55 protein-coding genes, 1 tRNA gene and 2 pseudogenes (1 of these 58 running past the window's edge) are annotated in these 57,671 nt (G+C 65.3%); 24 read left to right on the plus strand and 34 right to left on the minus strand.

Annotated features, from left to right (window positions below):
* Nucleotides 1–73: 73 nt before the first annotated feature.
* Nucleotides 74–1,438, minus strand: coding sequence for a cell division protein PerM (locus tag BST14_RS08560; protein WP_083064089.1), 1,365 nt, complete (start codon nt 1,436–1,438; stop codon nt 74–76).
* A 47-nt stretch (nt 1,439–1,485) separates the two neighbouring features.
* Nucleotides 1,486–2,385 carry a DUF5336 domain-containing protein gene (locus BST14_RS08565; protein WP_083064090.1) on the minus strand — a complete coding sequence of 300 codons (900 nt, stop codon included), beginning with the start codon at nt 2,383–2,385 and terminating at the stop codon, nt 1,486–1,488.
* 254 nt (nt 2,386–2,639) lie between these two features.
* On the opposite strand from BST14_RS08565, the gene BST14_RS08570 reads away from it, so the two are divergent.
* Nucleotides 2,640–3,488, plus strand: coding sequence for an LLM class F420-dependent oxidoreductase (locus BST14_RS08570; protein WP_083064091.1), 849 nt, complete (start codon nt 2,640–2,642; stop codon nt 3,486–3,488).
* 94 nt (nt 3,489–3,582) lie between these two features.
* On the opposite strand, the gene BST14_RS08575 is transcribed toward BST14_RS08570, so the two are convergent.
* The 3 genes from BST14_RS08575 to sucC form a co-directional block, all read right to left on the minus strand.
* Nucleotides 3,583–5,109, minus strand: a complete 1,527-nt coding sequence (locus BST14_RS08575) for an acetyl-CoA acetyltransferase (RefSeq protein WP_083064092.1) — start codon at nt 5,107–5,109, stop codon at nt 3,583–3,585.
* Between the two features lie 107 nt (nt 5,110–5,216).
* Nucleotides 5,217–6,119, minus strand: a complete 903-nt coding sequence (gene sucD, locus BST14_RS08580) for a succinate--CoA ligase subunit alpha (RefSeq protein ID WP_083064093.1) — start codon at nt 6,117–6,119, stop codon at nt 5,217–5,219.
* Nucleotides 6,120–6,132: 13 nt separating this feature from the next.
* A complete protein-coding gene (sucC, locus tag BST14_RS08585; RefSeq protein WP_083064094.1) occupies nt 6,133–7,299 on the minus strand; it encodes an ADP-forming succinate--CoA ligase subunit beta in 1,167 nt (388 codons plus the stop codon).
* Between the two features lie 323 nt (nt 7,300–7,622).
* Here sucC and BST14_RS08590 point away from each other — a divergent pair, with 323 nt between their 5' ends.
* Together BST14_RS08590 and BST14_RS08595 are read left to right on the plus strand one after the other, a co-directional pair.
* Nucleotides 7,623–8,678, plus strand: a complete 1,056-nt coding sequence (locus BST14_RS08590; protein ID WP_083064095.1) for a M23 family metallopeptidase — start codon at nt 7,623–7,625, stop codon at nt 8,676–8,678.
* Between the two features lies 1 nt (nt 8,679).
* Entirely contained in the window at nt 8,680–9,291 is a 612-nt protein-coding gene (locus tag BST14_RS08595) for a hypothetical protein (protein WP_211280683.1), read from the plus strand.
* Here BST14_RS08595 and pcrA read toward each other — a convergent pair.
* Nucleotides 9,288–11,660 (minus strand): DNA helicase PcrA, encoded by a 2,373-nt coding sequence (gene pcrA / locus BST14_RS08600; RefSeq protein ID WP_083064096.1) that lies wholly within the window; start codon nt 11,658–11,660, stop codon nt 9,288–9,290. The two genes, BST14_RS08595 and pcrA, sit on opposite strands and share 4 nt — an antisense overlap.
* A gap of 396 nt (nt 11,661–12,056) precedes the next feature.
* Here pcrA and BST14_RS08605 point away from each other — a divergent pair, with 396 nt between their 5' ends.
* Together BST14_RS08605 and pgi are read left to right on the plus strand one after the other, a co-directional pair.
* On the plus strand, nt 12,057–12,377 hold the full coding sequence (locus tag BST14_RS08605) for a chorismate mutase (RefSeq protein WP_083064097.1): 321 nt from the start codon (nt 12,057–12,059) through the stop codon (nt 12,375–12,377).
* Nucleotides 12,378–12,505: 128 nt separating this feature from the next.
* A complete protein-coding gene (gene pgi / locus BST14_RS08610) occupies nt 12,506–14,170 on the plus strand; it encodes a glucose-6-phosphate isomerase (RefSeq protein WP_083064174.1) in 1,665 nt (554 codons plus the stop codon).
* Between the two features lie 81 nt (nt 14,171–14,251).
* On the opposite strand, the gene BST14_RS08615 is transcribed toward pgi, so the two are convergent.
* The 4 genes and pseudogenes from BST14_RS08615 to cobF form a co-directional block, all read right to left on the minus strand.
* A complete protein-coding gene (locus BST14_RS08615) occupies nt 14,252–15,001 on the minus strand; it encodes an SDR family oxidoreductase (protein WP_083064098.1) in 750 nt (249 codons plus the stop codon).
* A 41-nt stretch (nt 15,002–15,042) separates the two neighbouring features.
* Nucleotides 15,043–15,501 carry a zinc finger domain-containing protein gene (locus tag BST14_RS30825; RefSeq protein ID WP_245845345.1) on the minus strand — a complete coding sequence of 153 codons (459 nt, stop codon included), beginning with the start codon at nt 15,499–15,501 and terminating at the stop codon, nt 15,043–15,045.
* A gap of 168 nt (nt 15,502–15,669) precedes the next feature.
* Nucleotides 15,670–15,906: pseudogene (locus tag BST14_RS31380) on the minus strand (DNA-formamidopyrimidine glycosylase family protein); the annotation flags it as partial.
* Nucleotides 15,907–15,910: 4 nt separating this feature from the next.
* Complete coding sequence (gene cobF / locus BST14_RS08625) at nt 15,911–16,657, minus strand: precorrin-6A synthase (deacetylating) (protein WP_083064100.1); 747 nt, start codon at nt 16,655–16,657, stop codon at nt 15,911–15,913.
* A gap of 125 nt (nt 16,658–16,782) precedes the next feature.
* Between cobF and BST14_RS08630 the strand changes: the two genes are divergently transcribed.
* The 4 genes from BST14_RS08630 to BST14_RS08645 all read left to right on the plus strand — a co-directional run bounded on the left by BST14_RS08630 (nt 16,783) and on the right by BST14_RS08645 (nt 21,005).
* A complete protein-coding gene (locus BST14_RS08630; protein WP_083064101.1) occupies nt 16,783–17,688 on the plus strand; it encodes an AurF N-oxygenase family protein in 906 nt (301 codons plus the stop codon).
* Nucleotides 17,685–18,905 carry a DUF4873 domain-containing protein gene (locus BST14_RS08635; protein ID WP_083064102.1) on the plus strand — a complete coding sequence of 407 codons (1,221 nt, stop codon included), beginning with the start codon at nt 17,685–17,687 and terminating at the stop codon, nt 18,903–18,905. The genes BST14_RS08630 and BST14_RS08635 overlap by 4 nt, the downstream gene beginning before the upstream one ends.
* A 379-nt stretch (nt 18,906–19,284) precedes the next feature.
* A complete protein-coding gene (locus BST14_RS08640; RefSeq protein ID WP_083064103.1) occupies nt 19,285–20,028 on the plus strand; it encodes an STAS domain-containing protein in 744 nt (247 codons plus the stop codon).
* A 110-nt stretch (nt 20,029–20,138) separates the two neighbouring features.
* Nucleotides 20,139–21,005 carry an LLM class flavin-dependent oxidoreductase gene (locus BST14_RS08645; protein ID WP_083064104.1) on the plus strand — a complete coding sequence of 289 codons (867 nt, stop codon included), beginning with the start codon at nt 20,139–20,141 and terminating at the stop codon, nt 21,003–21,005.
* A gap of 3 nt (nt 21,006–21,008) precedes the next feature.
* Here BST14_RS08645 and BST14_RS08650 read toward each other — a convergent pair whose 3' ends face one another.
* Entirely contained in the window at nt 21,009–21,815 is an 807-nt protein-coding gene (locus BST14_RS08650) for an enoyl-CoA hydratase/isomerase family protein (protein ID WP_083064105.1), read from the minus strand.
* A gap of 74 nt (nt 21,816–21,889) precedes the next feature.
* Between BST14_RS08650 and BST14_RS08655 the strand changes: the two genes are divergently transcribed.
* A complete protein-coding gene (locus tag BST14_RS08655; RefSeq protein ID WP_083064106.1) occupies nt 21,890–22,807 on the plus strand; it encodes a class I SAM-dependent methyltransferase in 918 nt (305 codons plus the stop codon).
* Between the two features lie 13 nt (nt 22,808–22,820).
* On the opposite strand, the gene BST14_RS08660 is transcribed toward BST14_RS08655, so the two are convergent.
* Together BST14_RS08660 and BST14_RS08665 are read right to left on the minus strand one after the other, a co-directional pair.
* Nucleotides 22,821–24,770, minus strand: a complete 1,950-nt coding sequence (locus tag BST14_RS08660; RefSeq protein ID WP_083064107.1) for a fumarylacetoacetate hydrolase family protein — start codon at nt 24,768–24,770, stop codon at nt 22,821–22,823.
* Nucleotides 24,767–27,022, minus strand: coding sequence for an ATP-dependent DNA ligase (locus BST14_RS08665; RefSeq protein ID WP_083064108.1), 2,256 nt, complete (start codon nt 27,020–27,022; stop codon nt 24,767–24,769). Before BST14_RS08665 ends, BST14_RS08660 begins: the two co-directional genes overlap by 4 nt.
* Before the next feature lie 134 nt (nt 27,023–27,156).
* Here BST14_RS08665 and BST14_RS08670 point away from each other — a divergent pair, with 134 nt between their 5' ends.
* The 5 genes from BST14_RS08670 (at nt 27,157) to ku (ending at nt 32,887) form a co-directional block, all read left to right on the plus strand.
* Nucleotides 27,157–28,683: a mannitol dehydrogenase family protein gene (locus BST14_RS08670; protein WP_083064109.1), complete on the plus strand. Its 1,527-nt coding sequence runs from the start codon at nt 27,157–27,159 to the stop codon at nt 28,681–28,683.
* A complete protein-coding gene (locus BST14_RS08675) occupies nt 28,680–29,534 on the plus strand; it encodes an HAD family hydrolase (protein WP_083064110.1) in 855 nt (284 codons plus the stop codon). The genes BST14_RS08670 and BST14_RS08675 overlap by 4 nt, the downstream gene beginning before the upstream one ends.
* Nucleotides 29,535–29,568: 34 nt before the next feature.
* Nucleotides 29,569–30,981: a mannitol dehydrogenase family protein gene (locus BST14_RS08680; RefSeq protein WP_083064111.1), complete on the plus strand. Its 1,413-nt coding sequence runs from the start codon at nt 29,569–29,571 to the stop codon at nt 30,979–30,981.
* Nucleotides 30,978–31,886 carry a carbohydrate kinase family protein gene (locus BST14_RS08685; RefSeq protein WP_083064112.1) on the plus strand — a complete coding sequence of 303 codons (909 nt, stop codon included), beginning with the start codon at nt 30,978–30,980 and terminating at the stop codon, nt 31,884–31,886. Before BST14_RS08680 ends, BST14_RS08685 begins: the two co-directional genes overlap by 4 nt.
* A 98-nt stretch (nt 31,887–31,984) precedes the next feature.
* Nucleotides 31,985–32,887 carry a non-homologous end joining protein Ku gene (gene ku, locus BST14_RS08690; RefSeq protein ID WP_083064113.1) on the plus strand — a complete coding sequence of 301 codons (903 nt, stop codon included), beginning with the start codon at nt 31,985–31,987 and terminating at the stop codon, nt 32,885–32,887.
* A gap of 6 nt (nt 32,888–32,893) precedes the next feature.
* Here the strand turns inward: ku and pstA are convergent, their stop codons facing one another.
* From pstA to pstS (BST14_RS08710), 4 genes are all read right to left on the minus strand, one after another.
* The gene (pstA, locus tag BST14_RS08695; protein WP_083064114.1) at nt 32,894–33,796 is read right to left on the minus strand and encodes a phosphate ABC transporter permease PstA; all 903 of its coding nucleotides are present in this window, start codon (nt 33,794–33,796) and stop codon (nt 32,894–32,896) included.
* A gap of 99 nt (nt 33,797–33,895) precedes the next feature.
* The gene (gene pstC, locus BST14_RS08700; RefSeq protein WP_083064115.1) at nt 33,896–34,894 is read right to left on the minus strand and encodes a phosphate ABC transporter permease subunit PstC; all 999 of its coding nucleotides are present in this window, start codon (nt 34,892–34,894) and stop codon (nt 33,896–33,898) included.
* A 6-nt stretch (nt 34,895–34,900) separates the two neighbouring features.
* Nucleotides 34,901–36,013, minus strand: coding sequence for a phosphate ABC transporter substrate-binding protein PstS (pstS, locus tag BST14_RS08705; protein ID WP_083064116.1), 1,113 nt, complete (start codon nt 36,011–36,013; stop codon nt 34,901–34,903).
* 248 nt (nt 36,014–36,261) lie between these two features.
* Nucleotides 36,262–37,368 (minus strand): phosphate ABC transporter substrate-binding protein PstS, encoded by a 1,107-nt coding sequence (gene pstS, locus BST14_RS08710; protein ID WP_083064117.1) that lies wholly within the window; start codon nt 37,366–37,368, stop codon nt 36,262–36,264.
* Between the two features lie 241 nt (nt 37,369–37,609).
* Between pstS (BST14_RS08710) and BST14_RS08715 the strand changes: the two genes are divergently transcribed.
* From BST14_RS08715 to BST14_RS08745, 7 genes and pseudogenes are all read left to right on the plus strand, one after another.
* Entirely contained in the window at nt 37,610–38,401 is a 792-nt protein-coding gene (locus BST14_RS08715) for an SDR family oxidoreductase (protein WP_083064118.1), read from the plus strand.
* A 24-nt stretch (nt 38,402–38,425) separates the two neighbouring features.
* Nucleotides 38,426–39,501: pseudogene (locus BST14_RS08720) on the plus strand (NAD(P)H-dependent amine dehydrogenase family protein).
* A gap of 84 nt (nt 39,502–39,585) precedes the next feature.
* Nucleotides 39,586–40,827, plus strand: a complete 1,242-nt coding sequence (locus BST14_RS08725) for an Nramp family divalent metal transporter (protein ID WP_438502141.1) — start codon at nt 39,586–39,588, stop codon at nt 40,825–40,827.
* The gene (locus tag BST14_RS08730) at nt 40,828–41,901 is read left to right on the plus strand and encodes a poly-gamma-glutamate hydrolase family protein (protein WP_083064120.1); all 1,074 of its coding nucleotides are present in this window, start codon (nt 40,828–40,830) and stop codon (nt 41,899–41,901) included.
* A 7-nt stretch (nt 41,902–41,908) separates the two neighbouring features.
* A complete protein-coding gene (locus BST14_RS08735; protein ID WP_083064121.1) occupies nt 41,909–42,733 on the plus strand; it encodes an LLM class F420-dependent oxidoreductase in 825 nt (274 codons plus the stop codon).
* A 49-nt stretch (nt 42,734–42,782) separates the two neighbouring features.
* A tRNA-Arg gene (locus tag BST14_RS08740) sits at nt 42,783–42,858 on the plus strand.
* 74 nt (nt 42,859–42,932) lie between these two features.
* Nucleotides 42,933–43,112 carry a hypothetical protein gene (locus tag BST14_RS08745; RefSeq protein WP_083064122.1) on the plus strand — a complete coding sequence of 60 codons (180 nt, stop codon included), beginning with the start codon at nt 42,933–42,935 and terminating at the stop codon, nt 43,110–43,112.
* 526 nt (nt 43,113–43,638) lie between these two features.
* Here BST14_RS08745 and BST14_RS08750 read toward each other — a convergent pair.
* From BST14_RS08750 to BST14_RS08810, 14 genes are all read right to left on the minus strand, one after another.
* Nucleotides 43,639–44,001 (minus strand): HK97 gp10 family phage protein, encoded by a 363-nt coding sequence (locus tag BST14_RS08750; RefSeq protein WP_083064123.1) that lies wholly within the window; start codon nt 43,999–44,001, stop codon nt 43,639–43,641.
* A complete protein-coding gene (locus tag BST14_RS08755; protein ID WP_142279319.1) occupies nt 44,002–44,301 on the minus strand; it encodes a hypothetical protein in 300 nt (99 codons plus the stop codon).
* Nucleotides 44,302–44,363: 62 nt separating this feature from the next.
* Nucleotides 44,364–44,687, minus strand: a complete 324-nt coding sequence (locus BST14_RS08760; RefSeq protein ID WP_083064125.1) for a hypothetical protein — start codon at nt 44,685–44,687, stop codon at nt 44,364–44,366.
* On the minus strand, nt 44,687–45,547 hold the full coding sequence (locus BST14_RS08765) for a phage major capsid protein (protein WP_083064126.1): 861 nt from the start codon (nt 45,545–45,547) through the stop codon (nt 44,687–44,689). Before BST14_RS08765 ends, BST14_RS08760 begins: the two co-directional genes overlap by 1 nt.
* A 151-nt stretch (nt 45,548–45,698) precedes the next feature.
* Nucleotides 45,699–46,109: a hypothetical protein gene (locus BST14_RS08770; RefSeq protein WP_083064127.1), complete on the minus strand. Its 411-nt coding sequence runs from the start codon at nt 46,107–46,109 to the stop codon at nt 45,699–45,701.
* An 11-nt stretch (nt 46,110–46,120) separates the two neighbouring features.
* A complete protein-coding gene (locus tag BST14_RS08775; protein WP_083064128.1) occupies nt 46,121–47,515 on the minus strand; it encodes a phage portal protein in 1,395 nt (464 codons plus the stop codon).
* Nucleotides 47,515–48,981, minus strand: coding sequence for a terminase large subunit domain-containing protein (locus tag BST14_RS08780; protein WP_083064129.1), 1,467 nt, complete (start codon nt 48,979–48,981; stop codon nt 47,515–47,517). The genes BST14_RS08775 and BST14_RS08780 overlap by 1 nt, the downstream gene beginning before the upstream one ends.
* A 703-nt stretch (nt 48,982–49,684) precedes the next feature.
* Nucleotides 49,685–49,897, minus strand: a complete 213-nt coding sequence (locus tag BST14_RS08785) for a hypothetical protein (protein WP_083064130.1) — start codon at nt 49,895–49,897, stop codon at nt 49,685–49,687.
* 173 nt (nt 49,898–50,070) lie between these two features.
* Nucleotides 50,071–51,240, minus strand: coding sequence for a DUF3631 domain-containing protein (locus BST14_RS08790; protein WP_158085859.1), 1,170 nt, complete (start codon nt 51,238–51,240; stop codon nt 50,071–50,073).
* 200 nt (nt 51,241–51,440) lie between these two features.
* Nucleotides 51,441–51,629, minus strand: coding sequence for a helix-turn-helix domain-containing protein (locus tag BST14_RS08795; protein WP_083064132.1), 189 nt, complete (start codon nt 51,627–51,629; stop codon nt 51,441–51,443).
* Nucleotides 51,630–51,738: 109 nt separating this feature from the next.
* Complete coding sequence (locus tag BST14_RS29440) at nt 51,739–51,978, minus strand: hypothetical protein (protein WP_142279320.1); 240 nt, start codon at nt 51,976–51,978, stop codon at nt 51,739–51,741.
* A complete protein-coding gene (locus BST14_RS08800) occupies nt 51,975–52,226 on the minus strand; it encodes a helix-turn-helix domain-containing protein (RefSeq protein ID WP_306460714.1) in 252 nt (83 codons plus the stop codon). Before BST14_RS08800 ends, BST14_RS29440 begins: the two co-directional genes overlap by 4 nt.
* A 40-nt stretch (nt 52,227–52,266) precedes the next feature.
* A complete protein-coding gene (locus BST14_RS08805; RefSeq protein WP_083064133.1) occupies nt 52,267–53,355 on the minus strand; it encodes a tyrosine-type recombinase/integrase in 1,089 nt (362 codons plus the stop codon).
* 449 nt (nt 53,356–53,804) lie between these two features.
* The gene (locus BST14_RS08810; RefSeq protein ID WP_142279321.1) at nt 53,805–54,032 is read right to left on the minus strand and encodes a hypothetical protein; all 228 of its coding nucleotides are present in this window, start codon (nt 54,030–54,032) and stop codon (nt 53,805–53,807) included.
* A gap of 569 nt (nt 54,033–54,601) precedes the next feature.
* Here BST14_RS08810 and BST14_RS08820 point away from each other — a divergent pair.
* Nucleotides 54,602–54,847, plus strand: a complete 246-nt coding sequence (locus tag BST14_RS08820; protein ID WP_083064136.1) for a hypothetical protein — start codon at nt 54,602–54,604, stop codon at nt 54,845–54,847.
* Nucleotides 54,848–54,870: 23 nt separating this feature from the next.
* Here BST14_RS08820 and BST14_RS08825 read toward each other — a convergent pair whose 3' ends face one another.
* On the minus strand, nt 54,871–55,179 hold the full coding sequence (locus BST14_RS08825) for a hypothetical protein (RefSeq protein WP_245845343.1): 309 nt from the start codon (nt 55,177–55,179) through the stop codon (nt 54,871–54,873).
* Between the two features lie 632 nt (nt 55,180–55,811).
* Between BST14_RS08825 and BST14_RS31555 the strand changes: the two genes are divergently transcribed.
* Nucleotides 55,812–56,030, plus strand: coding sequence for a hypothetical protein (locus BST14_RS31555; RefSeq protein WP_083064137.1), 219 nt, complete (start codon nt 55,812–55,814; stop codon nt 56,028–56,030).
* Between the two features lie 56 nt (nt 56,031–56,086).
* Here BST14_RS31555 and BST14_RS08835 read toward each other — a convergent pair whose 3' ends face one another.
* A complete protein-coding gene (locus tag BST14_RS08835; protein ID WP_083064138.1) occupies nt 56,087–56,473 on the minus strand; it encodes a hypothetical protein in 387 nt (128 codons plus the stop codon).
* Nucleotides 56,474–56,517: 44 nt separating this feature from the next.
* Nucleotides 56,518–57,671, minus strand: partial view of a glycoside hydrolase family 183 protein gene (locus BST14_RS08840; RefSeq protein ID WP_083064139.1) — the 3' portion only. The gene runs 373 nt beyond the window's last position; 1,154 of the gene's 1,527 nt are visible here — the last part of the coding sequence; the start codon falls outside the window, past its right edge — the gene reads right to left on this strand; the stop codon is at nt 56,518–56,520.

Below are 57,671 nucleotides of genomic sequence, written 5' to 3' on the forward strand. Positions count from 1 at the left end.
TCGCCGTCGTCTACCGCGGCGCAGCAGTCCTACGCGCCATCACCCTCTGGCTACCCCATTTGTCAGACACGCCCTAGTCCTCGGAATCTCGCTCGGCCGGGCCACGCTCGGGTTCGCTCGGCGGTGGCGCGTCGTCGGTCACCAACGGGCTGTGTTCGGCGGCGTCCCCCGGAGGTGGATCCAGCACGTCGGCCGGCTCCCCCGAGATCTCCTCCTCGGGCAGCCGATCCGCGTCGACAACGCTCGCGAAGTCGGCCGGTCCTTGGGCCGCCGCGACGGGCGGGGGCGTGACCTTGGGCCGGCGGGGACGGCGGCTGATTCCGCCGGTCATCACCACCGTGATACCGCCGACGACCGCGAACCAGAAGAAGACGCCGAGGAGCAACGCGCCCTGATCGACGCCGACGTGGCCGAAGTTGCCCAACTGGCCGCTGCCGGCGTACGCGAGCAAGGACATCACCAGCGTGGCGACGATCGCGGCGACCAACAGCTTCGCCGCGGCCGCCACCAACGGCAGCGCCCGCCGGGCGCATTGCTGGCCGACCGCCACGCCGGACGACGCGCCGATGATGAGCAGCCCCACCCACACCGGCCCCAGCGGCGGCCTGGGGACGGCGGCCAGCACCGGCACCGCCGGGATGTCACCACCGAACACGGTGAACGCACTGAAGGTCGCGAATCCGATGTGGGCGCTGGAGCCGACGGCCATCGCCGCGGTGCCCACAATCACGTTGGGCGCGTAGAGCATTGACAGCAGGGTGAGGCTGAACTCGCCGAAGATCGAATCGGTGATGCCGTAGAGCTCCTGCATGGTCGACCAATGCACCACCAGGGACCCGGCCGTCACCAGGCCGGACAGCCCGAGCAACGCCAATACGCCGGCCGAGGCCGCGCGCAGGGAATCTCCCATCCAGAACGGCAGCGACGCCGCCGCCAGCGCGCGCGGCCCCACCCGGGACCACACACCGATCCCGGCGCCGGTGGCATGCACCGCGAGCACGCTGAGAAACGCGCGCAGCGCGCTGGGCGTCTGCAGCTCGGTGATCACCGAGGACGCGTCGTGGATGACAGCCAGCGCGATCGCCGTCATGAACAACGGACCGCCCAGCGCCGAGGCGACAACCCAGCGAACGACCAGCCACGACGAGTAGGGCGTGGTCGCCCGAGCCGTGCTGCGCGCGGTGGCCCAGACCATCAGCAGGACCGGCAGCAGCGGCATCACACCCAGCACGCGGCCACCGATCGAGACCGGTACCTGGTGCACGCCCAGCCACATGCTGGCGATGGCGCCCAACGCGCCGGTCATGTCACTGTTGGCGATCAACAACTGGATCAGCGTGACCGCGGCGATGATGACCAACGCCACCCCGGCCGGGGCGAACGCGACCCTGACGAGGTCACGCGCCTGGCGAGCGCCTGCTGCCCGGTTGTCCTCCACCCGTGTCACTCTGGGGCACGTCCCCGACTAGGCGCGACAGCCCACGGTTAGGAGGGCGCTGGCCCAGACGGTGACTGCTGCTCGTGGCCCGCCTGCTGGCTCCCGCCTTGCTCGGAGAAGTTCGTCGTCGCCGAAGAGTCCGATCCGCCGACGTTCGGCGGCGGGCTGAAGCTGGGGAAGCCGGTCGGCGGCGTGGACGGGCCCTGCTGTTGCCCGGACGGCTGCGGTCCCGACTGCGGCGACGGCTGAGCGCCGAAACCCCCGGTCGGCACGCCACTTTGGGTGGGCGCCGCGCTCGGCGAGTAGCCACCGTACTGCGAACCGTATCCCTGCGGCGACTGCTGCTGCCCACCGTGCTGCTGGCCCCCCGGCTGCTGACCGTAGTAGGGCTGCTGTCCGTACTGGCCGTATTGCCCGTACTGGCCGTACTGCGCGTACGGGTCGTACTTGGGCCGCGGCGCCGGCGCGGTGATCACGCCGGAGTCCAGCAGGACCACGACGACGGCGGCGATTGCCTGGAGCACGACGGCCGCGACCAGCGGCCACATCGCCCAGCCGATCGCGAACCCGGCGGGCAGGTTGATCGTCTCGGTGATGGCGAGCAGCGCACCCAGCGCCGCGATGACCGCGACCACTCCCGTGTAGTTCCTGGCCTTGGGCAGCAGGCCGAGGCCGGCGAGCAGCGCCGCCAGCACGGCAACCACGACCGCGGTGCCGGCGTCACCGGCGCGGCCACCGATGCCCGGGCCGATGTCGGCGCCGATGGTGAAGGTGGGGCCGAAGTTCAGGAGGTAGGCGGCCAGGCCGAGGACCACCACCGCGATGTTCAGGTAGAACGGCAGCTTGCTCGTTCCGTCGTCGTCCTTGGCGAAGGACGGTGTGCCGCCCGCATAGGCGCCGCCGGGTTGCGCCGGCGGATAGCCCGGGCTTCCGGGAGAGTAGGTCATGGCTCCTCCTGTTGCTTCCAGTGCCTTGAACTGCCTAGCGGTCGCCACGGTTGCAGTGCAACGCTGTGCTTCCAGGCGCCTCGCTGCGTTAGCGACGCGGTCGATCACCCACGCTAGCGCACGTGCCGTAACCCGTGCCGCTGCCACCGGCTTGGACGGCTACGCCCGCACCGGCAGGCCCGCGAGCCGCTCGCGAGACGGGCCGTGCCACGACGGCTTGCTCAGCGGAGGTAGAACACGTTCTAATTCTCAGCATGGATTACGGGCTTGTGCTTTTTACCAGCGATCGTGGCATCTCCCCGGCGAAGGCCGCGAAGCTCGCCGACGATCACGGCTTTCAGACCTTCTACGTGCCAGAACACACCCACATTCCGGTGAAGCGCGAGGCGGCTCACCCCACCACCGGGGACGAATCGCTGCCCGACGATCGATACATGCGGACACTAGACCCCTGGGTGAGCCTGGGCGCGGCGTGCGCGGTCACCTCGCGGGTGCGGCTGTCCACCGCGGTGGCCCTCCCGGTCGAACACGACCCGATCACGTTGGCGAAAAGTATTGCCACCCTTGACCACCTATCCGGCGGACGGGTGAGCCTGGGCGTCGGGTTCGGCTGGAACACCGACGAACTCGCCGACCACAACGTTCCGCCGGGCCGGCGCCGCACCATGTTGCGCGAGTACCTCGAAGCGATGCGCGCGCTGTGGACCGAGGAAGAAGCCTCCTATGACGGCGAGTTCGTCAAGTTCGGTCCCAGCTGGGCCTGGCCCAAGCCCGTGCAACCGCACATCCCGGTGTTGGTCGGCGCGGCGGGCACCGAGAAGAACTTCAAGTGGATCGCGCGCAGCGCGGACGGCTGGATCACCACTCCGCGCGACTTCGACATCGACGAGCGGGTCAAGCTGCTGCAAGACACCTGGGCGGCCGCGGGCCGCGACGGCGCGCCCCAGGTCGTGGCGCTGGACTTCAAGCCGGTGCCCGAGAAGCTGGCCAAGTGGGCCGAGCTCGGGGTGACCGAGGTGCTGTTCGGGCTGCCGGACAAGTCCGAGGACGAGGTCGCCGCCTACGTCGAGCGTCTGGCCGGCAAGCTCGCCGCCCTGGTCTGACAACGATCGTCGTCTCGTCGTCCCGGGACATAAACCACGGCGCCCGACGACGGTGTCGTCTGCGTGGTTTAAGTGTCGTGCACGGACCGCGGCGTCAGGCCGGCGCGGCCCGGTTGCCCTTCTCGGTCGGCCGGACCATGATCGACGCGCCGAGCGGCTCGCCGCCGCTGAGCACACCGACCAGGTCGGGATCCTCGGTCAAAGCCAGGAAGCGGCTACCGTCCTCGTCGAGGCGGCCGACGATGATGCCCGTGCGCACCGGCCAGTCGTAGCGCACGGTGTAGGTCTCGATGGTTCCCCGACCGTCGGCCTTGACGGTGACCGGCACCTTGGGACGGGCGGCGACCTCGGCGCGCAGAGCGGCGCTGTTGTCGGGCTTCCACTGCACCGGCGTGGTCGAGTACACCCCGACGGAGTACTTGCTCATGATCCCGCCGTTGGCCGCGACCAGACCGAATTGTCCTGGCAGATCCCGCATTTCGCTGACGGTCTCGGCGATGCCGTGCAGCGAGTAGTTGTTGCCCGGTCCCCCGAAATACGGCAGGCCGCCGGTGAGCGTCAGGCCGCGCGGATCGTCGGTGGCCAGCCGAGTTCCGTCACAGAAGTTGAACACCGGCACCGGGAAGCAGCTGTAGAGATCGAAGGTCGAGACGTCGTCGATGCCGATACCGGCCCCGCCGAGTGCCTCCCGGACCGCCAGCACGGAGGCCGAGTTGTACGTCAGGTCGACGCGGTCCAACAGCGGCTGGTCCACCATGTCGGCGTGGCCGTGCAGATACACCCAACGCTCCTCGGGCAGGCCGAGCCGGCGGGCCGCGGCCACCGACATCAGCAGCGCGGCCGCACCCTGGTTCACCTGGTCCCGGGCCACCAGCAGCCGCGGGTACGGATCACAGATCATCCGATTGGACGCGGTCACGGTGATGAGCTCCTCGACGCTGCGCTCCACCGGGGAGGACGCGAACGGGTTTTTCGCCGCCACCTTGGTGAACGGAGCGAACAGCTCACCCATCTGGCGCCGATAGTCGGCAACGCTCAAGCCCAGCCGGCCCCGGCGAGCGTTCTCCAGCAGCCCGTACTGGGCCGGCGCTCCGATCAGCCCATGCGCCACGGTGTAGTCGTCGAACAGGCCTTCGTAGCCCAGGCCACGGTCCTCGAGTGGACCCTCGACCGTCTCGGAATGATCCGGCTTATCCCGGTCGGCGAAATACCGGATGCTCGAGGTGTTTTCGGAGCCGAAGATCAGCACCACCTGTGCTGCACCGGAGGCGATGACGCCGGCGAACTCGGTAACCAGATGCTGAGGGCCCTGGCCACCGATGGGCTCGAGTATCGCGCGGGCCGGCGCCGCACCGATGCGCTTGGCCACCGACCGTGGGTAGTTGCTCGACTTGCCCATCGGCGCGGGTGTGCGCCCGGAGATCTCGAATTGCCGGGTCGCGGCGACGGTGTCGATGGCCGCGGCAACGGCGGTGACGTCGCCCCCGGCATCATGCAGGGCGGCCTCGGCGGCCGCCGTCGCCAATTCCACCGACGACAGGCCGCGGTAGCCCGAGTCCTCGATGCGCTCGGTGAACTGCCCCACCCCGACGATGACAGGGGTGTTCGGGTCGAGATTCATAGACCCACTATCTACCGAGGGTCGAGCCCCAGCCAAATCCGGCCCCTCGCAGGGTTTTCATGGTGGCGACCCGTCCCCCGCGAGCGGGAGGTGCCCCCGCCGCCCGGCTACACGCTTTGCAGGATCTCCCGCGCCAGCGCGGCGGTCTCCGACGGTGTCTTGCCGACCTTGACGCCGGCCGCCTCCAGGGCCTCCTTCTTGGCGGCCGCGGTGCCCGACGAGCCCGACACGATGGCGCCCGCGTGGCCCATCGTCTTGCCCTCCGGCGCGGTGAATCCCGCGACGTAGCCGACGACCGGCTTGGACACGTTGGCCTTGATGTAGTCGGCCGCCCGCTCCTCGGCGTCGCCGCCGATCTCACCGATCATCACGATGACCTTCGTGTCGGGGTCCTTCTCGAAGGCCTCGATGGCGTCGATGTGCGTCGTCCCGATCACCGGGTCACCGCCGATGCCGATCGAGGTGGAGAAGCCGAAATCGCGCAGCTCGTACATCATCTGGTAGGTCAGCGTGCCGGACTTGGAGACCAGGCCGACGGGACCGGCTCCGCTGATGTTCGCCGGGGTGATGCCGGCCAGGGCCTCACCCGGCGTGATGATGCCCGGGCAGTTCGGCCCGATGATGCGGGTCTTCTGCCCTTTCTCGACGTTGTACGCCCACGCATAGGCGCTGTCCTGCACCGGAATTCCCTCGGTGATGACGACCAGCAGGGGGATCTCGGCGTCGATCGCCTCGATGATCGCGTCTTTGGCGAACTTCGGCGGCACGAACACGACCGACACGTTGGCGCCGGTCTCCTTGATCGCCTCCGCGAGGGTGCCGAACACGGGGAGCTCGACGTCCTTGCCTTTCGCGTCCACGTGCGACACCGTGGTGCCCGCCTTGCGCGCATTCACGCCACCCACCACCTGGGTGCCGGCTTTGAGCATGAGCGCGGTGTGCTTGGTGCCCTCACCGCCGGTGATGCCCTGGACGATGACCTTGGAATCTGCGTTCAGGAAAATAGACATGGGTCATCTCTCCTTAAGACTCGTTCGCCAGCTCGGCGGCTTTGTCGGCACCGGCATCCATGGTCTCGGCCTGGATCACCAGCGGGTGGTTGGCTTGCGCGAGGATTTGGCGGCCCTGGTCGACGTTGTTGCCGTCGAGCCGGACCACGAGCGGCTTGTTGGCCTCGTCGCCGAGCATGTTCAGCGCGGTCACGATGCCGTTGGCGACGGCGTCGCAGGACGTGATGCCGCCGAAGACATTGACGAACACGCTCTTGACTTGCTTGTCGTTGAGGATGACGTCCAGGCCCGCGGCCATCACCTCGGCCGACGCGCCGCCGCCGATGTCGAGGAAGTTGGCCGGCTTGACCCCGCCGTGCTTCTCACCGGCGTAGGCCACGACGTCGAGCGTCGACATGACCAGGCCCGCGCCGTTGCCGATGATGCCGACCTGGCCGTCCAGCTTGACGTAGTTGAGGTCGTGCTCCTTGGCCTTGAGCTCCAGCGGGTCGGTGGCGTCGCGATCCTCGAACTCGGCGTGACCGGGCTGACGGAAGTCGGCGTTGGCGTCCAGGGTGACCTTGCCGTCCAGCGCCAGGATCTGGTCGTCCGGGGTCCGCACCAGCGGGTTGACCTCGACCAGCGTCGCGTCCTCGGCGACGAACAGCTCCCACAATTTCTGGATGGTCACCGCGGCGGCGTCCAGCACCTCGGCGGGCAGGTGGCCCTGCTTGGCGATGGAACGCGCGGTCGCCAGGTCGACACCCTTGACGGCGTCCACCGGGACCTTGGCCAGCCGCTCCGGCTTAGTGGCGGCCACTTCCTCGATTTCCATGCCGCCCTCGACCGAGCACATGGCCAGGTAGGTGCGGTTGGCGCGGTCGAGCAGGAAGGAGATGTAGTACTCCTCGGCGATGTCGCTGGCCTCGGCGACCAGGAGCTTCTTCACCACGTGGCCCTTGATGTCGAGGCCGAGGATGTTATTGGCGTGCTCGTAGGCGTCCTCGGGCGTCGCCGCGTACTTGACGCCACCCGCCTTGCCGCGCCCGCCGACCTTGACCTGCGCTTTGACCATCACCGGGCGACCGATTTCGGTGGCGATCTCCCGAGCGCCCTCGGCGGTGTCGGTCACGCGTCCCGGCGTAGTCGGTACCTTGTGCTTGGCGAACAATTCTTTTGCTTGATACTCGAAAAGGTCCATGGACTCTCTGTCTTCGCTCGACTCAACTACTAGGCCTCTTGGTGGGCGGTGCCGCACTTGGCAACTCGCACGGACGAACTGTATCCACCCCTCAAAAGCCTTTGACCGCCGCGTCCTTCGATGTGGCACAGCTCACGGGCTAGGGGTTGACCGTCCGCGTGATCCAAATCACAATTCCGCCCGGATTCTGCGGCAAGGTTGCCAGTCCCTCGCGTTAGCGGATACCTTCCTAGGGTCCAGATAACGTTATGGTCACGATACGAGGACATTTCAGGTTGTCCCAGCACCGTTTTGCCCGGTCTTCTGCCGTAACTGAGGGCGTCGTGAGGGTAGGTCGCGCGGCCGGCGCCCGCTGGGCGGAAGCGCCGCACCGCACCGAGGTAACCGAAATCCTCCCGCTCGACGGCTTCGATTTTGAGGATTTCGAATTCAGTGACGACGCCGGCGATCTCGGCGACCTGGACTTCAGCAACGATTCGACATTCGACAACGAAGCGCAGGTGCTGCTGGCGCCCGAGCTCGACGATCTGCACGACGCCGACGATTTGCGCCCGGTATGGCTTGCCGCGCCAGTCACCGAGGTGCTGCCGCGGGTGGTCATCGAGCCTCATATCGACCGGCGGCTCGATCGCCCGCACGCCACCGACGTCGTCGGCGCCGCACGCCGGGGTGGGCAGCACCGCAAGCAACCGACCAGCGCGGCCCGGGGCCGCCTGCTGATCTCGGCGATGGCCGCCGGCGCCGCCGCCGCGGCCGCGCACACGGCCACCAGCCACGCCGACACCCCCAAGACCGACGCGGTGCTGACCGCGAACGCATCCGCGCTCACCGGCGGCGCGGGCGGCAGCAACACCGTCCGCGGACCCCAGGTGATCGCGGCGGAGCCGGCGGCCACCGCCGCGCTGCACAACCAGGAACTGGCCAAGGGCGTCGCCTTCGCCAACGATCGCGCTCAGCGCGAGGCCCGATTGTCGCAGCCGCTCTACGTGATGCCGACCAAGGGCATCTTCACCTCTAACTTCGGCTACCGCTGGGGCGTGCTGCACGCCGGCATCGACCTGGCCAACTCGATCGGCACGCCGATCTACGCGGTGTCCGACGGCGTCGTCATCGAGGCTGGTCCGGCTGGCGGCTACGGCATGCTGGTCAAGCTGCGCCACGCCGACGGAACGGTCACGCTCTACGGTCACATCAACACCGCGTTGGTCAGCGTCGGTGAGCGCGTGATGGCCGGCGACCAGATCGCCACCATGGGCAACCGGGGCAATTCCACCGGCCCGCACCTGCATTTCGAGGTCCTGCAGGGCGGCACCGAGCGGATCGACCCGGTGCCGTGGCTCGCTAAGCGTGGTCTCAGCGTCGGCAACTACGCTGGCTGAGGTGACCGAGCCGAACGAAGAACCTTCCGGTCCGCGTCCGCCCGAGCCCCCGCCGGAGCACGAGCCGCCCTCCGACTCACGGACACGGATCATCCGGCGTGCGCCGACCGGGCCCATCCCCATTACGCCGGACACCCCGACCACCCATTTCACCCCGCAGCCGCCGCCCTATCGGGCCGGTGCCGGCGCGCGCCGCACGGGTTATGCCGGAGTGCCGACCATCGAGCCCACCGATCGGACGGCCGTCGCGGCGTGCGCGGTGAGCATCGTCAGCGGCTGGGCCACGTCGGTGGTGGCGACCGACCTGATCGCCGGTTGGTGGCGAACCGACCGCCTGTTCTGCGTCGCGGTCGCGTTCCTTGCCCTGGTGTTCGCCGGCACCACGGTGTCGGGCGTGATCTTGCTGCTGCAGCGCCGATCGATCAGCCGCTACCTTCTGATGGCCGGCGCGCTCGTCGCCGTCCTCACCTACCTCGGCGTGTTCATCGCCGGGGCGCGGGTCGCGTGGGTTGTGCACCTGCTGCCCGTGTTGCCGATCGCCACGGTCGTGCTGGTGCTGCTGCCGCAAACGAAACGCTGGCTGGATGCTGACCTTCGCCGAACGTGCGCTTAGAGCTTGCTGATCGGGGCGTGGTTGTGCATCAGCTTCACCCGTCCCGAGCTGCCGAAGTCGATCAGCGACATCGCCGATTCGCCGACACCGGACACCTCCTCGACTCGGCCCAGCCCGTACTTGTCGTGCGTCACCCGATCGCCCGGTTCGAGCACCAATAGGGGCCGCTTGCTCATCCCAGAGCGGGTCGGAGCCGCCCGTGGGGTGCCGAACCGACCGGCGCCGCTCACCGGCGCGCTGAACGACGGGGCGGGTGCCGTGCGCCGCCATTCGATGAGCTCTTGCGGAATCTCCTGCAGGAAGCGCGATTCCGGGTTGAGCATGGGCTGCCCCCAGGACGACCGGACCATCGCCCTGCTCACATACAGGCGTTGTCGGGCCCGGGTGATCCCGACGTAGGCCAGCCGCCGCTCCTCGGAGAGTTCGACCGGATCGTCCAAGGACCGCATGTGGGGGAACATTCCGTCCTCCCAGCCGGTGACGAACACCACCGGAAATTCGAGGCCTTTGGCCGTGTGCAGGGTCATCAGGGTGACCATGCCGGCGCCGTCTTCGGGGATCTCGTCGCTGTCGGAGACCAGCGAGACCCGTTCCAGGAATTCCGCCAGCACACCGGTATCCGGCACGTCCTCGTCTTCGGGTGTCTGCAAGGACTCGCCCAGCGCCGCGGCGTTGGCGCGGTCGGTGCTGAATTCGTGTGCGACGCTGACGAGTTCGTTGAGGTTGTCCAAGCGCGCCAGCTCTTGGGGATCGGTGGACGATTCCAGCTCCCGGCGATATCCGGTACGTTCTAGCACCGACTCGACCAGGTCACCGAGGTCATCGTCCAGGCGGCCGCGCAGCTCGTCCAGCAGCTCGACGAAGCCGGCGATCGCCTTCTCCGCCCGCGAGTTCAGCATCGGCACTTTGCCTTCGGCCGCGGCCACCAGCGCGTCGGTGAAACTGGCGCCGGTGTTCTCGGCATACACCGCAACGCACGCCTCGGCGCGATCGCCGATCCCCCGGCGCGGGGTGTTGAGGATGCGCCGCATGCTGACCGCGTCGCCGGGATTGTCCAGTACCCGGAGGTAGGCGACGATGTCGCGGATCTCCTTGCGCTCGTAAAAGCGCACTCCTCCAACGACTTTGTAGGGGATTCCGGCGCGGATGAACACCTCTTCGAAGGATCGCGACGAGTTGTTGGTGCGGTAGAAGATGGCAACGTCGTTGTAGGTGATCTCGCCCTTCTCGGCGAGCGCGTCGATCTCCTCGGCGACGAATCGGGCCTCGTCGTGCTCGTTGTCGGCGACGTAGCCGACGATCAGCTCGCCGGCGCCTTCGGCGGTCCACAGCCGTTTGTCCCGGCGTCCGGAATTGCGGGCGATCACGGAGTTCGCGGCGGACAGGATGTTTTGCGTCGACCGGTAATTCTGTTCCAGCAGAATGGTTGTCGCGTCCGGGTAGTCGCGTTCGAAGTCCTCGATGTTGCGGATGGTGGCCCCGCGGAACGCATAGATCGACTGGTCGGCGTCGCCGACCACGCACAGCTCCGCCGGCGGCACCTCGTCGGAGCCCTCGTCGCCGCCTGCCCCCGGGCCGGCTTCGGTGAACGGCGTTGAACCGCCACGGCCGGCCAGTTCGCGCACCAGCACGTACTGCGCGTGGTTGGTGTCCTGGTACTCGTCGACCAGGACGTGGCGGAACCGCCGCCGATAGTGCTGGGCGATCTGCGGAAAGGCCCGCAGCACCGCCACGGTCTCCCCGATCAGGTCGTCGAAGTCCAATGCGTTGGCCGCGCGCAGGCGGCGCTGGTATTCGCCGTAGACGCTGGCCACCGTGCGGGACAACTCGTCGGAATCGTCGGTCAGGTTGGCCGCCGCCCCGGCCGGGTCGATCAGCTCGTTCTTCAGGTTGGAGATGGCGTTGGCCAGCAGCCGTGGCGAGTAGCGCTTGATGTCGAGGCCCATGTCGCGGCCGATCATCTGCAGCAGGCGCCGCGAGTCATCGGCGTCGTAGATGGAGAAGTTGGAGTTGAGGCCCTCGATCAGGGACGCCTGGTTGCGCAGGATGCGCACGCAGGTCGAGTGAAAGGTGGACACCCACATTGCGCGGCCCCGGTTGCCCACCAGCCGCACCACCCGTTCGCGCATCTCGGCGGCGGCCTTGTTGGTGAAGGTGATGGCCAGCACTTGCCCGACCCCAACCCCGCGTTCGGCGATCAGGTAGGCGATGCGGCGGGTCAACACCGCGGTCTTTCCCGAACCCGCGCCCGCGACGATCAGCAGTGGGGAACCCTCATGCACCACCGCTTGGCGCTGTTGCGGATTGAGATCCTTGAGCAGTTGCTCTGCTTGCCAGGCCGGCTTGGCATCTGTTGCGTGCACACTCATGTCAGTCCAAACTTACCGCCGCCCACCGACGTCTAAGCGCCCTGGCAGCAGATCAGGCGAGTGGTGCGCGACGGCCGGTACGGCGTCACGGACGCTACCGGAAATCGAGCGCGTCGGAATGCCGTTTTGGTCGACCTGGACTCGTCCGGCCGGCTATTTGCACCCGAGTCAAAAAAGAGCAGCTCAAACGGGATGTTTTTGCGCGTTCATTGTCTTTAGTGGCACACTCGGTTCGTGCTCAACGCGCAGCGCCGGCCACGCTCCTCGGCCCAGGAGTGGCGCCGCCGACTTTCATACGGGTACCGGTTCGCGGTGCCCGTGGTCTAACTGCTTCCGCAGAGTCCCCGTGGTCCGCTTCCGGCACTCGGGACTCGTCTTTGTGAGGCCCGATACTGCATGAAACCAGAACCCCCACATCACGACGACGACGCGGAGTCAGCAGAGATGAACATCGAGACGGTGGCGACCGAAGCATCTACCGACATAGACGAGTTGCGTCAGGAGATCGACCGGCTCGACGCCGAAATCCTGGCCGCGGTGCAGCGGCGCACCGAGGTGTCCCGGGCGATCGGCAAGGCCCGAATGGCCTCGGGCGGCACGCGACTGGTCCACAGCCGCGAGATGAAGGTGATCGAGCGCTACAGCGAACTCGGCCCCGAAGGCAAGGACCTGGCGATACTGCTGCTGCGCCTGGGCCGCGGCCGGCTCGGTCACTGACCGCGGCGGCGCATAGCCCGCGCAGCGCTCGCCGCTATACCTGGCTCCGTCACCTCACAGCCCATAGGGTCGAAGCATGACCCGCGTCGGCGACGATGCGGAGCGAAGCGATGAACAGGAGCGACGCCATGACCTCCGTGCACACCCTGCCCGACATCACCGCCACCCCGGCGTGGGACGCCCTGCGCAGGCATCATGAACAGATCGGCGAGACCCATCTGCGCCAGTTCTTCGACGACGATCCCGATCGCGGCCGCGACCTGACCCTGTCCGTTGGCGACCTCTACATCGATTACAGCAAGCACCGCGTCACGCGAGAAACGCTGCGGCTTTTGGTCGATCTGGCGCGCACGGCCAATCTCGAAGAACGGCGCGACCAGATGTTTTCCGGGGTGCACATCAACACCTCCGAGGATCGCGCGGTCCTGCACACCGCGCTGCGACTGCCCCGGGACGCCGCACTGACCGTCGACGGTCAGAACGTCGTCGTAGAGGTGCATTCGGTGCTCGACGCGATGGGTGAGTTCACCGACAGGCTGCGCAGCGGTGAGTGGACGGGGGCCACCGGCAAACGGATCAGCACGGTCGTCAACATCGGCATCGGCGGATCAGACCTCGGGCCGGTGATGGTCTACCAGGCGCTGCGCCACTACGCGGATGCGGGGATCTCGGCGCGCTTCGTCTCCAACGTCGATCCGGCCGACCTGATCGCCACCCTGGCCGACTTGGACCCCGCCACAACGCTTTTCATCGTGGCGTCGAAAACGTTCTCGACGCTGGAAACCCTGACCAACGCCACGGCCGCGCGCCGCTGGATCACCGACGCCCTCGGCGATGCCGCGGTGGCCCAGCACTTCGTCGCGGTCTCCACCAACAAGCGCCTCGTCGACGACTTCGGCATCAACACCGATAACATGTTCGGGTTCTGGGATTGGGTCGGAGGCCGCTACTCGGTGGACTCGGCGATCGGCCTGTCGGTGATGGCCGTCATCGGCAGAGAAGCCTTCGCGGACTTCCTATCCGGGTTCCACATCATCGACCGGCATTTCAAGACGGCGCCGCTGGAATCCAACGCGCCTGTGCTGCTTGGGCTTATCGGCCTGTGGTACTCCAATTTCATGGGCGCGCAATCGCGTGCTGTGCTGCCGTATTCCAACGACCTGGCGCGCTTCGCGGCCTATCTGCAACAGCTGACCATGGAATCCAACGGCAAGTCGACCCGCGCGGACGGCAGCCCCGTCGGCACGGACACCGGTGAGATCTTCTGGGGCGAACCGGGAACCAACGGGCAGCACGCGTTCTACCAATTACTGCATCAGGGCACTCGATTGGTCCCGGCCGACTTCATCGGGTTCAGCCAACCCCTCGACGACCTGCCCACCGCCGAAGGCGACGGCAGCATGCACGACCTGTTGATGAGCAATTTCTTCGCCCAGACCCAGGTGCTGGCCTTCGGCAAGACCGCCGAGGAGATCGCCGCCGAGGGCACGCCCGCCGACATCGTGCCGCACAAGGTGATGCCCGGCAACCGGCCGTCGACCTCGATTCTGGCCAACCGGCTCACCCCGTCGGTTCTGGGCCAGCTGATCGCGCTGTATGAGCATCAGGTCTTCACCGAGGGCGTGATCTGGGGGATCGACTCGTTCGACCAGTGGGGCGTGGAGCTGGGTAAGACCCAGGCCAAGGCCCTGCTTCCGGTGATCACCGCGGACGGCTCACCGACGCCGCAGTCGGACAGCTCCACCGACGCCCTGGTGCGCCGCTACCGCAGCGAACGCGGCCGCACCAGCTGATCCTTTCCTGCCGAGCGTGCGCAGTTGCACGCGCTCGGGCGGCGTGTCGCGGCCAAACACGCACGCTCGCGGCACACAAACTCAGGCGAACATCTTGGTCAGCTGAGGCGGCAGCACCCGCATCAACTGCACCAGCGGCGCCCACGGCCACCGCGGCACCACCGCCCGGCCGGGCTCGCGCTCGATGGCACCGACCAGCGCCTTGACGCCAGTCTCGTTGTCCACCATCAACATTGTGCTCGTCGACTTGGCGGTCATCTCCGACTCGATGTAACCGGGCTCGATCACGGTGACCCGGATCGGCCCCCTGGGGTACTCGGCGCGCAGCGACTCACCCAGAGACGTCAGTCCCGCCTTACTGGCACAGTAAGCGGCCTTGACGCCGGGAACGCCGGTGTTGGCGAGCACCGACGAAATGAGCACCAGGTGCCCGGATCCGTTCTTGTTGAACATCTCCAGCGCGGCCTCGATCTGCACCAGCGCTGCGACCAGATTGGTCTCGATGGTGGCCTTGTTGGCCCAGAGCTTGCCGGAGCCCAGCTTGGCGCCCTTGCCGATGCCGGCGTTGACGACGATGCGGTCGATTCCCCCGAGTTCGTCGCTGAGTTCGGCGAACACCTTGGGGACGGCCTCGTGGTCGTTCACGTCGAGCGCGGCGACGGCGATGTTGATGCCCGGATGCTTCTGCGACAGCTCGGCTTTCAGCTCATCGAGCCGGTCGGTGCGACGCGCACAGAGCGCGAGGTCGCGACCCTTGGCGGCGAACGCGCGCGCCATGCCGGCGCCCAGGCCGGAGCTGGCACCGGTGATGAGGATCTTCTGGCGAGTCACCGGGGCAGCATATCGACGAGTGTCAAGCCCCGGCCCGGCGACTACTTCAGCAAACGCGACATCCGCCGATCGGCCAGTATTTTCCCGCCGGTCTGACACGTCGGACAGTACTGGAAAGACTTGTCCGCGAACGAGACTTCGCGCACGGTGTCGCCGCATACCGGGCAGGGCAGGCCGGTGCGGGCGTGCACCCGCAACCCGGAGCGCTTCTCGCCCTTGAGCGTGGCGGCCCCCTGTCCGACGGATCGGGTCACCGCATCGGTGAGCACCGAGACCATCGCGTCGTGCAGGGTGGCGAGCTGCTGATCGGACAGCTTGCCGGCCGTGGCGAACGGCGAGGTCCGCGCGACGTGCAGGATTTCGTCGCTGTACGCGTTGCCGATCCCGGCGATCACCTTCTGGTCGGTGATGACGGTCTTGATCCGGCCGGTGTTGCCGGCCAACAGATCGGCCAGCGCGTCGGCGTCCAGATCCAGCGCGTCCGGGCCGAGCGCGGCGATTCCGGGAACCTGAGCCGGGTCGTCGACCAGCCACACCGCCAGCCGCTTTTGGGTGCCGGCCTCGGTGAGGTCGAAACCGGGCGCCTCACCCGGCGTACCGAGGTGCACCCGCAGCGCGATGGGGCCCTTGCCGGGCCGCAGCGGCGCCCCGCCCAGCTGGTCCGACCAGCGCAACCAGCCCGCACGCGACAAATGCGCGATCAAGAAGAGGCCGTCGGTGCGCAGCCCGAGGTACTTACCCCACCGCTCGGCCCCGGCGACGGTCTGGCCGTGCAGCGCGCTGATCGGCGGGTCGAAGGTCTTGAGCACGGACAGGGCGGCGATGTCGACCCGGCCGATCGGCAGGCCCACGGCGTGGCGCCGCAGGTGGTCGACCAGCGCTTCGATCTCGGGTAGTTCGGGCACGGTTTCAGTGTGCCGGTCGCAGCAAATAGGTGTCCATGATCCAGCCGTGCCGGGCGCGGGCTTCGGCTCGCAGCGAAACGATGCGCGGCCCCACCTCGCCGACCGTGCCCGCGATGAGCACTTCGTCGTCGGTGCCGAGGTAGGCGCCCCACCAGATCCGCGTGTCCGGCGGGCAGACCTGGAACGAACAGTCGGCGTCGAGCAGCACGACGGCCGATCCCGGACAGGGCCCGTGTGTACGCAGTTGCCTGCCCGTGGTGATCAGGACCGGTTCGCCGACCTCGTTGAGCGGGATGCGGTGCCGGGCGGTCAGCGCCTGCACGGCGGTGATCCCCGGGATGACGTCGAACGTGAAGTCGACGCGCGCGGCGACCGCGTCGAGGATGCGCAGGGTGCTGTCATAGAGCGACGGATCGCCCCACGCCAAAAACCCGCCGACACCGTGTGGACCCAGCTCTGCGGTGATCGCGTCGGCCCAGATCTGCGCGCGGGCGGCGTGCCAATCCGCAACGGCGCCCCGGTAGTCGCCATCGTCTGCGCGCCGGGGATCGACCAGCTCGACGATGCGGTAGCCCGGCGCCCGGATGAACCGCTCGCACACCTCGCGTCGCAGCGCCACCAGGTCGCTCTTCTGCTCGCCCTTGTCCATGGCGAAGAAGACCTGCGTGTCGTTAAGCGCCTCGATCGCCTGCACGGTCAGGTAATCGGGGTCCCCGGCCCCGATACCGATGACGTGGATGTGCCGACCCACTGCGTCGCCTCCCGATGCTCGTTGCCCGTCAGATTGCCGAATCGCAACCTTCGGCATCTAGTCGGGTCCCCAAGTACCCGGTACCATGGGTACCGTCTGAAGCATCCGATGAAGGGACGCCAGCGATGACCGCTCCGACGAAGCCAGGTGGGCCGAGTCGTGAAGAATTCTCGGACCGATTGCTGAAGGGCTCGGTCAAAAAGTCCTACCAACCCGTCGTCGACATCGATTGGGACGCCCCGCTGCATCCGGACAAGTTCTACCTGCCGCCCCGGCTGGTGTCGCTCTACGGCACGCCCATGTGGGACGAGATGACCCGCGAGCAACAGATCGAGCTGTCCCGCCAGGAACTGGTCAACACGCTCTCGGCCGGGATCTGGTTCGAGAACATGCTCAACCAGGCGCTGCTGCGCACGATCCTGCACGAGGACCCGACCAGCCGCTCGACGCACTACAAGCTGACCGAACTGGGCGACGAGACCCGCCACATGGTGATGTTCGGCAAGGCCATCGAACGCATCGGAGCAAAACCGGTGCGCCCCAAGCTGTTCCACCGGATGATCATCAATGCGCTGCCGCTGGCGTTTCAGCGCGGCTCGATGCTGTGGGTGGCCGCCCTGATAGGCGAGGAGATCTTCGACTCGCTGCAGCGACAGATGATGGACGACCCGGAACTTCAGCCAATCATCCAGCGTCTCATGCGGATTCACGTCACCGAGGAGGCACGCCACATTCAGTTCGCGCGCGACGGTGCCCGCAAGCGCGTCGTCGAGATGCCCCGCTTCAACCGTTGGTTCATGGCCAACATCAACGGCTTGGGCGGATATTTCTTCAACTACTTGTTTAGCAACCCGGTCCCCTACGCGCGGGCGGGCCTGGATCCCAAGCGGGCCCAAAGGGTCGCGCGCACCAGCCCGCATCGCCGCGATATGCAGGTTGCCGGCTTCGCTCCACTGGCGGCGTTTTTGACGGAGGTGGGCCTGATGGGGCCGATCGCCCGCCGCGGCTGGAAGCGCAGCAGGTTTCTATGACGGCTGACCATCCGCTGGTTGTCATCGGTGCAGACGCCGGTGCCCGCGGCGTCCGATCCGTTTTGCAGTCGGCCGGCGTGACCGATGTCGCGATGCTGGACGTCTCGGTCCCGCGTTCCGTGTTCGACGAGGACGCCGACGTCTGGACGTTGCACACCGACGGCGACGACGTCGTCCGGGCGCACGTCGTCGTCGACGCGAACCGCCGGCTCGGGACTCCCTGGATACCGAAACTGCCCCAAGACAACGACTTTCGTGGCGTGTCGTTTCACGCCGCGGCATGGGATTGCGGATTCGATCCGTCCGGCAAGCACATCGCGCTGATCGGTACCGACACCACCGCGGCCCACCACCTCGAGCGCCTGGCCCGGGCCGCGGCGTCAGTCACCGTGTACGCGCATGCGCCGCGTCGGGTGGTGGCCGACATCCCGGGGTGGTCCACCCGCGTCAAACGCTGGCTGAGCCGCCGCGCCCGGGCGGGGGCCGCGCGGCCCCGGGTGTCCATCGCCGCCTCGGCGATCGAGGCGGTCACCGCAACGGGCCTGCGCACCGCCGACGGCGTCGACCACCGCGTCGACGCCATCGTCTATGGAACCGGCTTCTTCATCCCCGAAGACGCCGCCGACCACAACTTGATCGGCGCGGCCGGCCTCACCCTGCGGCGGGCCTGGCACGACGGGATGGAGCCGTTCTGCGGGGTGGCGATTCGCGGATTCCCGAACTATTTCGTCATCACCGGACCCGATCGCGACGCCCAGGCGCGCTACGTCGCCGCGTGCCTGAACGCCATGGCGCGCACCGCTAGCGCCCGCATCGAGGTGCGTGCCAGCAGCCAGCGGGTGTTCAACGAGCGGGCTCAGTTGCGGCCGGCGGCGCCGCCCCCGGTGGCATCCGCCTTCGATCTTTCGGCCAGTGCGCCCGCCGGCGACGACACGTACAGCGGAGCCGCCACGCTGGAGATCGGCGGCGCCCGCCATTCGGTACGGGTCCGGCTGACCGGCCATTTGGACCCGCTCGACGGCCGCTATCACTGGCAGGGAACGGTCTTTGGTCCGGCGTCCGAACCGTTGCCGGACGACGTCTTGCGGCAGGCGCGGACCGGCACACTGACCATCGATCGGCGCAGTGCGCCGGCACGCATCGTCGAACAGACGCCGTGGGGATCGCACTCGGTCGTTGGGTTGGGCGCTCCACCCTACGCACTGAGCGAGCGCTGAGCCCCATCTCGGCATCGGCGCGCAGGCCGATCACCGCCACCTTTGCGCTGGTTACCGCACGTTTGGCGGACATACCGAAAAGTTTGGCATGCTGCTCGTGTGGTAATCCCGTTCAAAGCGCGTGCGGGGCGATCGACTCCACAGCGCGTCGGGGCAATGTGACTCGACGCCCCGGCGGATGGGGAGGGGAGCACATCATGCTTCTGCGGGCTTGCGACATAGATTCGGGGGAATCCCGATTGCAGCCTGCGCTTTCCGCCTGCATTGAGGCCGACGACTCGCGAAGTAGACTCTTGCTCCTGAGAGCGAATACTCAAGCGATCGGCCCGGCAGAATTCGAGGAGCGGGAAATGGAACCGGACGCCAGGACCGAGCTCGGATGAACCCCGTGGCCGTTGCGTTGCGGACGGATAACTCGGTAGCCGTTCTGACCGTCGACGGCGAGCTTGATGCCGCCAACTCCACCACTGTTCGCGAGCGCATCCTCAGGGCCGCGTCGGATGAAACCGCCGCCGTCATCGTCAACGTCTCCGGACTCAAGGTGCACGCCGAATCGGCGTGGTCGAGCTTCGTGGGCGCGTACTGGCAGCTCAGCAGCGCACCCCACGTTCCGATCGTGTTGGTGTGCACCGATCGGGCTGCCCGCGATGCGATCAGCCGCAGCGGTGTCGCGCACTTCATGCCGGTCTATTCGAGCGAAAGGGCGGCGATGAAGGCGCTCGGCGAGAACAGCCGCCGTCCGGTGCGGCGGGCCGACGTCCAGTTGCCAGCCGACCTGACCAGCCTGCGCGAGTCACGGCGCATGGTCCGCGAATGGCTCACCACCTGGTCGCAGTCCAAGCTCATTCCGGTGGCTCTGGTGGTGGTCAACGTCTTCGTGGAGAACGTGCTGGAACACACCGCGAGCGTTCCGGTGGTGCGGATCGAAGCGCAAGGTACCGCCGCGACCATCGCGGTATCCGACGCCAGCACCGCGCCCGCGGTGCGCCTGCCGTCGCCGTCGAAGGGCGTCGACGTGTCCGGTCTGGCGATCGTCGACGCGTTGTCACGCGCGTGGGGCAGCACGCCCACCGCGTCCGGCAAGACGGTGTGGGCCGTCATCGGCCCCGAGAACCAGCTCTAGTCCGAACCAGCCTCCGGCGTCCCGATTCCCGGCGCGCCCGTCCGCCGGTTGTGCTGAAACTAGAACACGTTCTAATCTCGAGGGACGAACCCTCCAGGAAGGCAGACGACGTGCGGTTTACCTACGCAGAGGCGATGACTGACTTTAGGTACTACATCCCGCTGGCCAAGGCAGCCGAGGCGGCCGGCTACGACGCCATGACCATCGCCGACAGCATCGCCTACCCCTTCGAATCCGACTCGAAGTACCCTTACACGCCGGACGGCAACCGCGAATTCCTGGACGGCAAAGAATTCATCGAAACCTTCGTGCTGACATCGGCATTGGGCGCGGTGACCACGAAGCTGCGGTTCAACTTCTTCGTTCTCAAGCTGCCCATCCGGCCACCGGCGTTGGTGGCCAAACAGATCGGGTCGCTGGCCGCGATGACCGACAACCGGGTGGGGTTCGGCGTGGGCACCAGCCCATGGCCCGAGGACTACGAGCTGCTGGGTGTGCCGTTCGCCAGGCGCGGCAAGCGGATGGACGAATGCATCGAGATCATCCAGGGCCTCACCACCGGTGACTACTTCGAATTCCACGGCGAGTTCTACGACATTCCCAAGACCAAGATGACGCCGGCCCCCACCAAGCCCGTCCCGATTCTGATCGGCGGGCACGCCGACGCCGCCCTGCGGCGAGCGGCGCGCCTGGACGGCTGGATGCACGGCGGCGGCGACCCGCAAGAACTCGACCACCTGCTGGCCAAACTCAAGAAATTCCGCGAAGAGGCCGGCAAGACGGGGCCCTTCGAGATCCACGTCATCTCGGCCGACGCCTACACGGCGGACGGCATCAAACGGCTCGAGGACAAGGGCGTCACCGACGTCATCGTCGGCTTCCGTATCCCCTACATCAAGGGCAACGACACCGAACCGCTGGACAGCAAGATCCGCAACCTCGAGATGTTCGCCGAGAACGTGATCGCGAAGCTTTAGCGGTCACAGCACATCCCATTTCGGCGCGCGCTTCTCCCGGTGGGCCAAGGCGGCCTCGACCGGGTTATTGGTGAAGCCGCTGAGGATCTGGGTGCGGTTCTCGAGCTCGATGGCATGGCGCAGGCTGGGCGCGTCGAGCGCGGCGTTGAGCCCAATCTTGGTCTGCCACACGCCATAAGCGTTGTTCTCGGCGATCGAGCGGGCCAGCCTGAGCGCGGCGGGCATCAGCTCGTCGGGGGCGACGACCTCGTGCACCAGCTTGATCCGATAGGCCTCGGCCGCGTCGATGATGCGGCCGGTGAGCATGAGCTCGCGGGCCACGCCGGCGCCGACGATTTTCGGCAGCAGGTAGCTGGTGCCCATGTCCATCGACGAGAAGCCCGCCTTGATGAACACCGAACCGAACCGGGCCTGCTCGGACGCGACCCGGACGTCGCAGACCAACGAGAAGGCCAGGCCGCCACCGACGGCGACACCGTTCACCGCGCCGATCACCGGGATGTCCATCTCGTAGATCCGGGTGTAGAGGTTGGCCAACCGAACCTGCGCGTCGTAGTTGACCTTGAACGCCGGGGTGGTCGGCTTGTTCTGCGTCCACGGCTGGCCGGTGCCGCTCAAGTCGGCGCCGGCGCAGAACCCGCGCCCGGCGCCGGTCAAAATCGCCACCCGGAACTCGCCGGTGTCCAGGGCATCGAGCGCGTTGTCGACGCCGTCGATCAGCGAACCATCGATGGCGTTGAGGCGCTCGGGCCGGTTCAGGGTGATGCAGGCGATGTCGTCTTCGAGGGCTTCCAGTGTCACTGCGGGCATAGGGGAACCGTAGGCGACGTGCCCAGTTACCGATGAGGCATACGGTGGTTTTGCCACACACCACAGGAGAAGCCATGGCACGAACCGAAGGCGACAGCTGGGACCTGGCCAGCAGCGTGGGCGCCACCGCCACGATGGTCGCCGCGGCCCGCGCGGCCGCCACCAAACACCCACAACCGGTCATCACCGATGAGTTCGCCGAGCCGCTGGTGCGTGCCGTCGGGCTGGACGTGTTCACCAAGCTGGCCAGCGGCGAACTCGATTCGGCCGACCTCGAGGAGGGCATCGCCTTCTCGCGGATGGTCGACACCTTCGCCGCCCGTGCCCGGTTTTACGACGACTACTTCGCCGCCGCCGGCCAGGCCGGGCTGCGCCAGGTGGTGATCGTGGCGTCGGGGCTGGATTCGCGGGCCTACCGGCTGCGATGGCCGGTCGGGACCACGGTGTATGAGATCGATCAGCCGGAGGTGATCGCGTTCAAGACGGCGACGCTGGCCGAGATCGGCGCGGCCCCCACCGCCGAATTCCGCACCGTGGGCATCGATTTGCGCGACGACTGGCCGACGGCGTTGCAGGAGGCGGGTTTTGACCCGGCTCAGGCGACGGCGTGGCTGGCCGAAGGAGTGCTGATCGGATTCCTTCCGCCCGATGCCGAAGTGCGGTTGCTGGACGCCATCATCCCGTTGTCCTGCGAGGGCAGCCGGTTCGCCGCCGATTTCGGGACCGTCGCCCCGTCGACGCCAGAGGGGCAGGAGCAGGCGCGGCGCATGACCGAGGGGTGGCGGCGGCAGGGGCTCGAGCTGGACATCGCCGGATTGGCGTACCCCGGCGAGCACACCGACGTCGCCGCGCACCTGGCCGCAAACGGGTGGGATACCACCACATTTCGGCTGGCCGACCTGTTCTCCGCCGCGGGGCTGCCGGAACTGCGACCCACCGAACAGGAGGTTCCCGCCACCACGATCAGCTTCGTCAGGGCGCTGCGGCTCTAGTCTGCGCTGCGGATCACGCGGACCGTTTCGCCAACCATTCGGCCTGCATAACCAGCAGCGCCATGACCTCCAATTGCGGTGTTTGGGGGTCGAGTTCCCGGTATCGCTGATAGACGTTGACCACGACGCGCTCGGCGTCCAGCCAGGTTGCGTACTCGCCGAGGTCGATGGTGTCGGCGGCCTCGGCCCACGACAGCCCCCGCCGGTAAGCGGCCTCGGCCTGTTCGGCGACGTGCACGAGGTAGCCACGCACCGCCCGGATTCCATCCGGGTCGGTGACGGGGCCGTGGCCGGGGACCACCGTCGGTGCGTCCAGCGCGATCATCGCGTCGCACGCCGCCACCCAGTTGGCGATCGGGCCCGCCCACACGATGGGCGTGCAGCCGATGAACAACAGGTCGCCGCCGAACAGCACGCCGGCGTCGGGCACGTGCACCACCGAGTCGGCGGCGGTGTGCGCGGGACCCAGATTCAGCACGTCGATCCGGCGCCCACCCACCTCGACGAACAGGTTGCGGTCGAAGGTCTGGTCGGCGTTGCGCAGCGTGATGTTGCTGAAGTCGAAGTGCCCGAAGCGTTCCCGCGTGTACCGCGTCGCCACCGGCCCGAGGTTGGCCGTCTGCGCCATGGCCAGCATCTCGGGGGCCATGCCGTGCTCGATCTCCTCGGCGGTGCCGCAAGCGGCGATGATGCGCACCGACGCGTCGAGCAGCTGATTGCCGTGGGTGTGGTCGCCGTTGGAGTGGGTGATCACCGCGTCGGTGATCGGCGCCGACTCGGTGATGGGTCGCATCGCGGCGAGCATTTCGCGGGTCAGCGCCAGGTCGAACAGGGTGTCCACCAACAAAGACGCGCCGTCGCCGGCGATCAGCCCGGCGTTGCTCCACCCGTAACCACCGTCGGGCAGCGTCCACGCCCATACCCGGTCGGCGACCGGATGCAGCCCGCGGGTGTAGGGCACCCGGGCCGGCGCGCGGTTGATCCGCTGCGCGGCGGGGGCGGCCTCCGGATTGGGCCGGGCGGCCAACGCGTGGGGTGCGCTGCTCGCGCGGACCGTTTGCCGGGTCTCCCCCAAGCCCTCGACCGCAAGCGCGACGACGTCGCCGTCGTGCAGCCAGCCCGGAAACGATTCGAGCGCCTGGGGATCGAGGTGTTCGACCAGCGTGCAGGTGGGCACCGTACCGGAGCCGATGACCTCACCGGGATGCAGCGTGACGCCCCGCGACGCGTAGGAGATGACCTCGCCGAAGCTCCAGTCCATCTGGGCCGTCGACCCGGTACCGATGACCGTGTCGTTGACCATGGCGGTGACGCGCAGGTCCAGCTTGCCGGGATCGGCGGGGTCGAGGTACGGCTCGAGCTCGTCGGGGGTCACCAGGTAAGGACCCAGCGTGACCCCGCTGTCCTTGCCCTTGCCCTGCCCTATCCCGAGCTGGCTTTCCATCTCCTGCAGGTCGCGCGCGGACCAGTCGTTGAAGATGGTGTAGCCGATGATGGCCTGTTCAGCCTGCTCGACGGTGAGATTCTTCCCGCCGGTTCCGATCACCGCGGCGATCTCCAATTCGAAGTCCTGCCACGCGCTTCCGGGTGCCGTCGGTGCGTCGTCGTAGGGTCCCAAAACGGTTGTCGGACAGGCGAAGTAGAACGCGGGAATGCGGTACCAGGTGTCGGCGAGCACCCGCCCGGCGCCCAAGGCGGCTTGGCAGTTGCGCATGTGGTCCAGAAAGCACAGCGAATCCCGGATCGACAGCGGACGCGGAATCGGTGCCAGCAGTCGCACGTCGGCGAGCGGGACCGTCGTCGCCGGGGCGCGTTGCGCTTGCTCCCCCGCCTGCCGCAGCCCCTGCGAGCCGCGCGCGATCAGGTCGATCAGCGTCACGCCCGGCGGCATCGCGTAGATGGTGTCTTCGGCCAGCACCCCGACGCGCTCGCCGTCATCGCCCTGGTAAGTAACCCATTTCACTCGCGTGCCACCTCACTTGCCTCCTTGTCCGGGCGCAGCCCCCGCCAACTCGATTGGCGCAACCGGTCATCCGGTGTCCACTCGCTATAGCGCACCTCACCCACCAGGACCGGCTTTACATACGTCACGCCACGGGCTTCGCCGCGGGGCAGCGGGGGGTGGAACGGGGACTCATCGGTGTGCAGCGGCGCCAGCGTCTTCTTCAGGTTGGCCAGGTCGCGTTCGGTGAACCCGGTGCCGACGCGCCCCGCGAAGTGCAGGCCGCCGCCGCTGGGGATGCCCATCAGCAGTGAGCCGATGCCGCTGCTGCGTCCGCCTTCCCCGGCCTTCCAGCCGCCGATCACGACTTCCTGGGTGTTCCAGTGCTTGTCCTTGATCCACGACGACGAGCGCCGGCCGGGCTGATAGGTGGAGTCGCGCCGCTTGGCGATCACCCCCTCCCAGCCGCGCTTGTCCGAATGCTCCAGCGCCTGCGCGCCGCCTCCGGGCAACAGTTCGGGAACGATGAGATCGCTGCCGGCGGCCAGCATTTCCAGCACCTTTCGCCGGTCCGAGTAGCGGGCCCGCAGTAGCGAGCGGCCGTCGAGGTAGAGCACGTCGAACGCCCAGAATTCGACGCGCGAACCTCGGCCTCGGTTCTGCATCTCGTGAAAGTTGGGCACGCCCGAGCCGTCCAACACCACGGCCTCGCCATCGAGGATCACGTGGTGCTGGGCGAGATCGGTTGCCAGCGACTGCAATTGGGGGTATTCCCGGGTGACCTCTCGGCCGCGGCGGGACCGCACCCGCAGCGCGCCGTGGTCGGCCTCGATCAACAGCCGGTAGCCGTCCCATTTGCCTTCGAACGCCCACTGGCTCGCCTTGAGCGCCGTCACCGAGCCGTGGGTGGCGAGCATGGGGGCGACCGCGTCGAATTCGAAAACCTTCTGGTCCTTCATCCGGTGCGCCAGCCACTGGTCGCCATTGGTTTGGATCAGTGCGTAGCGTCCGGAGATCTTGCTGCCGTGCAGATTGACGATCACCTCGTCGTCATGGAACTTTTCGGCTTCGTAGGTCCCCGAATCCCAGATGATCACCTTCCCCGCGCCGTACTCCCCTTTCGGGATGATGCCTTCGAACCCGCCGTATTCCAACGGGTGATCCTCGGTGTGGACGGCCAGGTGGTTCACCGAGGTGGTGTCGGGCAGATTCTTCGGTACCGCCCAGGACACCAGGACGCCGTCTCGTTCCAGCCGGAAGTCGTAGTGCAGCCGGCGGGCGTGGTGTTCTTGGATGACGAAGCTGTTGCCCTGCCCGACAGCGGGTTTCGCCGCCGGAACCGGCTCGGGGGTTTTCGACGCGTCACGCATGCTGCGGTATTTCGTCAACCGATCCGCAACGGGCGCATCCTCGTCCAGCGGCGCCAGCAGGTCGCCGTCGCGGGCCACCCGCTCCAGCACCTCGTCGTAGCGCAGCTGGCGCAGCGACAGGTCGTCGAGTTCGGCCCAGGTCCGCGGCGCCGCCACCGTGGGTTGTTCGCGTCCGCGCAGCGAGTAGGGCGCGATCGTCGTCTTGGAGCCGTTGTTCTGACTCCAGTCCAGGAAAATCTTTCCGGCCCGCAGACTCTTGGTCATGGTCGACGTCACCAGCTTGGGCATCGTCTTTTCCAGCTGCTGCGCAACGCGTTTGGCCAATACCGTGGCACCCTTGCTGCTCACGGGCTCGGCGAGCGGCGTGTACAGGTGCAGGCCCTTACTGCCGCTGGTGAGGGGGTAGGTGGTCAGCCCCATCCCGGTGATCAGTTCGCGGACGGCGTGCGCCACCTCGGCCAGCTGGGCCATCGTGACGCCTTCACCGGGGTCCAGGTCGAACACCAGGCGGGTCGCCGGTCCGGGTTTCAATTCCTCGGCCCGGCTGCGGGTCCACTCGGCGATGAAACGCCACTGCGGCACGTGGACCTCCAGCGCGGCCTGTTGGGCGATCCAGGCCAGACCGGCGGGGCTGTCGATGATCGGGTACGTCGTCGTCCCGGATCGATGGGTCACGCTGGCGCGCGGCAGCCAGTCGGGCGCCGATGCGGCCAGTTGCTTTTCGAAGAAGGATTCTTGGTCGACGCCGTTGGGCCAGCGCTTGCGGGTGGCCGGACGGCCGGCGATGTGCGGGGACATCACCTCGGCGATGCGCGTGTAGTAGTCGAAAATTTCGCCCTTGGTGGTGCCCGTGGCGGGGTACAGCACCTTCTCGGCGTTGGTCAGTTTCACCCGAGGTGCCATGGTGTCAACCTACGCGTTCGACCGGGGTCGAAATGGCCTGACCACAGGCTATCGATTTCGCCGTGAAACTATTGTGTGACATCACCCACGGACGCGTTGACCGACCATCATCGGCCGGGTACAGGTGGAAGACAATGTTTGATGTCATCCCACCCCCTTGGCGTCGGGACTTCGCCGTGCCCCTGAGCGACGCGACTTTGCGACTGCATTCCCGGCGGGTGGACGTGCCCGCTTATGACAGATCGAGCCTCCAGCGTGGTGTCGTTCACATCGGTGCGGGAAACTTCCACCGCGCACACCAGGCGGTGTACTTCGACGACCTTGCCTGCTCGGGCATTTCCAACCGCTGGGGAGTCACCGGCGTCAGCCTGCACTCCCCTGACGTCAAAGACCTGCTGTCCGCCCAGGATGGGCTGTACACCGTCGTGCAGCGCGGCCACGACCGCCAGACCGCCCGGGTGGTCGGCTCGATCGGCGCGGTTCACTACGCACCCGATGACGACTCAGCGGTCCGCGCCGCCCTGGCGGATCCCCAGACCCGGATCGTCAGCCTGACCATCACCGACAACGGATATTTCCTGAATCCCGCCACCGACGAGTTCGACGCCGACAACCCCGACGTGCGCGCTGACCTCGTCGCGTCCGGTGGCTATGGCACCGCGTGGGGATATCTGGCCGAGGCTCTCGACCAGCGTCGCCGCGCGGGCATCGCCCCGTTCACCGTGCTCTGCTGCGACAACGTTCCCGGCGACAGGCGGCCGGCGAAAACCGCGCTGGTGTCGTTCGCCGCCTTGAAGGATCCCAAGCTCGCCCGCTGGATCCGTACGCATGTCGCGTTCCCGTCCACCATGGTCGATCGCATCACCCCGCAGACCTCGACGTCGGAGCGCGATTTCGTCGAGCGGACCTTCGGGGTCGCCGACAAATGGCCGGTGGTGACCGAGCCTCATCGCCAATGGGTGATCGAGGATTGCTTCAGCAATGGGCGGCCCCCGCTCGACGAAGTCGGGGCCGAATTCGTCGCCGATGTCAGCGACCACAAGCTGATCAAGACCCGACTTCTCAACGGAACCCATATCGCGCTGGCGTGCCTGGCCACTCTGGCCGGTTACCAGTCCACCGACGAAGCGATGCGGGACCGCGTCATTTTCGACTACGTCGAAAACCTCCTGCGCGACGAGATTCAGCCGCTGCTGCCCCCCGTGCCGGGGATGAACACACCCGGATACCGGCGGACGCTGCTCCAAAGGCTCGGCAATCCCCGCATGAGCGACCAGCTGTCTCGGCTGGCCCGGCGGGGAACGAGCAAGATCGCGACGTTCGTGCTGCCCTCCCTGCAAGAGGCGATCGCGCGGGGCAGGCCCCACACGCTGCTGATGATGGCCGTTGCCGGTTGGGCGCGCTACATGCGCGGCCACGACCTGCACGGGCGTAAGCTCCGACTCGAAGATTCCCAGGCGATACCGGTGACCAGGTTGGCCAACATGGCCGGCAACAACCCCGATCCGCTGCTCAGCCATGAGATGTTCGCGGAGGTACGCGCGGTTCCCGGTTTCGCCGAGCGCCTGGGCGCCATGATTGCCGACATCGACGAGCGCGGTGTGGTGCCCGCGCTGCGTGACGCGATGCGCGACCACGAGCGGGAGTTGGTGTCGCGATGAATGGCCTGACCTTTGTGCGCGCCTTCGATCCGGCGCCGATTACGACCGTGCTCTGCGACGCCGACGACAACTTGTTCGGCTCGGAGAGGCCGGCGTTCGACGCCTCGACCGAGGTGACCAACCGTTTCCTGGCCAGGTTCGGTGTGACGTCGCCGCTGAGCTGCGAGGAGCTGCGCAAGCGGGCCGTCGGGAAGAACTTCCGCACCACCGCCCTCGACCTGGCGGTGCAGTGTGAGGTGCCGCTCGAGCAGACGCTGGCCCACGGCCGTCCCGCGGCGGTGATCGCCACGGCCGGCGACGTCGCCGGCGGCCGCGCGTTGTCCTCCGACGAACTCGAGCAGTGGGTGGGCGAGGAGCGTGAACGGGTCACCGCGCACCTTTCGGTCACGCTGACCCCCGATCCGGAGGTGCTGGAGCCGTTGCGAGACCTCGCAACGCGCTACGCACTGGCGGCGGTGAGCTCCAGCGCGACCAGGCGGCTGCGTGCCTGCTTCACGGCCACCGGTCTCGACGAGCTCCTACCGGAGACGGTGACGTTCAGCGCGGAGGATTCTCTTCCGGCGCCGACAAGCAAACCCGACCCGGCGGTGTACTCCCATTGCGGGCAGGTGCTGGGCGTCGCCGCCGAACAGGGGCTGGCCATTGAAGATTCCGTGGCGGGGGTGACGTCGGCGGTGGCCGCCGGCTACGCGACCATCGGCAACCTCATGTTCGTGTCGCCCGACGAACGGGAATGCCGCCGTGAGGAATTGATCGAGGCCGGTGCTGTCGCGATCACCGATTCGTGGCGTGCCATCGCCGATGCCCTGGTGTTGTCGGCCGCGCCCAGTGGAGGTTCGGTAGCCCGGTGACGATCCGGGCACTGACCCGGGGAGGAGTTGGCCAATGGAGGCTACCGGAATCAACCTGAACAACGCGACGCTCGCGACGCTACCGATCCAGGCGCCGACCTACGACCGCGGCAGCGTGACCGTCGGCATCGCGCACATCGGCGCCGGCCATTTCCACCGCGCGCACCAGGCCGCGTACCTCAATTTGCTGCTGCAGCAGGGCCTCGCGCACGAGTGGGGCATCTGCGGGGTGGGGGTGATGCCCGCCGACTGGACGATGCGGGACGTGCTCAACGGCCAGGACGGGCTCTACACGCTTATCTTGGAGAACCCCGACGGCACCCGGGATGCCCAGGTGATCGGCTCGATCATCGACTACCGCTACGCCCCGGACGACCCAAATTCGGCTTTGGAGGTGCTGGCCGCGCCGTCCACCCGGATCATCTCGCTCACCATTACCGAGGGCGGTTATCGCGACCCGGACGGGCCCGCGTTCGCGTTGATCGTCGAGGCGTTGGCCCGCCGGCGCCGGCGCGGGATCGCCGCGCCGACGATCCTCTCCTGCGACAACATCGAGAGCAATGGTGAGGTCGCCAGGCGTACCGTGCTGGCAAGCGCGGACCGGACAGATCCCGAGCTGGCCGAGTGGGTGGCGGAGCACGCCCGCTTCCCGAGTTCGATGGTCGACCGCATAACTCCGGCAACGACTTTGGAGATGGCCGCGGAGGTGCGGCGCGACTTCGGCGTCAATGACCGGTGGCCGGTGGTGGCCGAGCCGTTCACCGCCTGGGTGATCGAAGACGACTTCGCCGATGGCCGGCCACCGCTTGACAAAGCGGGCGTGCTGTTGGTCGATGATGTGCGACCTTACGAGCTGATGAAGCTGCGACTGCTCAACGCGGGCCATCAGTTGCTGGCCTACTTCGCCCATCTCTGCGGCTTCAAGTACGTCCATGAGGCCGCGAGCGATCCGTTGTTCGCCGAACTTCTGCTTGCCTACTTCGACTCAGAAGCCATTCCGACGCTCCCCCAGGTGCCCGGGATCGACCTGCACGACTACACCCGCACGCTGGTCGAGCGGTTCGCCAACCCGGCCGTGCGCGACACCGTCGCGCGGCTGTGCGCCTACGCGTCGGATCGCATCCCGAAATGGCTGTATCCGGTCATTTGCGACAACCTGGCCAGCGGCGGGCCGGTTCGGCTGGCGGCAGCCGCGGTGGCGAGCTGGGCACGATACGCCGAGGGTGTCGACGAGTGGGGCAAGCCATACGAGGTACTGGATCAGCTCGCGGACTCGCTCATTCCGATCGCCCGGTCTCAGCACGAGAATCCGACCGCGTTCATCGAAATCACCGCGCTGTTCTACGATCTGGCCCATCAGCCCCGGTTCGTCGAAGCGTACCGCTGGGCGCTGGATTCGTTGCACAGCAAGGGGGCCCGCGCGACGCTGGAGGCCTTGGTGCGATGACCCGCGGGCTGGTCATCGGCGAGTCGCTGATCGACATCGTCGAGGCCGACGAGCATGTCGGCGGGAGCCCGCTCAACGTCGCCGTCGGACTTGGCCGGCTGGGCCGCGAGGTCGACTTTTTGACCTCGATCGCCGACGACGCGTACGGCAGGCGCATCGCCGACTACGTCGAATCCGCGGGCGTGCAACTGCTTTCGGATAGCACGACGGCGCGGCGCACGGCGACCGCGCGCTCGACGATCGCCGAAGACGGATCGGCCGACTACGTTTTCGATCTGGACTGGCGGCTCTCCGGAATGCCGCCGGTCACGCCGCCGCTCTTCGTCCACACCGGATCGATTGCCGCCGTTGCGGATCCGGGTTGCCTGGCGGTGGCGGCGCTGATCGATACCTATCGCGTCTCGGCCACGGTCACCTTCGATCCGAACGTGCGGCCGTCGCTGATCGCCGACCGGGAGCTGGCCGTAGCGCGCATCGAGCATCTCATCGAACGCAGCGACATCGTGAAGGTCAGCGAGGAAGACTTGCGCTGGATCGAGCCCGCTCACCCGCCCGCGCAGATCGCGCAGGCGTGGCTGCGGTTGGGCCCCGCCATCGTGGCGGTGACGATGGCCGACCGCGGCGCGGTGGCGTTCTGCGCGGCGGGGGTCGCCAGGGTGCCGACGCGCGCGGTCCGCGTGGTCGACACCGTCGGCGCCGGCGACTCTTTCATGGCCGGGCTGCTCGACGCGCTCTGGGAATCAGGATGGTTGGGCGGCGACCAACGCGCCGCGTTGCACGGGATTGATGTGGACACGCTGGCGGCGGCACTCGAGGCGGCGAGCATGTGTGCGGCGCTTACCGTTGCACGCGCGGGAGCTGACCTGCCGGATCGGGCTGCGCTGGACGCCGCTTCGCGTCGCTAGGGGTGCCCTCCGGCGTTGCCCGGTGTCTGGCCGGACGATCCCACGTCGTAGCCCCGTCGTGCTGTTTTGCCGGAGGCCCTCCGGGCATACTGATCTGCATGCGCTCCATCTGGAAGGGTTCCATCGCGTTCGGGCTGGTGAACGTCCCGGTCAAGGTGTACAGCGCCACCGAGGACCACGACATCAAGTTCCACCAGGTGCACGCCAAGGACAACGGCCGCATCCGATACCAGCGCGTGTGCGAGGTGGACGGTGAAGTCGTCGAATACCGCGACATCGTCCGCGCCTACGAATCCGACGACGGACAGATGGTCATCATCACCGACGATGACATCGCCACCCTCCCCGAAGAACGCAGCCGCGAGATCGAGGTGCTGGAGTTCGTCCCGGCCAGCGACGTGGACCCGATGTTGTTCGACCGCAGCTATTTCCTCGAGCCCGACTCGAAGTCGTCGAAATCCTATGTGCTGCTGGCCAAGACGCTGGCCGAGACGGACCGCATGGCGATCGTGCATTTCACGCTGCGCAACAAGACCCGGCTGGCGGCCTTGCGCGTCAAGGACTTCGGCAAGCGCGACGTCATGGTGATCCACACGTTGTTGTGGCCCGACGAGATTCGTGACCCGGACTTTCCGATCCTGGACAAGAAGGTCGAGGTCAAGCCCGCCGAGCTCAAGATGGCCGGGCAGGTGGTGGAGTCGATGGCCGAGGAGTTCAACCCCGACCGCTACCACGACGACTACCAGGAGCAGCTGCACGAGCTGGTCCAAGCCAAACTCGAAGGCGGAGAGGCGTTTACCACCGAGGAGCAGCCGAAGGAGCTGGACGAGACCGAGGACGTCTCCGACCTGCTCGCCAAGCTGGAGGCCAGCGTGAAGGCGCGCTCCGGTAACGGCAAGGCACCCACGAAGAAGGCGCCCGCGAAGAAGACCGCGGCGAAGAAAACGGCCGCCAAGAAGGCTCCAGCCAAGAAGGCGGCCGCGAAAGCGTCGGCGAAATAAGCCTGGTCAGCGTTTGCGCGTGGCCAGGAAGCGGGTCAGCGCGGCGACGATGTTGATCACGGCGACCATGATGATCAGCGTCAGCGCCGCACCCCAGATCCGCAAAAAACCCGCGTGTTCGGGGTTGGTGAGTTCGGTATAGATCAGCAGCGGGAGCGACGCCATGTTGCCGTGGAAGATGTCGAGGTTGATCGACCGGCTGTAGCCGACCAGCACCAGCACCGGCGCCGTTTCGCCGATCACCCGCGCGACGGACAGCAGGATCCCGGACACGATGCCGGGCATCGCGATCGGGAAGACGATCCGCACGATGGTCTTCCATTTGGACACGCCGAGTGCGTAGCTGGCCTCCCGCAGGTCGTCGGGCACCAGCCGCAGCATCTCCTCGGCCGAGCGCACCACCACCGGCAACATCAGCAAGACCAGCGCCAGCGACACCGCGAACGAACTCTGCTGGAAGCCCAGGGTGGCGATCCAGAGGCTGAAAATAAACAGCGCCGCCACGATCGAGGGCACCCCGGCGAGCACATCGACCATGAACGTCGTCAGCCGCACCAGGCGCCCGGACCCGTATTCGACCAGGAACACCGCGGTCATCAGGCCCAGCGGTACGGCCAGGACGGCCGCCACCCCGGCCTGCACCAGCGTGCCGTACACCGCGTGGTAGACGCCGCCGGCGAACTGTTCCGGCAGCACGCCGTGTAGCGAGTGGGTCCACCACCCCGACCGCGTCACGGCGTACCAGCCGCGGGCGACGACGATCCAGAGCACCCAGATCAGCGGCACCAGCGCGACGCAGAACGAACCCAGGAAGAAAAGCGTCGCGGCGTTGTTGGTGATCCGGCGCCGAAAGCTCAGCGGCCGGAACACCTCGACTTTGACCGGTCGGTCCAACGCATCAACGGTCACGAGCGCCGCTCTCCCCCGCAAGCGGGAGGTGCCCCCGCATCGTCGCTTCGCCCTGCATCCTCACCGGCGCGGGTCACCAGCGCCGCTCCTCGTCGCGGATCATCCGTTGACCTTGCCTCCGGCGATCGCGCGGGCGAGCGCGTTGACGACGAACGTCAACACGAACAGCGCGAATCCCGCCGAGATGTACGCACCCGTCGGCAGCGGCGAGCTGAACTCCGCGGCCGCCGACGCGATCTTCGATGCGAACGTGTAGCCGCCGTCGAACAGCGACCAATTACCCGGGTGGGCGGCTGACCGCAGGATGATCAGCACCGCCACGGTCTCGCCCAGCGCCCGGCCCAACCCGAGCATCGAGGCGGCGATCACACCGCTGCGGCCGAACGGCAGCACGGTCATCCGCACCACTTCCCATTTGGTGGCGCCCAGCGCCTGGGCCGCTTCCATCTGGATGTGTGGGGTCTGCCGAAACACCTCGCGCGAGACGGAGGTGATGATCGGCAGGATCATCACCGAGAGCACCACGGCGGCGGTGAAGATTGTGCCGCCCCCGGCCAACGAGACGTTGCCCTGCTTGAACAGGAACAGCCAGCCCAGGTGGCGATTGAGATACGACGCCGCCGGCTCAATGCGCGGCGCGAGCACGAAAATGCCCCACAGGCCGAAGATGATCGACGGCACGGCGGCGAGCAGATCCACCACCGCCCCGAAGGGACGCGCCAGCCGCTTGGGTGCGTACTGGGTGAGGAACACGGCGATGCCGACCGCGACGGGGACGGCCAGCACCAGCGCGCTGAGCGAACTGAGCACCGTCACCATCAGCAGGTCGCGGATGCCGAACGCGAGGTTGTGCGGGTCGCTGGTGCTGAATTTGGCGCTGGTGAAGAAGTTCGCGTGGTTGACGCGCAGCGACGGGACGGCACGCAGCAACAGGAACACCGCAATCAGCAGGATGGCGACCACGATCGTCGAACCGGCGGCGGCGGCGATCAGCTTGAACAGGCGATCGGCCCGCCGGCCCACGTGTTGACTCAGCGCTGTGAGTGCCGGCTTCTCCGGGATGGACGGGCCGATTGCTGTTCCTCGTGTCACGACCATCCCAGGCTATGTGATGGCGTTGATGGAAGCAGACAACCTCGACTTGAACGCGTCAGGGATGGGGATGTAGCCGTTGTCGGCCAGGCCGTTCTGCCCGGCGCCGATGGTGGTCTGCAGGAACGCCTTGACCGCCGTACCGACCTGGGCGTCGGGATACTTCGAGCAGACGATCTCGTAGGTGGCCAGCACGATCGGGTAGGAACCGGCCTGGGTCGGCTTGTAGAAGGACAGCGTGTCCAGCACCAGGTCGTTGCCCTGGCCTTTGATCTTGGCTCCGGCGATCGTCTTGCCCACCGAGTCGGCGCTGATCGACACCGCATCCGGGCCGGCCGAGGTGATGATCTTGGCCATGCTCAGCTGCTGCGCCTGAGCAAACGACCACTCGTTGTATGTGACCGATCCCTCGGTCGCCTTGATCGCCGCCGAGGTGCCGTCGTTGCCTTTTGCTCCCTCGCCGACGCCACCCTTGAACGTCTTGCCGGCGCCCTTGCCCCACGCGCCGTTGGAAGCGGCATCGAGGTACTTCTGGAAGTTGTCGGTGGTGCCGGATTCGTCATTGCGGAATACGACGTGAATCGGCTCGGATGGCAGGGTGGCTCCCGGGTTGAGCGCCTGAATCGCGGCATCGTTCCACGTCGTGATCGCACCGTTGAAAATCTTGGCGGCCGTGGTCCCGTCCAGGCTCAGGGAATTGAGGCCCGCGACGTTGTAGGTGATGGCGATCGGCCCGAAGACCACCGGCAGGTTCAGCGCCGGCGACCCGCATCGCTGTTGCGCAGCGGCGTATTCGTTGGCCGCCAGGGGCGAGTCCGACCCACCGAAATCCGTTTGCTTACCATTGAATTCGCTGATTCCCGCGCCGGACCCGTTGGCGGTGTAGTTCAGCGTCTGGCCGGGGCAGGCCTGCTCGTATGCGTTGACGAATCGGGTCATCGCGTTGGCCTGGGCCGTCGACCCGCTGGCCTTGAGGGCTTTCTTTCCGCCGCAGCTCACGTTGCCCGGCGAGGAGCCGCTCGTTGCGCTCGCGCCGGTCGAGTTGTTGTCGCTTCCGCACCCGGACAGCGCCAGCGCTGCGGCGCTCAGGACACTCAGCACGGCGCCAAATCGGTTGAGGTTCAATTCGCTTCCTTACAGTAGGGATGAAACAGCCTCGCCGCCGGTGGGTAAGACTTCGCCCGACCGGCCCGTCTCGCAGCCCGAAGCTAACAGTAACAAGGTTAAATGTGAGCAAATTGTTCGCCGAACGGCGCTGAACGCGATATTCACCCACGTCGACGCGGGTCGGTGGCGACGTCGATGCACCTCGAAGGCGCGCGACAGCAAAGAAAGCGCGGGGCTTGGCCCAGCCGGCCATGACCGTTCTCACCTCACGAGATGGCGTTGATGGACTCCGCCAGCCGTGCCTTGAATGACGGGGGCACCGGGATATACCCGTTGCCCGCCAACCCGTTTTGTCCGTCGCCGATTGTGCTCTGCAGGAACGCCTTTACCGCCGCACCGGCCTGGGGGTCAGGGTATTCCGAGCACACGATCTCGTAGGTGGCCAGCACGATGGGGTAGGAGCCGGGTCGGGTCGGCTTGTAGAACGAGAAGGTGTCGACGACCAAGTCGTTGCCCCGCCCGGTCAGGGTGGCTCCGGAGATCGTCTTGCCGACCGACTCCGCACCGATCGACACCGGGTCCGGGCCGGCCGAGGTGACGATCCTGGCCATGTTCAGTCGCTGCGCCATCGCGAACGACCATTCGGCGTAGCCGATCGATCCTTCGGTCGCCTTCACGGCCGCCGACGTGCCGCCGTTGCCCTCGGCGCCCTCGCCGACCCCACCGTTGAAGGCCTTGCCGATACCCCTGTCCCACACGCCGTCGGACGCGGAGTCCAGATATTTCTGGAAATTGTCCGTGGTGCCGGACTGGTCGCTGCGGAACATCACGTGGATGGGCTCGGCGGGCAGTTTAATGCCGGGGTTCAGCGCCCGGATGGCGGGATCGTTCCAGGTGGCAACCGCGCCCTTGAAGATTTTGGCGGCGGTGGGGCCGTCCAGGATCAGCGAGTTGACGCCCCTGACGTTGTAGGTGATCGCGATCGGGCCGAAAACCACCGGCAAGTTCCATGCCGGCGAACCGCACCGCGCCTGGGCCGCGAAGTATTCGATCGGGGCCAGCGGTGAGTCCGAGCCTGCGAAATCGGTTTGCTTAGCGGTGAATTCACCGATGCCGGCACCCGAACCGTTGGGGGTGTAGTTCAGCGTCTGGCCGGGGCAGGCCCGCTCGAACGAGCTGACGAAGCGGGTCATCGCGTTGGCCTGCGCGGTCGACCCGCTGGCCTTGAGGGCCTTCTTTCCACCGCAATCGACGTGGCCGGGCGGGGTTGCCCCGCTCCCCCACGCCCGAGTGTCGTTGCCACCGCAGCCCGACAACGCCAGCGCACCGGCGGTCAGGAGGCTCAACGCGGCACCAAATCGGTTGCGCCTCAAGTTACTTCCTTACGGTCAAGACCAGACATGATCGTCGCCGTTCAGCTAACAGCACCAAGGTGAACGGCGGGCGAATGACCGCCCGGGGGCAGGTGGGGCGCCCGGCGCCGCGCGCGTGCCTGCGCCACGGGCCGTTTCGACGCCCCCGTGTGCAAAAGTAGAACCTGTTCCAGAAATGCCCGATCCGAGACGGCGCGGCTTGCTACCGTGTCGGCTGATACCGCAACAAAGAGAGGCCGCCATGATCCTTGACAGGTTCCGTCTCGACGACAAAGTCGCCGTCATCACTGGTGCGGGTCGCGGCCTCGGGGCGGCCATCGCGCTGGCCTTCGCCGAGGCGGGTGCGGACGTTCTCATCGCCTCGCGCACGGAATCGCAACTAGAAACCGTCGCCGAACAGGTCCGCGCCGCGGGTCGGCGGGCCCACGTGGTGACCGCCGATCTGGCGCATCCCGAGTCCACCGCGCAGCTCGCCGGTCAGGCCGTCGAGGCCTTCGGGAAACTAGACATCGTCGTCAACAACGTCGGCGGGACCATGCCCAACACGCTGCTGACCACCTCGACGAAGGATCTCAAGGACGCCTTCACCTTCAACGTCGCCACGGCCCACGCGCTGACGCTGGCCGCCGTGCCGCTGATGCTGGAGCACGCCGACGGCGGCAGCATCATCAACATCACCTCGACAATGGGCCGGCTGGCCGGGCGCGGTTTCGCCGCCTACGGCACCGCCAAGGCCGCACTGTCGCACTACACTCGGCTGGCCGCCCTGGATCTGTGCCCGCGTATTCGGGTCAACGCGATCGCCCCGGGGTCGATCCTGACCTCCGCGCTGGACGTGGTCGCCTCCAACGACGAACTGCGGGCACCCATGGAGAAGGCCACGCCGATGCGGCGCCTCGGCGACCCCGTCGACATCGCCGCCGCCGCGGTCTATTTGGCCTCGCCCGCCGGCAGCTTCCTCACCGGCAAGACGCTCGAGGTCGACGGCGGCCTCACCTTCCCCAACCTCGACATTCCCGTACCGGACCTGTGACCCCCGACCACTGAGGAGCACGTCATGCCCATCCCCGTCGTCCAATTGGGCACCGGCAACGTCGGTATCCACGCTCTGCGGGCACTCATCACTAATCCGGAATTCGAACTCAAAGGCGTCTGGGTCTCGTCCGACCTTAAGGCCGGAAAGGACGCGGCAGAGCTTGCGGGACTTACCGAGCCGACCGGCGTGCTGGCGAGCACCGACCTGGATGCCGTGCTCGCCACCGGGCCGCGGTGCGCCGTGTACAACGCGCTGGCCGACAATCGACTGCCCGAGGCGCTCGAGGACTACCGGCGCGTCCTGGCGGCCGGGATCAACATCGTCGGCAGCGGCCCGGTCTTCCTGCAGTACCCGTGGCAGGTGATTCCCGAGGAGCTCATCCAGCCCCTGGAAGATGCCGCCCAACAAGGCAATTCGAGCCTCTACGTCAACGGTATCGATCCCGGGTTCGCCAACGACCTGCTGCCGCTGGCGCTGGCCGGTACCTGCCAAAGCATCCAGCAGATCCGGTGCATGGAGATCGTCGACTACGCCACGTATGACAACGCCGCGGTCATGTTCGACGTCATGGGGTTCGGCAAACCGCTGGACGACATCCCGATGCTGCTGCAGCCCGGCGTGCTCAGCCTGGCGTGGGGATCGGTCATCCGCCAGATCGCGGCGGGCCTGGGCATCTCGCTCGACGAGGTCACCCAGGACTACGTCCGCATCCCGGCCCCGGAGACTTCGACATCGCCTCGGGCCACATCGCCAAGGGCACCGCCGCGGCGCTGCGCTTCGAGGTGTTCGGCAAGGTCGACGGCCGTCCCGTCGTCGTCCTCGAACACGTCACCCGGCTGCGCGAGGACCTGTGCCCCGACTGGCCGCAGCCGGCCCAAGAGGGTGGCTCCTACCGCATCGAGATCACCGGCGAACCGTCCTACGCCATGGATGTCTGCCTGAGCAGCCGCAACGGCGACCACAACCACGCCGGCCTGGTGGCCACCGCGATGCGGGTCGTCAACGCGATCCCCGCGGTGGTGGCCGCCGACCCGGGGATCGTGACCACCCTGGACCTGCCGCTGGTCACCGGGAGGGGGCTCTACCTTCCGCGGTGATGCGCGAAGCGCGGGAAACGCCCTAGCCGCTGCGGGTTGCGCCCAGATGTTCGACTACCCTCACTTTGTTATTCGGTGAAGTGAATCGAGGTCGACACGTTGGGGCAGCGCACCCAGGGCTCGCTCAAGGGCAACTGGTACTTGCTGGGGCCCGCCTTCGTGGCCGCGATCGCCTATGTCGACCCTGGAAACGTCGCGGCCAATGTCAGCGCGGGCTCGCATTACGGGTATCTGCTGTTGTGGGTCATCGTGGCGGCCAATGTGCTCGCGGGCCTGGTGCAGTACCTGTCGGCGAAGCTGGGGCTGGTCACCGGGCGCTCGCTGCCCGCGACGATCGGCAGGCGGATGGGCCGTCCGGCGCGGCTCGTCTACTGGGCTCAGGCCGAGCTCGTCGCCATCGCCACCGATGCGGCCGAGGTCGTCGGCGGGGCCATCGCCTTGCACATTCTGTTCAGCCTGCCGCTGCTGGTCGGCGGCGTGATCACCGGCCTGGTGGCCCTGCTGCTGTTAGGGATTCAGGACCGCCGCGGACAGATAATCTTCGAGCGCGTCATCACCGGCCTGCTGCTGGTGATCGCGATCGGATTCGCGGCAAGCTTCTTCGTCAAGACCGCCCCTCCAGAGGAGATGCTCGGCGGCCTTCTGCCCCGGTTCCGCGGCACGGAAAGCGTGCTGTTGGCGGCCGCCATCCTGGGCGCCACCGTCATGCCGCACGCGGTCTACATGCATTCGGGCCTGGTCCTGGATCGGCACGGGCATCCCGACGAGGGAGCGCATCGGCGCCTGCTGCTGCGCGTCACCCGCTGGGATGTCGTGCTGGCGATGACGGTGGCCGGCACGGTGAACGCCGTGATGCTGATCATCGCCGCGACCAACCTGCAGCACCGCGACATGAGCGCCTCCATCGAGGGCGCCTATTCGGCGATCCACAACACGCTGGGCGCGAGCATCGCGGTGCTGTTCGCGGTCGGGCTGCTGGCCTCGGGTCTGGCGTCCTCGTCGGTGGGCGCCTACGCCGGCGCCATGATCATGCAGGGATTGCTGCACCGCTCGGTTCCCATGCTGCTGCGCCGGTTGATCACCCTGGTGCCCGCCCTGGTGATCCTGGCCGTGGGGTTCGATCCCACCCGCGCGCTGGTGCTATCCCAGGTGGTGTTGTCGTTCGGGATACCTTTTGCGGTGCTGCCTTTGATCAGGTTGACCAGCGATCGCGCCTTGATGGGCGGCGACGTCAATCACCGCGTCACCACCGTTGCCGGCTGGGCCATCGGCATATTGATTAGTCTGCTTAACGTGGTGCTCATCTGGCTGACGGTGACCGGCTGAATGCCGGCCCGCCGGCATCTTTACTTCGCATACGGGTCGAACCTATGCGTCCGTCAGATGGCGCAACGCTGTCCCGGCGCCGCGGATCCGCGGCCGGCGGTGCTGGCCGATCACGACTGGCTGATCAATCAGCGCGGCGTGGCCACCGTCGAGCCGCTCGCCGGTAACCAGGTTTACGGGGTGGTCTGGCAGATCTCCGACGGTGACTTGGCGACGTTGGACAGCGCCGAGGGCGTGCCGGTGCGCTACCGGCGCGACGAAATGACCGTGCACACCGACGACGGACCGGCGCCGGCCTGGGTGTACATCGACCACCGGGTGCGGCCGGGCCCGCCCCGGCCGGGCTACCTGCCCAAGATCATCGACGGCGCCATGCAACACGGGTTGCCGCAACGCTGGGTCGACTTCCTGCGTCGCTGGGATCCGGCCGGCTGGCCCCGCCCGAAGTCGTCGACGACCGGACCTGGGCCGCAGTCCCTTTCGGCGTTGCTGAGCGAGCCCGGCGTGAGGGAGAGCGGCCAATTGCGTTCGCGTTTCGGCTTTTTGGCGATCCACGGCGGGGGGCTCGAAGAGATGACCGACGTGATCGCCGAACGCGCCGCCGAGGCGGCCGGTGCGTCGGTGTATGTGGTGCGCCATCCCGATCACTACCCGCACCACCTGGCGTCGGCCCTGTTCGATCCGGCCGAGTCACCGCGGCTCGCCGATTTTCTCGACCATGTCGACGTTGCGGTGTCGCTGCACGGGTACGGCCGCGACGGACGCAGCACCCAGCTGCTGGCCGGCGGCCGCAACCGGGCGTTGGCCGCCCACCTCACCCAGCACATCCGGTTGGCCGGCTACCAGTTGGTCACCGACCTCGACGAGATCCCGCCGGAATTGCGGGGCCTGCATCCACGCAACCCGGTGAACCGTGTGCGTGCGGGTGGAACCCAGCTGGAGCTCTCAGCGCGGGTCCGCGGGATCAGCCCGCGCAGCCCGCTGCCGGGTGACGACGGTTTGTCGTCGGTCACCAGCGCCCTGATCCAGGGGTTGGCCGACGCCGCCGGTAGTTGGTCGATGTCGCATATTTGAACGGAGAGTGTTGGTGGCCAAGGATTTTCGCTTCGGAATGAGCATGCGGTTCTTCAAGTCACGCGAGGCCCTGCTGGACAAGGCCAAGCGCGCTGAAGACGCCGGCTTCGACATTCTTTGTGTGCCCGACCATTTGGGTGCCGCCGCACCCTTCCCCACGCTGACCGCGGTCGCGATGGTCACCACGACGCTACGGCTGAGCATGTATGTGCTCAATTCCGCCTTCTACAAGCCGGCCCTGCTCAGCCGCGACATGCAAGCCCTGGATCTGCTCAGCGACGGCCGCCTGGAGATCGGACTGGGCACCGGTTACGTCCGCGAGGAGTTCGAGGCCGCGGAGATCCCGTATCCCAGCGCACGCGAGCGGGTCGACTACCTCGAACACATGACCGGCTACCTCAAGGAACATCACCCGTCGACGCCGCTGATCATCGCGGGCAACGGCGACCGCGTGCTGACCATTGCCGCCCGCGACGCCGACATCATCGGGCTGACCGGATCCAGGGTGCGCGACGTCGAGGATCCTTTCGCCGAGCGGGTGGACTTCGTCCGCAAGGCCGCCGGAGATCGGTTCGACTCGCTCGAGCTGAATCTGGCCATCACCGCGATGCCGCGGGCCGGCGAGACAGAGCCGGACCTGAAGCTGACCCGCGCCTACTCGCCGGGAATGTCCGACGAGGAGATCCTGTCCCAGCCCTCGGTGCTCAGCGGTTCGCCGCGCGAGATCGCCGACACCTTAACCGCCTACCGCGAAAAGTACGACGTGTCGTCGTTCACCGTGCAGGACAACAACATCGAGAACTTCTCGAAGGTGATCGCCGAACTGCGCTGACCGCCGTGGCGATTCGAGGGCCGGGCTGCCGGTAAGCTCAGGCCCGTCCGCCCTCGTAGCTCAGGGGATAGAGCACGGCTCTCCTAAAGCCGGTGTCGCAGGTTCGAATCCTGCCGGGGGCACCACGTGACCAGCATAAACGGTCATCCGTGCAAGATTCGTGCGATAGGCAGGCGTGTCTAGACACGAGGAGACACGAATGATCGCGCCTACCCGCCTCGGCGAAATCCCCGAGTACCAGATCATCTACGACCTGGTGAAAAAGTTGAGCATCGAAGAGGTATGCCGCCAATCAGATGACGAAGAGGATGAGCGCTTCGCGATCCCAGAGGCTTGGGGGGAGCTACCCGAAGTCGACGAGGACGGGTTGTCGTCGTGAAAACCACACTGGCGCTCGTAGCCCTAGCGCTGGGCATCTGCGCCCCAACGGCCCACGCGGACACCTACCAACCGACTCCTAGTCCGATCTGGCCCGGCCAGATTCAGCCCGACTGGGAGATGTTCCCCTTCGGCGCTTGGAACGGTTTGCCCACGCTGTGTAGCCCGGTCGCGGTAGCCTGCGGACCAGTAGCACCCAACCCGAACGGACGAGGATGATCGGTTTCATAATCTTGCTGATGGTGGCCCTGATCATCATCGCGGTCTGGCCCATCGTTGAGGATTGGTTCCCCGACGATCCGCTTCCCCCGATCACGCACGAGCGGATCGAGTAGCCCATAAGAAAATCCCCACCCTGTAAATGACTAAGAAACAGGGTGGGGATTTTTTGCGTGGCTGCTCACCACGCGTCCCGCTGCCGCAGGGCCGATGAGGAACCCACAGCGGTAAGTTCTCACCTCCCAGGGGGAACCGAGGAGAACCTGGGAGGGAGCAGCAAACCCGGCCGATAAGCCAACCGGGTGCGTCTAGAGGGTATTCGGTGCCAATGAAAAGAGGGCGTCTCGTAAGGAGTGGTGCCCGTGGTAAGGGTTCCGCGATGATCTTCCGAACTCATCACTCGCGGCGTAGTCCAGGGCGGACCCAACCTCTGCAACGTACCTATCGTTCTTCATGCCGCCGACAAACACGTTGCAATATGCACTCGCTGCCAAGGCACCTGGATGCGGGTCGCCCTTGTGGGCGCGGGCCTGCACATCCGAAACATACTGTGCCTTAACCCTTTGGCCGTAATCGTTGACCACCCGCGCCATGTCCTCACCAACCAGAATTTCGGTCAGGGCGGGGTTGGGCGCGGGATAGATATTTACTTCGAGCTCGTGATCAGCCATCTATACCGCCGCCGTCGTGTTGATCCAGTAGTAACGAAAGTTGTAGCCCGTGGTGGGGTGGGGTGCATCCCACAACCTTGGCCCGGTCACTGTGTAACGTATCCCGTCGATCACCAGACGATCACCGCTTTGGACCTTGATTCCGTTGCGGGGCAACCCGATTAGTCCACTAGTGTCAGCGTACTCGCCGCGGGCGTCATTGCCTCTGGCCGGCTGCACCGACTGGCCACCGATGATGACGTTCTCCACGGTGCCGATGTAGGCGAGTCCGTCTTTGTCCGTGAGGTCAACGGGGGTCACGCCATCATCAGCGACCGGGTCACCGTGACGGTTTGTCTTCGGGGCTCTGAACACGTCGGCGTTCATAGTGCTCTCACTCGATAGCGGTCCAGCACATACTTTTCCGCGACCGACCATTGCGGCAGGGACGCCCCGAAGCTGGCAATCGCCGGCCCGAAGGTCTCATAACTCTGATTTTGTCGCGGATGGCTGAGCAGTCGAGCTGAGGCGGTGAGGATCACGGCCGAGATGTCCGAATTGGGCACCCCCGCCGTGAATCCTTCACCTCTGGTGTATGCGTTCGCTTCCGCGGTGACAACGGCGATAACCGAAGTCGCTTGCGCGGTGTCGACGGTGATGTTTGGCCCCAGGAAGGTGGCTACGTCGCTAGCCGTGGGGGCGGCCATTAGCCCGCGTCGACAGTCAGCAGGTTGACCGCAGCGGCGCGAGTCACAACCACGTCATACCGGCTCACCGAGCGGATACCGATGGAGTCACTATCACCGAAAGTTTGGTCCAACACCACAGTCGAGCTATCGATATCCCGGCCCACATAGATGAAGGACGTGTCCAGGACGGCGATGGCGTTAGCAGGGACGGCAGTCGTGGTGACCACGGGCAAGTTGAATAGCTGCTGGGCACCTGCGACGAACGCCTGGCTCGGGTCGAACACATACCTGGAATCCGAGCTGCTGACCTTGATTTTCCGCAGCGCCGCAAAGGTTGTCGGGCGCATCACCAACACGCTCGGGGTCACGAACTCCTCAGCCATCGCGGCCAAAGCATCGATCAACACATCGGGGTCGGTGAGCAGGTCCGCACTAGACGACGTGCTAATCCCGCTGGCCGCCAACACGCCGGTGATCGAGTCGGACGTTCCCGCCCCATTCCACAGCGCCGCATCCAAAACGAGGGCCTGGTCCTCCACGATGCGCTGAGTCAGCACGGACTCGATGTTCAACTGCGCCATCCGCACCAGCTCGTTGGACACCACGGTCAACGACTTGAGGCCGACGCGCTCAGTGGGCAGCAACACCTTTTCGGTGAGGGCCACGGTCTGTTGGGCGATGGTCGCACCGGGGGCGGTGAATGCGGCATTCGGTGATGTGGCGGCCGACAGCGGGAGGCGCAGCGGGGCGGCGGTGTCGATGATGTGGATTCCGGGCAGCGACAGGAAAGTGCTCTTCTCCTGCAACGGGCCGATAACGGCCTGGGCAAGTGCGTCATTAATTGCGGACGCATTACCCGAAGGAACTGCAATAGACATGGTTAATCTCTCTGAATAAAGTGTTTGAACAAGCGCAAGCGTCTAAGGGCATCAGGCCCCGCATTGCGGTGGACATCGGTCCGAAAAGAAAAGGCTTCAGCCTTGAGAAAAGAATGGCAGCGGGAATCGTCCCGCTAACTACATTCTACCGTCACACCAGAGTTTTCAGGTGTGAAACGAGATTGAGTGGGCCTTTGCCCTGATCTTTAACACCCTGCCCGATGTTGCCTTGTGGGGTGCGTGCGGCGTAGTGGGGTTTGCGGGTCAGCAGTTCATCGATGGCGGCCTTGAGTGCGTCGGGGTCGTCTAGGTGCTCGGCTCGGAAGGGAAGTTCCGTTGGGTCCGCGAGCCTGCCCGTAGCCCGGACAAGTTCGGTATGCAATCGGGCGGCAAAACCTTCGGCCTTCACGCGATGCTCTTTGGTCTCGTTGCGCAGTTCGGTCACGTACTCACGGGAAAAGGTGTCGGCTTCCGCCTGCGGCGTCTCTTCGCTCTCCGGTGCGGTCACCTCAACTTCGGCCGGTTCGGGCGTCTCCGTCGAAATGGGCTCGGTTTCAGACATGAAATTTTCTCCTAGTTGTCGTTGAGGCCGGACATGTATCTGCCTACGGCGATGTCACGGGCCTTAGCGGCGTCATCGTCAATCGCTGAAAGCTCAGCCTCGATCTGGTCTTGCGGCAGGCCCATCCGAGTGAGCATCAGACGACGGGACACCAAGCCGGATTGGTATTCCTTCACCGCTGCATCCGCTTCGGCCGCAATGCTTCTCACATCGAAGTTGCCCCACACAGCCCGGACCGTGACACTGTTGGGGTCGACACTGTTTCGGATCGCATACACCAGTCGGGCGACAGCTTCATGAGACTTGGCGAACAGTTTGGCTTTCGACTCGGCCCGACTTGTAAGGCCGGCTTCCGCGCACTGCATCGCCTCGGCGGTAGACGGATTGGATGTCGTCACGCCACACATGTGAGCCGGGACCGCCGCCACAGCCATGATGCCTTGAATCCAGATGTCGATAGAGGTGCGAAAACCCACCAGGTTGGCGCCTTCAAGCTGCCCGAAGTGGGCATTGTCGTTGTCCGACAGCATCGCCCGGTTGCCTTCGGGGATTGGGCTCACCGTGTCGATGATTTGTTCACCGTTGCCATCGAGGACTGGCTCACCCGTGCAGGGGTCTACGCGCGGCTCCTCGGTGGCCTCAATACCAGTCGCCCATCTTCTTGGCCTGGCCGTAAACTCTTGCGCCACAGCAAGGTCCGCGCATGTTTTGGCCATCGCATCGATGAGGCATTTAATCGGCTCGATTTCCGACTCGCCCGAATACTCGAGGTACGGGGTGTCCCGCCACAAGCACGGGAGCAGGTCGGCGTTGGTGAAAGCCACGATGGGGACTTGGCCCAGTGGGTTGGGCATTTGCTCGATCAGCTCGAACTCCCCGCCGCCGTTAGGGGCGCTGGACCGCCAATGCTCCACCTTATTGACCTGATACAGCCACACGTCCGTATAACCTTTGGTGGCCGGGGTGGTGTTCACGGTGACCTGTTTGATTCCCGCAGTAATCTGGCGGGTCACATCATCGCGTTTGACCGCTACAGTGTCGCCGGATTCGATTGTGACGGTGGGGTTTCCCTGGTCATCAGACCACACTAAGCAGAAGGATTCGCCCTGTAGGAGGGCTTCACGGTGGAGAGTGTCGGCGAACTGGTCATAGTCGAGGGCCAGTAGGTCATCCCAGACGGGCGCGCCGTCGAACCCATTCAGCCTGAGTCTCTCGGTCAGGGCGGTGATAGCGACCCTGGCGAAGTTGACCGACAACACCCCTAACCGGTTTCCCAGGGCGGCGCGGGCCTCCGGTGCCAGATAGGCCAGGGGTTGGCGGCCGGCCCAGTAGGCGCGGTTTTCAGAACGGCGATGCAATCCAGCCATTAGACGCTGCTGCATTTCGATGAGCAGGGGTGAACTCATTATGAAGCGAAACTCCAAGCTCTTTTTCGTTTTGTAGGTTTAGTGCCCAGCCACACACAACGCGAATGACAGGGGATCAACGCGGCCAGGCAGTCGATTTTGCGGGCGCTGCGTTTACGTGAAGACTTATCCACGGTGATGCCGTAGTTGGTTTCCACCATCTTCGCGGCCAGGACATGATCGCGGAGTGTTTTATCTCCTGAATGACTAAAGTTCGCGTTGAGGGCGGCTGTGCGGAAATCCGTCACCGCTTTAGTCACACGCTGGGGACTCCACGGGAACTCCGAACACGGAATACCCTCCCCGGCAAGCACTTGAATGCTGCGGTTCATCCGGAAAGGATCGAAGGTAACCTCCCGGACCACAAACGCCCGGCAGGCCTCACGGATGGCGTCTTCAACCTCTAGCACGTTGACGCGGAAATCCGGTCTCCCATCCGACTTCCATACCCGCCACAGATCAAAGTGAGGTTTCGGAGAAACGGTGCCGATGACGATGGCCGTGGAGTCGGCATTCTCTCCGCCGAACGAACTGTCGACGCTAACCACGATCTCCGATCCGGGTTCAACCGGGGAGCCCGTCGAAAGGCAATCCCACGTTTCCGGTACCAGCAGCGGGGACTCTGTAGACTCGATGAATTGGCAGAGCCTTTTACGTCTATAGTCCGATTCCGGCACGGTCCGGGCATCACGCTCGAATACGTCAATCGACAGGAAATCACCGTAGGCCGGATTGGCTAGGCGAATGCAGTGCTCACACAACATGTCGTGGTGCTGAAACTCGTCGGCGGAGAACTCACGCCACACAATGAAGTCATCGCCCAATTCCCGGTGCAGATTCCTCCACTCCACCAACACCGAGCCTTCCATCTCCGCTGGTGGGTTACCGATTCCTATGCACAACGATTCCGGGCGTTTACCCTGCGCCAACATCAGGGTAGAAACAGTGTCCTGGGGGACAACCTGCAGCTCATCAATCAACGCCGCCCGGTAATCTAATCCCTCCAAGGACTCCGCTTCACTGGGAAGGGCCTCGAGTGTCGACATGGTGCGCGGATAGTAAATCGACTCTTTCATCACCTGGCACCGAGAAGCCAGCTCAGGGCTCTTACGGATCATCATCGCGGCGACATTGAACAGAATGGTTGCCTGCTTCTGATTCCTCGCCACAACGACGATATGGGCGCCATCACCACCGGTCATCAGCAGATAGCATGCCAACATTCCCAGTAGCGACGATTTTCCTGAACCTCTAGTCATCATCCACGCCGCAAGACGCGGTTTCGGATCTTTATCGAGAACCGAGGCGACCAATTCTTTTTGCCAGTCCCGGAGGATCACCGGCTTGCCGGCATCATTACCCTTCGGTATTCTGAGGAAGCGTTTACAGAATTGCGCGAACCGCTCCGATTCCTTACCGCGAGGACGCCACGGCAATGGCGATTCATCCACCTGTTTGAGGCGCAATTCAAGTGTCTTTCAAAAGTGGCAGTTAAAACGGCCAGGATTTGTGGGCTGACCTGCGCCGAGCCCGTTAAGGAACGGTTCCGTGCTCTAGCGACGGTGTAGCGACCGGCTCACGCGCGGTGGCCCTCCCCTAGCAAACCATCCAGTGCTCGGCAGCACGGTTATTACCGCAGTAGGGCGCGCATAGACGCGCCGATGTGGTGGCCATGTAGCTAACTCACCCTCATTGTCAACCTGGTTGATTAGCTGGCCTCGACGGACCTCCGGGAATGGTCTTCGGCCGCTGGTCAGGGCGTCGCGTTTGGGGGAAGCGCAGACATGCTGGTCGCTGAGTTAGCTACGGTGCGACGCCTGCGCCTGTCGGCCGCGATGCGGGACTCCACAAGGGCGATATCTTCGGGTGTTGCCTGTCGCCCACGACTGCGGTTATGGAATCCACATGAGGTCTGCAAGTTATGGATCTCGAATGTCCATTCGGGTTTGTCGTGGGGGCTGACGATATGGTCGGTGTGCTCAGCGGGTCGGCCGCAGCCAAGCACGTAGCAGACCGGTGATTGGCGCCTCAAGCGCTTACTAAGCGTCTTCCACTTATTGGTGCGTAGCAGCGGGTGTGAGCGGCTTGGACGGCTGTCTGGGGGCCGGCAATCGTCGCACCTGGTGTCGGGCGATAAAGTCCCACACTGGATGCACGGGCGCGGAGCCATTAGTCGGCGTCCAGGTCTCCCAAGCCTTCAACAATGGCGTTATCGATCATGGTATCGAGATGGTGGAAGGCGACGGCATCGAGGACGAAGTTCACCGACGTTCCCTTTTCGCCCATTACTCGTAGTAGGTAGAGGCCGTTACCGATGTAGTTAGTTGCGGCCGCGACTAACTGTTCGAGGTCAGACTTGGCGATAGTCTCTTCGATATACATTTACGGTTCAATAAGTTTCTTTTGAAGTTTCAAGAATAAGATCCACCACAAATCCGTAGTCATGGCCACGCGAATGTGTTGATCGCCATCGGTGAATACGAGGTCCATTATTCCGCGGTCGGGATGACCAATGACATCGAGTGAGTGCGGCCGGATCGATTGGAAGTCGTCCATCAGTTAGCCACCTTCATCGCGGCGTCGGGCAGCATCTTCGCCCGTCTAACGGTTTCGACTGCGTGGCACATCCCGCACAGCCCATGCGTTTCGGCAGGGACCCCGCAGCCCTCGGTGCTGCACATGGGTGGCAGTGGATGAAGGTCGGCGCGTGACCGTGTGTGGTTAACGTTAACGTCGGGGTCAACAGGATGCGTGGGCTCTGACCTGCGGTGTTGACCTCGTGAACCTTGTTGACCTTTTTCAGGGGTGTAGGTGTAGCGGGACCAGGCGTCGGAGAAGTTGGCCGCGATATATCCCTTCGCCGATCTGTCCCCGATACGAATCGGATGAGAAATCACGTCGTACTGTTTCAGAAGCTTCGCAAGATCCCTGTCAGTGAGTTCATTGTTGCGGTAGTAACGTCGCCACCTAGATTCGGGCAGGTTCAGAAGCTCGCGGAGAAGATCACGGGTGTGCATTCTCTCCTCGCTGCCGAAGACAGTCTTAATGTCCTTCAGTAGTTGCACTCCGGTACTGTCGTTGTCCGATGCCTGAGTGAATTCAACTGCGGCTGCACGGGCTCGAGCCGGCCATTCTCCACCAGCGGCATCAGCAACCATTATCAGCGGCTCCCACACCTCGGCGGCACGGTCAGTCACGGGCATGTCATCCGGCCAGGAAAGGTTAGCCTTTTCCATCCACTGGGCGATATCGGTTGCGAGTGCTTTGGCGTCCAGGCCGTTGATTCGTTCTCTCCACGGTTCAACATGTTCGTCGTTCTTCCGCTTCTGCATACGAATGACGATGGCCCGGTCCGCGATAGTGTCGGGAAGTCCACCAATCCCCGCCAACGCAACAGCACCATAGGACGGATACTGCTTAGTTACTAGTCCGTTGTCCCATGAGGCGCGGCCAACCATAGCGCCACGCTTATAACCACCATTAAGCACGGCACGGAGGGTTTCATCACCCTTTGCATTCGGGCCATAGATAGTGTCAATTTCGTCACAGAAAAGGGTGGGTAATTCTTCATTCGAGAGTGTCCCGATGATGAAGGCTGCAGTGGTATTGAGAAGTCGAATACCGTGTGGAACTAGGTGCTCACTCACTTCTAATGCGCGGGTTTTGCCACTGCCCTTCTCCGGGCTGATGAACGCCAAACGCGGGGTGGTGTCCCATTCGTCCATGCGGTGGGTGTGGGCGATCCATAGGACGTGTGCGTGGCGGGCCGCATCGGATGGGTAGGCGATGAACCGTGACAGGAAGGCATCAACCTCCCCGAGTGCCACACACCCTTCTATAGGGTTAACGAGGTCAACAGGGTTAACATCGCTGGTAGATGTCATTTTTTCTGTTGACCTTCCGGGTTTCTGTTAACCATCGCGGTTCACACGCTGGCGCTGCGCTCGGTGCGGCGGCGTTCAGTTTCAAGCCACAGATCCAAGTCGGCCCTGTCGAACCAAACTCGCCGGCCGATTTTGTATGACCGCGGCCCTTTATCGACGGACCGGTAATACTGCAGCGTCCCGACTGGTAGCCCGACATAGGCAGCAGCCTGCTCGAAATCAAATCGCATTGTTCTGCTCCAACAAGACCAATGAAATGGCCTTTAAAAGAATCGCCTTAAGAATGGCGAGAGAATAGAGGATTTCCCCTACGCCTCAAGTGTATCATGAATATTCAATTCAGGTCTGTTTTTCGCCATTCCCCACGTCACGCAGCCTTTCGGCCTCGAATCGGCATAATAATGACGCCAGCGCCTGGATAACTTCTAACATCTGCTTTCGGTCTAAAGTCGCCACAGCCATGAAGATCCCTCCAACTTCGCCCTTTTTGTTGGGGTCGGCGGCGCGCTCACGGGCGGCATCTTCTATCCGTGTGGTGATTTCTCTTAAGGCTTCGGTTGCCTCGGGGCTACGGTTCATTGCGCACCCCCGACCGGACGCGCAAGCTCAAGTAGGGATTCACGGTCGACACGGATAAGTCGGGGACCGACCCTCTGCGCCCTAATCAGTCCGCTGGAAATCCATCTGCGGATTGTCTTCGGATCGACCCCCAGGTATTCGGCCGATTGTTGGATGGATGGGTGACGGGGTAATTCATGAGCAATCATGTCCATTACTATCCAGACGTTTGCCGCTTCATCTCCGCAGCAAACGGAAGTCAGGGACATGTGTAGACACAATACGCAGATCAGGGGAAAGAAAATTAGTTCAAACTTTTTTCGCAGCAAGCTTGGATATAGCCTCCGCGATCTTCGCGTCCCGGCCTTCCGCGACGTGCTGATACATGAGTGACATTTGTGGCGTGGAGTGGCCCAACCTATGCATGAGTTCGGCGGTGGTTGCGCCCGACTGAGCCGCGAGGACCGCTCCAACATGCCTCAGATCGTGGACACGTAGCTTAGGTTTCCCGATCGCCCTCCGGGCCTTCATCCAATGGACCCGATATTGGTCGTCACGAATGTGGGTGCCGTCGTCGGTGAACAACAGCGCATCAGGCTTGCGTTCAACGTGTGCTTTCAGATGGGCCTTGAGGATCGGCCGAAGGTGCGGCGGCACCGACACATCCCTGATCCCGGCCGCCGTCTTGGGGACACCCTCATAAAACTTCCCCTGGCGATACGTCACGGCTCTACGGATGCGGAGAACACTGCAGTCGGCGGCCATGTCTTTCCTGCGCAGCTCGGATGTTTCACCCCACCGGAGACCACACCATGCCGCCAACAGGACGCTGCAGCGCAGATGATCGGGCATCTTCGAGGCAAGTTTGTCGACCTGCGCGGGAGTGATGATGTCGATATCGCGGCGACGTTTCGTCTGCATGGCGGCACGGATGCGACAGGGATTTGCGTCGAGCACTTCATCCTGGACCGCAGTCGTACAGATCGCATGGAGGAGTGAGTACGCGTGGGCGTTGCGGGTCGGATGCGCATTACCCAAGCCGGTGTGCCACTCACGAACCTTGGCCGGCGTCAAGGTAACGATCTTCCCATCGCCCAACGTGGGCAGTATCAACCGATCCAACATTGATTGGTAATGCTGCCGGGTGCGTGCACGTAAGTTCCTATGCTCCAACCACTTCCGGGCATAGTCACGCAAGGTGATGCCGTCCGAACGCTCAACGCTCCCCCACGTTCCGAGATCAATTTTCTTGCGCTCGATAGCTAGCCAACCAACGGCATCATCTTCGTTGTCGAAAGTCCTCGACGCCTTATGCACTCGCCCGTCGGGTCCGGTGTAGGCCGCCTGCCAGCGACCGGATGGCAGCTGGCGTAACCGACCAAACCCACGCCTCGACATGTCTGAAGGGTATCAAGACACGTGCAAGATTCGTGCAACAATGATGGGCTGATATGCCCGGCATATGTACTATACTGCCGGACAGGTGAACGCCCCTTCTCCGCAGGTAGAGGTGCAGAAACCGCAGTTAGATTAACCGAGCACGCCGATAAGCCTGTCAGGTTCGAATCCTGCCGGGGGCACAGATGTCATGTATGACGTCGGCTGATGCTTGACATTTTTGGCTTCGGGTGATGCCTGACAGTGTTTCGGCTGATGGTTGATAGTTACTTCGGTTGATCCTTGACGCTGCCTGGATGCGGGAGGTTCAGGCCTGACCAAGGAGAATTGCGATTTCGCGAGTCGGGGTATCGCGGCACACGCTGCGCGCCTGGTGCGCCCGCTAAGAGGCGTAGGGACCCGACACCGCGACACTTCGACGAGGAGAAAAGATGAAGCGCGTCGAGCCCTTAGGCGACCGCGCTCGGGTCGCCCGCCTCAACATCCGTGCAGGCTACGACCAGCCCTGTTGCGATCCGCTCGAATTGGCAGTCGTGGCATAACACCACGTCAATCCCCGGCAACCGCCGGATTACTGCGGTTGCCTGGGTGGTCACCCGTTGGCAGTGACCGCATTTCAGATACGCGGCGGCGTGTTCGATGACGTGGGCTGCGACGAGATAGGAGGAGTCGTGCATGAATTGATCCTCCACCCTGCCGCTTGTCATCTGCTGAGAGGCAACCTAGCAATTGCCCAAGAATCTGCTGAAATTCTGCCAAGTGCAGCCACGTTCCTGCGCTTCACGACATTGCGATTGTCGCTGGTGACGATGCTAAATCGGAGACGGCGATGACCGGTGGCAGAAATGGGCGTGACTGCAATGTCGAATTCATTGTGCGTCAACGGCTGACGAGAACCAAACGTAACCAGCATAAGTACCGCTTAAACAGCGCCCTCATCCCGACATTCGCCGCGCTGCGGTTCGCCGCCGGCGTTGCGGCGTGGGCTGCCCCGATTAAAGCCCGTGACCGGGGGCGGCACAGCGGTGTTCCTAGCGCGGGCGGTAACGCGTTGGCGCAGCAAAACGCGGCACTTGCCTCGACAGCATAAGCGGTAGTGACTTCGGTCACCTCTCTCCCGGCGCGGGCAGTTTTCTCCCGCTCGGGTGTTGCACAGTGCAGTCACCGGTTCAGACCGCGGCCCTTACTCAGCGAGGCTGACATGCGCCAGATAATCCTTCGCCGACGTGCGGACGCCCGTTTTTCTATGGCCGAGACGCTGTGGGTCATTGCCGGCGCCGTCCTGCTGCTCGCCCTGGGAGACGTCGTGATCGCGTTGATCCTCGCGCTGGCCGCCGCGGCCATGGCGACCGCCTGGTGGATCCGTCGCGCCGGGCACCGCGCGCGGAGCAGCGAGGTGTCATTGGCTTCTGTGTCTCGGCTGCCGACTGGGCACCGCGAGCCGAAAAGGGCGCCGGTACGCGCGCCGCGGCATCGCCACAGCGCGGCGTAGGCAACGTCTCACCCGCCGACGCGTCATCCCCAGGTCGCCCGCGGCGGTGTGGCCTTGAATTTGTCGGCTGACGACAGATGAACAGCGTGCACGCCCGGCTTCTTGGCGAGTTGGTCCAAAAGGCTTTCCAGATGCGCCTTATCGGTGTGCCGGTGCTGCACCGCCTCGGGGGCCTGCTGCAGTTCCGCAAGGACGGCCTTGAGCTTGTCCGGGGTCTTAACGTCGTCGTCCGACGAGCGGCGACCCGGGCCGCGCGCGGCGCCCCCCTGCGACATGGCTACGGCAGCTGTTCGGCCGTCGTGATAGCCGACGCCGCCGGCGTTGTAGCGCAACGCCGGTCACGGCATGAAAGGGTCGACCTCGGAAATTTAGGGTCCCCGGTTGCGCCACGGGCGATGACGTCGACGCTGCAAGTAGGACTCGACGCGGCGATTATGGGTATCCGCGATGACTTCGATTGCGCGCCAGCTGTCTTGACGGGTCTGTTCAACGATGAGCGTGGCGAGGAAGGGCCGTCCCCGGCCGCACCGACCGGCCGGCACCGGGGCGTGTCTCGGGCCGCGCAAGCCGACGCCACTGGCGCTCACCGCAGACACTGACGGCGAGCCCCCTCGAGAAACCTCATTTCAATGCTCTTGCTTGCACCGCTTTGTGCCGCAAGAAAATCGCGCTCTACACGGAGATAAACAGAACACGATCGTACTTTTCGTTGTCACGCCCTCCAGCGTGCGTTCAGCGACTTCGTCTTGTGTCCCGCACCCTCCACGGTCGGACAGCGCACGGTCGGGGCCGCGGCGGAAAGTGGCCGTCAGCCGCGCGCCCCTGCCGCCACCGTTGGTCGGCGGCCGCCATTCGAGTTCCACGCGAAACCAGCAGAAGAGGACTAACATGTATACCGTGCGCGTGAGGGAAGATACGTAGCGCCCGTCGCATCATTTGGGGCATAAGACCTGTCGAGCCTGCGATGCGGACGCTAATTGCGACACTGATGGCCGCTGGGGCCGTGACGCTCAGCGGGGCTACCGCCAGCGCCGAGAACAAACCCGCGCCGCCTCCCCCTCCCGCACCGTCGTTCTACGCACCGAAGTGCTTGAGTTTCGATCCCAATCCGCCGGCACACTGGAACTACCTGCCCTGCGGGTGGACAACGGATGGAAAGCGGTGGATTCCGCCGCCGCCCTGACCGATACCCCCGACGCAGATCGGCGACCAGCCGTGCCAAAAGCCCTGAGCCGTTTGCTAGTCGGCCTTGAGGTGCCCGCCGCCCCGGCAGCTAACGCCGCAGACGCCCGCATCCCCCCGGGCGTCTGCGAGCGAAAGCGCCTGGTCAATCGGAACACCGCTGCAGTCCAGGCCGTTGACCACCAGGCCCAGGCTGATCGCGCCGTCGGCGCGAGTCCCTTCGATGCACACCTCGATGTCTCGCAGCCCCGGCCTGCCCACGGTCCAGAAGTCCGGACGGTGACCGTCGAACACCGTATGGGCCTCCGCGCCGCCGGCACCGTCGCCCCCGTCGGCCGCGCCCGCCGAGGAACCAGGCACGCCGTCGGGTAAAGCCGCCGCCGCGAGCGGAGTGAGCGGGTCGGCCAGGCCGCAACAATCGTCGTGACACTCCAAGGCGATCAACGTCGCCCTCCTCTCACTGGGCCGTCGTTAGTCGGTGCAACGCTTTACGGCAGCACGGTGTGCATCAGCATCACGTCGTAAGCCGACCACAACGACAAGTTGAAGTACAGGTCTCGTCCCGACGACCAGGGATGGATCATCGGCGCATAGATGCCGCCGGGCATCTGGAAGGAGGACACCAGCGGTTGCTCGGGACTCCACGGGCCTTGCGGTGTCGGTGCGGTCCTTGCCACGACGTCGTTGCTGCCGCCGTCGGTGTAGAGCACCAGGTATTGCTTGAGATAACTGTTGTACTGAGCCGACATTTCGCCGACCGGGCCGGGGAAGATCGGCGTCGCCGCGCCCGGATTGCTCGCGACCCAATGGCCGCCGTTGTCGCCGTTCCAGTACTGGTACTTGGTCAGGTCGGGCAATTGACTCGGTGGGACGCGGGCAAGAAATGCCGCGCCGCCACGTCCCGACGGGGTGCCGAACTGGTAGAGGTAGCCGTCGTTTCCCTTCAGGAACGCGCCCATCTGGAAATTCTCATTTCCCGGCGTAAACCCAGCTCCCGGGATGGCATCCGGTGATGCCGTACGAATGGTGGTCGGAAAGATCCCCCAGTTCTGGCCGTTGTCGTTGGACCTGGCGATCGCCGAGTAGTTGGTCGACCACTCGCCGTCGCGACCCCACTGGCGGATCGACATGTAGCTCATGTACTGGGTTCGGCCCATGGACATCGCCGCGGTCGGAATGATTCCCGTCTCGTGCGCCGCCTTGTGGATGGTGTTCACCACCTGCTTGGACAGCCCGGGTGCCCACACCGGCGACCCGGAATACTTGTCGTTGGGCACACCGTCGGCGATGTGGATGCCCTTGGACAGGTCGTGGTCGTTGCTGCGGAACAGGGTGTTGTAGCGCCACTGCTGGCCGTGCACCTTGCAGTAGCCGAAGGTGTCACCGAAGGCCATCAGTACCTGACGGTTGACGGGATCGCCGTTGTCCCAGACGATCCCGAGGTCCGTACCGGAGATGCTGAAGCGCTGCAGCGTCTTGTTCGGGCCGTTCGGTCCGGTCACCCAGTCGACGAGGGAGGTCGGGGCGCCGGCGATGGAAGGAGGCGGCGGTCCCGGCTGCGGTTGCGGAACCGGAGCGGCGTTGGGACGCAGCTGGTTGGCGTTCGGCGGCATGGCGGGAACCCCGGGGGCGGGCGGATTGG

This window comes from Mycobacterium arosiense ATCC BAA-1401 = DSM 45069 (genome assembly GCF_002086125.1).
Taxonomy (GTDB): domain Bacteria; phylum Actinomycetota; class Actinomycetes; order Mycobacteriales; family Mycobacteriaceae; genus Mycobacterium; species Mycobacterium arosiense.

Coding starts and splice junctions, on each gene's coding strand:
- BST14_RS08650 (WP_083064105.1), bottom strand. CDS start 21,815: ATGCCCGCAGTGACACTGGAAGCCCTCGAAGACGACATCGCCTGCATC.
- BST14_RS08575 (WP_083064092.1), bottom strand. CDS start 5,109: ATGAATCTCGACCCGAACACCCCTGTCATCGTCGGGGTGGGGCAGTTC.
- BST14_RS08760 (WP_083064125.1), bottom strand. CDS start 44,687: ATGGCCGCCCCCACGGCTAGCGACGTAGCCACCTTCCTGGGGCCAAAC.
- BST14_RS08795 (WP_083064132.1), bottom strand. CDS start 51,629: ATGCGATTTGATTTCGAGCAGGCTGCTGCCTATGTCGGGCTACCAGTC.
- BST14_RS08810 (WP_142279321.1), bottom strand. CDS start 54,032: ATGCACGACTCCTCCTATCTCGTCGCAGCCCACGTCATCGAACACGCC.
- BST14_RS08640 (WP_083064103.1), top strand. CDS start 19,285: ATGAACCCCGTGGCCGTTGCGTTGCGGACGGATAACTCGGTAGCCGTT.
- BST14_RS08680 (WP_083064111.1), top strand. CDS start 29,569: ATGGAGGCTACCGGAATCAACCTGAACAACGCGACGCTCGCGACGCTA.
- pgi (WP_083064174.1), top strand. CDS start 12,506: ATGACCTCCGTGCACACCCTGCCCGACATCACCGCCACCCCGGCGTGG.
- BST14_RS08745 (WP_083064122.1), top strand. CDS start 42,933: ATGATCGCGCCTACCCGCCTCGGCGAAATCCCCGAGTACCAGATCATC.
- BST14_RS08655 (WP_083064106.1), top strand. CDS start 21,890: ATGGCACGAACCGAAGGCGACAGCTGGGACCTGGCCAGCAGCGTGGGC.
- BST14_RS08565 (WP_083064090.1), bottom strand. CDS start 2,385: ATGACCTACTCTCCCGGAAGCCCGGGCTATCCGCCGGCGCAACCCGGC.
- BST14_RS08770 (WP_083064127.1), bottom strand. CDS start 46,109: ATGTCTGAAACCGAGCCCATTTCGACGGAGACGCCCGAACCGGCCGAA.
- BST14_RS08805 (WP_083064133.1), bottom strand. CDS start 53,355: ATGTCGAGGCGTGGGTTTGGTCGGTTACGCCAGCTGCCATCCGGTCGC.
- BST14_RS08820 (WP_083064136.1), top strand. CDS start 54,602: ATGGCCGAGACGCTGTGGGTCATTGCCGGCGCCGTCCTGCTGCTCGCC.
- BST14_RS08750 (WP_083064123.1), bottom strand. CDS start 44,001: ATGGCTGATCACGAGCTCGAAGTAAATATCTATCCCGCGCCCAACCCC.
- BST14_RS08715 (WP_083064118.1), top strand. CDS start 37,610: ATGATCCTTGACAGGTTCCGTCTCGACGACAAAGTCGCCGTCATCACT.
- BST14_RS08605 (WP_083064097.1), top strand. CDS start 12,057: ATGAAACCAGAACCCCCACATCACGACGACGACGCGGAGTCAGCAGAG.
- ku (WP_083064113.1), top strand. CDS start 31,985: ATGCGCTCCATCTGGAAGGGTTCCATCGCGTTCGGGCTGGTGAACGTC.
- BST14_RS08675 (WP_083064110.1), top strand. CDS start 28,680: ATGAATGGCCTGACCTTTGTGCGCGCCTTCGATCCGGCGCCGATTACG.
- BST14_RS08670 (WP_083064109.1), top strand. CDS start 27,157: ATGTTTGATGTCATCCCACCCCCTTGGCGTCGGGACTTCGCCGTGCCC.
- BST14_RS08685 (WP_083064112.1), top strand. CDS start 30,978: ATGACCCGCGGGCTGGTCATCGGCGAGTCGCTGATCGACATCGTCGAG.
- BST14_RS08570 (WP_083064091.1), top strand. CDS start 2,640: ATGGATTACGGGCTTGTGCTTTTTACCAGCGATCGTGGCATCTCCCCG.
- BST14_RS08785 (WP_083064130.1), bottom strand. CDS start 49,897: ATGTATATCGAAGAGACTATCGCCAAGTCTGACCTCGAACAGTTAGTC.
- BST14_RS08765 (WP_083064126.1), bottom strand. CDS start 45,547: ATGTCTATTGCAGTTCCTTCGGGTAATGCGTCCGCAATTAATGACGCA.
- pcrA (WP_083064096.1), bottom strand. CDS start 11,660: ATGAGTGTGCACGCAACAGATGCCAAGCCGGCCTGGCAAGCAGAGCAA.
- pstC (WP_083064115.1), bottom strand. CDS start 34,894: ATGGTCGTGACACGAGGAACAGCAATCGGCCCGTCCATCCCGGAGAAG.
- BST14_RS08800 (WP_306460714.1), bottom strand. CDS start 52,226: ATGTCCCTGACTTCCGTTTGCTGCGGAGATGAAGCGGCAAACGTCTGG.
- sucD (WP_083064093.1), bottom strand. CDS start 6,119: ATGTCTATTTTCCTGAACGCAGATTCCAAGGTCATCGTCCAGGGCATC.
- BST14_RS08630 (WP_083064101.1), top strand. CDS start 16,783: ATGACCGCTCCGACGAAGCCAGGTGGGCCGAGTCGTGAAGAATTCTCG.
- BST14_RS31555 (WP_083064137.1), top strand. CDS start 55,812: ATGCGGACGCTAATTGCGACACTGATGGCCGCTGGGGCCGTGACGCTC.
- BST14_RS08775 (WP_083064128.1), bottom strand. CDS start 47,515: ATGAGTTCACCCCTGCTCATCGAAATGCAGCAGCGTCTAATGGCTGGA.
- BST14_RS08665 (WP_083064108.1), bottom strand. CDS start 27,022: ATGGCACCTCGGGTGAAACTGACCAACGCCGAGAAGGTGCTGTACCCC.
- sucC (WP_083064094.1), bottom strand. CDS start 7,299: ATGGACCTTTTCGAGTATCAAGCAAAAGAATTGTTCGCCAAGCACAAG.
- BST14_RS08790 (WP_158085859.1), bottom strand. CDS start 51,240: ATGGACGAATGGGACACCACCCCGCGTTTGGCGTTCATCAGCCCGGAG.
- BST14_RS08730 (WP_083064120.1), top strand. CDS start 40,828: ATGCCGGCCCGCCGGCATCTTTACTTCGCATACGGGTCGAACCTATGC.
- BST14_RS08635 (WP_083064102.1), top strand. CDS start 17,685: ATGACGGCTGACCATCCGCTGGTTGTCATCGGTGCAGACGCCGGTGCC.
- BST14_RS29440 (WP_142279320.1), bottom strand. CDS start 51,978: ATGAACCGTAGCCCCGAGGCAACCGAAGCCTTAAGAGAAATCACCACA.